Origin of the sequence: Microbispora sp. H10830 (assembly GCF_014161375.1) — a bacterium.
Lineage (GTDB): Bacteria > Actinomycetota > Actinomycetes > Streptosporangiales > Streptosporangiaceae > Microbispora > Microbispora catharanthi.
This window is the reverse complement of record NZ_JABBWX010000014.1, coordinates 1-55,138: the sequence shown is the minus strand read 5'-3', so window position 1 is coordinate 55,138 and position 55,138 is coordinate 1. Positions and strand designations below refer to the sequence as shown.

The 55,138-nt window shown below is 70.9% G+C and carries 57 protein-coding genes (1 of these 57 cut by a window edge); 28 read left to right on the top strand and 29 right to left on the bottom strand.

Annotated features, from left to right (window positions below; genetic code table 11):
• Positions 1–12, bottom strand: the start of a protein-coding gene (locus HHX35_RS31015) for an aminotransferase class V-fold PLP-dependent enzyme (protein ID WP_310739415.1). Its footprint begins 1,161 nt before the window's first position; only the first 12 of its 1,173 coding nucleotides appear in the window; the start codon lies at positions 10–12; its stop codon lies beyond the left edge, outside the window.
• Between the two features lie 213 nt (positions 13–225).
• Between HHX35_RS31015 and HHX35_RS31010 the strand changes: the two genes are divergently transcribed.
• The 3 genes from HHX35_RS31010 to HHX35_RS31000 all read left to right on the top strand — a co-directional run bounded on the left by HHX35_RS31010 (position 226) and on the right by HHX35_RS31000 (position 2,463).
• Entirely contained in the window at positions 226–534 is a 309-nt protein-coding gene (locus HHX35_RS31010; protein WP_182902215.1) for a winged helix-turn-helix domain-containing protein, read from the top strand.
• A 166-nt stretch (positions 535–700) separates the two neighbouring features.
• The gene (locus HHX35_RS31005; protein ID WP_182902214.1) at positions 701–1,678 is read left to right on the top strand and encodes a TerC family protein; all 978 of its coding nucleotides are present in this window, start codon (positions 701–703) and stop codon (positions 1,676–1,678) included.
• 137 nt (positions 1,679–1,815) lie between these two features.
• Entirely contained in the window at positions 1,816–2,463 is a 648-nt protein-coding gene (locus HHX35_RS31000; protein WP_182902213.1) for a 4'-phosphopantetheinyl transferase, read from the top strand.
• A 54-nt stretch (positions 2,464–2,517) separates the two neighbouring features.
• Here the strand turns inward: HHX35_RS31000 and HHX35_RS30995 are convergent, their stop codons facing one another.
• Positions 2,518–3,444 carry an SDR family oxidoreductase gene (locus HHX35_RS30995; RefSeq protein ID WP_182902212.1) on the bottom strand — a complete coding sequence of 309 codons (927 nt, stop codon included), beginning with the start codon at positions 3,442–3,444 and terminating at the stop codon, positions 2,518–2,520.
• 121 nt (positions 3,445–3,565) lie between these two features.
• Between HHX35_RS30995 and HHX35_RS30990 the strand changes: the two genes are divergently transcribed.
• Positions 3,566–4,132: a TetR/AcrR family transcriptional regulator gene (locus HHX35_RS30990; RefSeq protein ID WP_182902211.1), complete on the top strand. Its 567-nt coding sequence runs from the start codon at positions 3,566–3,568 to the stop codon at positions 4,130–4,132.
• An 86-nt stretch (positions 4,133–4,218) separates the two neighbouring features.
• Here HHX35_RS30990 and HHX35_RS30985 read toward each other — a convergent pair whose 3' ends face one another.
• Positions 4,219–5,385 (bottom strand): erythromycin esterase family protein, encoded by a 1,167-nt coding sequence (locus HHX35_RS30985; protein WP_259405562.1) that lies wholly within the window; start codon positions 5,383–5,385, stop codon positions 4,219–4,221.
• Positions 5,386–5,475: 90 nt separating this feature from the next.
• On the opposite strand from HHX35_RS30985, the gene HHX35_RS30980 reads away from it, so the two are divergent.
• From HHX35_RS30980 to HHX35_RS30960, 5 genes are all read left to right on the top strand, one after another.
• On the top strand, positions 5,476–6,159 hold the full coding sequence (locus tag HHX35_RS30980; RefSeq protein ID WP_182902209.1) for a TioE family transcriptional regulator: 684 nt from the start codon (positions 5,476–5,478) through the stop codon (positions 6,157–6,159).
• A gap of 213 nt (positions 6,160–6,372) precedes the next feature.
• The gene (locus tag HHX35_RS30975; protein ID WP_182902208.1) at positions 6,373–7,305 is read left to right on the top strand and encodes an SMP-30/gluconolactonase/LRE family protein; all 933 of its coding nucleotides are present in this window, start codon (positions 6,373–6,375) and stop codon (positions 7,303–7,305) included.
• 79 nt (positions 7,306–7,384) lie between these two features.
• Positions 7,385–8,398, top strand: a complete 1,014-nt coding sequence (locus tag HHX35_RS30970) for an alcohol dehydrogenase catalytic domain-containing protein (RefSeq protein ID WP_182902207.1) — start codon at positions 7,385–7,387, stop codon at positions 8,396–8,398.
• Between the two features lie 39 nt (positions 8,399–8,437).
• Positions 8,438–11,287 carry an FAD-binding and (Fe-S)-binding domain-containing protein gene (locus tag HHX35_RS30965; protein WP_182902206.1) on the top strand — a complete coding sequence of 950 codons (2,850 nt, stop codon included), beginning with the start codon at positions 8,438–8,440 and terminating at the stop codon, positions 11,285–11,287.
• Positions 11,288–11,406: 119 nt separating this feature from the next.
• Positions 11,407–11,760 (top strand): VOC family protein, encoded by a 354-nt coding sequence (locus HHX35_RS30960; RefSeq protein WP_182902205.1) that lies wholly within the window; start codon positions 11,407–11,409, stop codon positions 11,758–11,760.
• A gap of 288 nt (positions 11,761–12,048) precedes the next feature.
• On the opposite strand, the gene HHX35_RS30955 is transcribed toward HHX35_RS30960, so the two are convergent.
• The 4 genes from HHX35_RS30955 to HHX35_RS30940 all read right to left on the bottom strand — a co-directional run bounded on the left by HHX35_RS30955 (position 12,049) and on the right by HHX35_RS30940 (position 14,177).
• Positions 12,049–12,372: a YciI family protein gene (locus HHX35_RS30955; RefSeq protein WP_182902204.1), complete on the bottom strand. Its 324-nt coding sequence runs from the start codon at positions 12,370–12,372 to the stop codon at positions 12,049–12,051.
• A 52-nt stretch (positions 12,373–12,424) separates the two neighbouring features.
• Complete coding sequence (locus HHX35_RS30950; RefSeq protein WP_182902203.1) at positions 12,425–13,030, bottom strand: dihydrofolate reductase family protein; 606 nt, start codon at positions 13,028–13,030, stop codon at positions 12,425–12,427.
• Positions 13,031–13,338: 308 nt separating this feature from the next.
• Positions 13,339–13,539, bottom strand: coding sequence for a hypothetical protein (locus tag HHX35_RS30945; protein ID WP_182902202.1), 201 nt, complete (start codon positions 13,537–13,539; stop codon positions 13,339–13,341).
• A gap of 95 nt (positions 13,540–13,634) precedes the next feature.
• Positions 13,635–14,177, bottom strand: a complete 543-nt coding sequence (locus HHX35_RS30940; protein ID WP_310739414.1) for a MarR family transcriptional regulator — start codon at positions 14,175–14,177, stop codon at positions 13,635–13,637.
• 78 nt (positions 14,178–14,255) lie between these two features.
• Between HHX35_RS30940 and HHX35_RS44820 the strand changes: the two genes are divergently transcribed.
• The 3 genes from HHX35_RS44820 to HHX35_RS30925 are packed head-to-tail and all read left to right on the top strand — an operon-like array spanning position 14,256 to position 17,485.
• Entirely contained in the window at positions 14,256–15,437 is a 1,182-nt protein-coding gene (locus HHX35_RS44820; protein WP_182902201.1) for a flavin-dependent oxidoreductase, read from the top strand.
• Complete coding sequence (locus tag HHX35_RS30930; protein WP_139577734.1) at positions 15,434–15,883, top strand: DUF3237 domain-containing protein; 450 nt, start codon at positions 15,434–15,436, stop codon at positions 15,881–15,883. The genes HHX35_RS44820 and HHX35_RS30930 overlap by 4 nt, the downstream gene beginning before the upstream one ends.
• Positions 15,884–15,892: 9 nt before the next feature.
• Positions 15,893–17,485 carry a CocE/NonD family hydrolase gene (locus tag HHX35_RS30925; RefSeq protein WP_182902200.1) on the top strand — a complete coding sequence of 531 codons (1,593 nt, stop codon included), beginning with the start codon at positions 15,893–15,895 and terminating at the stop codon, positions 17,483–17,485.
• Between the two features lie 188 nt (positions 17,486–17,673).
• Here the strand turns inward: HHX35_RS30925 and HHX35_RS30920 are convergent, their stop codons facing one another.
• Positions 17,674–18,579: a hypothetical protein gene (locus tag HHX35_RS30920; protein WP_182902199.1), complete on the bottom strand. Its 906-nt coding sequence runs from the start codon at positions 18,577–18,579 to the stop codon at positions 17,674–17,676.
• Positions 18,580–18,955: 376 nt separating this feature from the next.
• Positions 18,956–21,064 (bottom strand): hypothetical protein, encoded by a 2,109-nt coding sequence (locus HHX35_RS30915; RefSeq protein ID WP_310739413.1) that lies wholly within the window; start codon positions 21,062–21,064, stop codon positions 18,956–18,958.
• A 113-nt stretch (positions 21,065–21,177) separates the two neighbouring features.
• On the opposite strand from HHX35_RS30915, the gene HHX35_RS30910 reads away from it, so the two are divergent.
• Both HHX35_RS30910 and HHX35_RS30905 read left to right on the top strand, forming a co-directional pair.
• The gene (locus HHX35_RS30910) at positions 21,178–21,606 is read left to right on the top strand and encodes a MarR family winged helix-turn-helix transcriptional regulator (RefSeq protein WP_182902198.1); all 429 of its coding nucleotides are present in this window, start codon (positions 21,178–21,180) and stop codon (positions 21,604–21,606) included.
• On the top strand, positions 21,596–22,117 hold the full coding sequence (locus HHX35_RS30905; protein WP_182902197.1) for an aspartate carbamoyltransferase: 522 nt from the start codon (positions 21,596–21,598) through the stop codon (positions 22,115–22,117). Before HHX35_RS30910 ends, HHX35_RS30905 begins: the two co-directional genes overlap by 11 nt.
• Positions 22,118–22,138: 21 nt before the next feature.
• Here HHX35_RS30905 and HHX35_RS30900 read toward each other — a convergent pair whose 3' ends face one another.
• Complete coding sequence (locus HHX35_RS30900) at positions 22,139–22,675, bottom strand: RNA 2'-phosphotransferase (RefSeq protein WP_182902366.1); 537 nt, start codon at positions 22,673–22,675, stop codon at positions 22,139–22,141.
• Between the two features lie 90 nt (positions 22,676–22,765).
• Here HHX35_RS30900 and HHX35_RS30895 point away from each other — a divergent pair, with 90 nt between their 5' ends.
• Both HHX35_RS30895 and HHX35_RS30890 read left to right on the top strand, forming a co-directional pair.
• Positions 22,766–23,503: a helix-turn-helix domain-containing protein gene (locus tag HHX35_RS30895; protein WP_182902196.1), complete on the top strand. Its 738-nt coding sequence runs from the start codon at positions 22,766–22,768 to the stop codon at positions 23,501–23,503.
• 245 nt (positions 23,504–23,748) lie between these two features.
• Positions 23,749–24,126 (top strand): helix-turn-helix domain-containing protein, encoded by a 378-nt coding sequence (locus HHX35_RS30890; protein WP_139577728.1) that lies wholly within the window; start codon positions 23,749–23,751, stop codon positions 24,124–24,126.
• Between the two features lie 3 nt (positions 24,127–24,129).
• On the opposite strand, the gene HHX35_RS30885 is transcribed toward HHX35_RS30890, so the two are convergent.
• Both HHX35_RS30885 and HHX35_RS30880 read right to left on the bottom strand, forming a co-directional pair.
• Positions 24,130–24,720 (bottom strand): ClpP family protease, encoded by a 591-nt coding sequence (locus HHX35_RS30885; RefSeq protein WP_139577727.1) that lies wholly within the window; start codon positions 24,718–24,720, stop codon positions 24,130–24,132.
• A complete protein-coding gene (locus HHX35_RS30880; protein WP_182902195.1) occupies positions 24,717–25,325 on the bottom strand; it encodes a ClpP family protease in 609 nt (202 codons plus the stop codon). The genes HHX35_RS30885 and HHX35_RS30880 overlap by 4 nt, the downstream gene beginning before the upstream one ends.
• Before the next feature lie 301 nt (positions 25,326–25,626).
• Between HHX35_RS30880 and HHX35_RS30875 the strand changes: the two genes are divergently transcribed.
• The 4 genes from HHX35_RS30875 (at position 25,627) to HHX35_RS30860 (ending at position 29,393) form a co-directional block, all read left to right on the top strand.
• Positions 25,627–25,902, top strand: coding sequence for a StsA-related sactipeptide RiPP (locus HHX35_RS30875; protein WP_139577725.1), 276 nt, complete (start codon positions 25,627–25,629; stop codon positions 25,900–25,902).
• An 83-nt stretch (positions 25,903–25,985) separates the two neighbouring features.
• A complete protein-coding gene (gene stsB / locus HHX35_RS30870; protein WP_396781152.1) occupies positions 25,986–27,458 on the top strand; it encodes a StsB family radical SAM/SPASM domain sactipeptide maturase in 1,473 nt (490 codons plus the stop codon).
• A gap of 11 nt (positions 27,459–27,469) precedes the next feature.
• Positions 27,470–27,781: a PqqD family protein gene (locus HHX35_RS30865; protein ID WP_182902194.1), complete on the top strand. Its 312-nt coding sequence runs from the start codon at positions 27,470–27,472 to the stop codon at positions 27,779–27,781.
• A gap of 67 nt (positions 27,782–27,848) precedes the next feature.
• A complete protein-coding gene (locus tag HHX35_RS30860) occupies positions 27,849–29,393 on the top strand; it encodes an NAD(P)/FAD-dependent oxidoreductase (RefSeq protein ID WP_182902193.1) in 1,545 nt (514 codons plus the stop codon).
• A 47-nt stretch (positions 29,394–29,440) separates the two neighbouring features.
• Here the strand turns inward: HHX35_RS30860 and HHX35_RS30855 are convergent, their stop codons facing one another.
• The 6 genes from HHX35_RS30855 to HHX35_RS30830 form a co-directional block, all read right to left on the bottom strand.
• Entirely contained in the window at positions 29,441–30,475 is a 1,035-nt protein-coding gene (locus HHX35_RS30855) for a methyltransferase (protein WP_182902192.1), read from the bottom strand.
• Positions 30,468–31,733: a cytochrome P450 gene (locus HHX35_RS30850; RefSeq protein ID WP_182902191.1), complete on the bottom strand. Its 1,266-nt coding sequence runs from the start codon at positions 31,731–31,733 to the stop codon at positions 30,468–30,470. The genes HHX35_RS30855 and HHX35_RS30850 overlap by 8 nt, the downstream gene beginning before the upstream one ends.
• Before the next feature lie 162 nt (positions 31,734–31,895).
• Positions 31,896–33,233, bottom strand: coding sequence for a TfuA-like protein (locus tag HHX35_RS30845; protein ID WP_182902190.1), 1,338 nt, complete (start codon positions 33,231–33,233; stop codon positions 31,896–31,898).
• Entirely contained in the window at positions 33,233–34,396 is a 1,164-nt protein-coding gene (locus HHX35_RS30840; protein WP_182902189.1) for a YcaO-like family protein, read from the bottom strand. Before HHX35_RS30840 ends, HHX35_RS30845 begins: the two co-directional genes overlap by 1 nt.
• A 92-nt stretch (positions 34,397–34,488) precedes the next feature.
• Complete coding sequence (locus tag HHX35_RS30835) at positions 34,489–35,301, bottom strand: ABC transporter permease (RefSeq protein WP_182902188.1); 813 nt, start codon at positions 35,299–35,301, stop codon at positions 34,489–34,491.
• 2 nt (positions 35,302–35,303) lie between these two features.
• Positions 35,304–36,221, bottom strand: coding sequence for an ABC transporter ATP-binding protein (locus HHX35_RS30830; protein WP_220506102.1), 918 nt, complete (start codon positions 36,219–36,221; stop codon positions 35,304–35,306).
• A gap of 310 nt (positions 36,222–36,531) precedes the next feature.
• On the opposite strand from HHX35_RS30830, the gene HHX35_RS30825 reads away from it, so the two are divergent.
• On the top strand, positions 36,532–36,783 hold the full coding sequence (locus HHX35_RS30825) for a LuxR C-terminal-related transcriptional regulator (RefSeq protein WP_139577711.1): 252 nt from the start codon (positions 36,532–36,534) through the stop codon (positions 36,781–36,783).
• A gap of 180 nt (positions 36,784–36,963) precedes the next feature.
• Positions 36,964–37,371, top strand: a complete 408-nt coding sequence (locus tag HHX35_RS30820) for a hypothetical protein (RefSeq protein WP_182902187.1) — start codon at positions 36,964–36,966, stop codon at positions 37,369–37,371.
• Positions 37,372–37,692: 321 nt separating this feature from the next.
• Here HHX35_RS30820 and HHX35_RS30815 read toward each other — a convergent pair whose 3' ends face one another.
• On the bottom strand, positions 37,693–38,544 hold the full coding sequence (locus HHX35_RS30815; RefSeq protein ID WP_182902186.1) for a siderophore-interacting protein: 852 nt from the start codon (positions 38,542–38,544) through the stop codon (positions 37,693–37,695).
• An 87-nt stretch (positions 38,545–38,631) separates the two neighbouring features.
• Positions 38,632–39,606, bottom strand: a complete 975-nt coding sequence (locus HHX35_RS30810) for a YafY family protein (RefSeq protein WP_182902185.1) — start codon at positions 39,604–39,606, stop codon at positions 38,632–38,634.
• A 134-nt stretch (positions 39,607–39,740) separates the two neighbouring features.
• Here HHX35_RS30810 and HHX35_RS30805 point away from each other — a divergent pair, with 134 nt between their 5' ends.
• Positions 39,741–40,136, top strand: coding sequence for a RidA family protein (locus tag HHX35_RS30805; protein WP_182902184.1), 396 nt, complete (start codon positions 39,741–39,743; stop codon positions 40,134–40,136).
• Between the two features lie 129 nt (positions 40,137–40,265).
• Here HHX35_RS30805 and HHX35_RS30800 read toward each other — a convergent pair whose 3' ends face one another.
• The 3 genes from HHX35_RS30800 to HHX35_RS30790 form a co-directional block, all read right to left on the bottom strand.
• Positions 40,266–40,982 (bottom strand): NADPH-dependent F420 reductase, encoded by a 717-nt coding sequence (locus HHX35_RS30800; RefSeq protein WP_182902183.1) that lies wholly within the window; start codon positions 40,980–40,982, stop codon positions 40,266–40,268.
• A 23-nt stretch (positions 40,983–41,005) separates the two neighbouring features.
• Positions 41,006–42,070, bottom strand: coding sequence for an LLM class flavin-dependent oxidoreductase (locus HHX35_RS30795; protein WP_220506101.1), 1,065 nt, complete (start codon positions 42,068–42,070; stop codon positions 41,006–41,008).
• A gap of 444 nt (positions 42,071–42,514) precedes the next feature.
• The gene (locus HHX35_RS30790) at positions 42,515–42,937 is read right to left on the bottom strand and encodes a helix-turn-helix domain-containing protein (RefSeq protein WP_310739412.1); all 423 of its coding nucleotides are present in this window, start codon (positions 42,935–42,937) and stop codon (positions 42,515–42,517) included.
• Between the two features lie 146 nt (positions 42,938–43,083).
• Between HHX35_RS30790 and HHX35_RS30785 the strand changes: the two genes are divergently transcribed.
• On the top strand, positions 43,084–43,644 hold the full coding sequence (locus tag HHX35_RS30785) for a hypothetical protein (RefSeq protein ID WP_259405561.1): 561 nt from the start codon (positions 43,084–43,086) through the stop codon (positions 43,642–43,644).
• A gap of 110 nt (positions 43,645–43,754) precedes the next feature.
• Here the strand turns inward: HHX35_RS30785 and ligA are convergent, their stop codons facing one another.
• The 5 genes from ligA to HHX35_RS30760 all read right to left on the bottom strand — a co-directional run bounded on the left by ligA (position 43,755) and on the right by HHX35_RS30760 (position 49,309).
• The gene (ligA, locus tag HHX35_RS30780; RefSeq protein ID WP_182902181.1) at positions 43,755–45,842 is read right to left on the bottom strand and encodes an NAD-dependent DNA ligase LigA; all 2,088 of its coding nucleotides are present in this window, start codon (positions 45,840–45,842) and stop codon (positions 43,755–43,757) included.
• Positions 45,843–46,375: 533 nt separating this feature from the next.
• Complete coding sequence (locus HHX35_RS30775) at positions 46,376–46,597, bottom strand: hypothetical protein (protein WP_182902180.1); 222 nt, start codon at positions 46,595–46,597, stop codon at positions 46,376–46,378.
• A gap of 100 nt (positions 46,598–46,697) precedes the next feature.
• On the bottom strand, positions 46,698–47,261 hold the full coding sequence (locus HHX35_RS30770; RefSeq protein ID WP_182902179.1) for a hypothetical protein: 564 nt from the start codon (positions 47,259–47,261) through the stop codon (positions 46,698–46,700).
• Between the two features lie 111 nt (positions 47,262–47,372).
• Positions 47,373–47,648, bottom strand: coding sequence for a hypothetical protein (locus HHX35_RS30765; protein WP_182902178.1), 276 nt, complete (start codon positions 47,646–47,648; stop codon positions 47,373–47,375).
• Positions 47,649–48,010: 362 nt separating this feature from the next.
• Positions 48,011–49,309 (bottom strand): dicarboxylate/amino acid:cation symporter, encoded by a 1,299-nt coding sequence (locus tag HHX35_RS30760; RefSeq protein WP_182902177.1) that lies wholly within the window; start codon positions 49,307–49,309, stop codon positions 48,011–48,013.
• Positions 49,310–49,844: 535 nt separating this feature from the next.
• On the opposite strand from HHX35_RS30760, the gene HHX35_RS30755 reads away from it, so the two are divergent.
• The 4 genes from HHX35_RS30755 (at position 49,845) to HHX35_RS30740 (ending at position 54,534) form a co-directional block, all read left to right on the top strand.
• Complete coding sequence (locus HHX35_RS30755) at positions 49,845–50,732, top strand: hypothetical protein (RefSeq protein WP_182902176.1); 888 nt, start codon at positions 49,845–49,847, stop codon at positions 50,730–50,732.
• 192 nt (positions 50,733–50,924) lie between these two features.
• Positions 50,925–51,590 carry a GntR family transcriptional regulator gene (locus tag HHX35_RS30750; protein ID WP_182902175.1) on the top strand — a complete coding sequence of 222 codons (666 nt, stop codon included), beginning with the start codon at positions 50,925–50,927 and terminating at the stop codon, positions 51,588–51,590.
• A gap of 46 nt (positions 51,591–51,636) precedes the next feature.
• The gene (locus tag HHX35_RS30745) at positions 51,637–52,986 is read left to right on the top strand and encodes an MFS transporter (RefSeq protein ID WP_220506100.1); all 1,350 of its coding nucleotides are present in this window, start codon (positions 51,637–51,639) and stop codon (positions 52,984–52,986) included.
• A 222-nt stretch (positions 52,987–53,208) separates the two neighbouring features.
• Positions 53,209–54,534, top strand: a complete 1,326-nt coding sequence (locus tag HHX35_RS30740; protein ID WP_182902174.1) for a glycoside hydrolase family 6 protein — start codon at positions 53,209–53,211, stop codon at positions 54,532–54,534.
• A gap of 361 nt (positions 54,535–54,895) precedes the next feature.
• Here HHX35_RS30740 and HHX35_RS30735 read toward each other — a convergent pair.
• Positions 54,896–55,138: hypothetical protein (locus tag HHX35_RS30735; RefSeq protein WP_182902173.1), on the bottom strand; the 243-nt coding region annotated here is incomplete at its 5' end.

Below are 55,138 nucleotides of genomic sequence, written 5' to 3'. Positions count from 1 at the left end.
GTCGATGGTCACGTGAAGCCTCCCAGAAGATCCCGAAAGCCCCATTCTGCCCAATCAGTGATTCACTCCTTCGTGTGCACGTGCTCCTCGCCGGGCCGGGCAGCACCCGTACGGCCGCGCTCGGCGCCGGTTCGCCGGCCGCGCTCCTGTCCCCGCGACCTGGGCGGGTACGGCGGCGGGGTGGGCCGACCTGGGTTTCGCGAATCCGTCATCGCATAATGAGGTATGAGCACCTCCTCCCCCGCGGGCGGCTGGACGTTCCTCACCAACCACGCGCACGTGCTGCTCGCGCTGTGCCGCGATCCCGACGCGCGGCTGCGGGACGTCGCCGAGTCGGTCGGGATCACCGAGCGGGCGGCCCAGACGATCGTCTCCGACCTGGAGGCGGCGGGCTACCTGCGCCGTGAGCGCGTGGGGCGGCGCAACCACTACACGATCAACCCGCTGGCCCCGTTCCGCCACCCGGTCGAGCGGCACCGGCACATCGGCGAGCTCCTCGAACTGTTCGGGGCCGCGGTTGACGCACGAAGCTGATTTCGTGAATACTTGAACACAGTTCGAGGGGGAGTACCCGGCTTCCTCAGCGTCGTCATCACGGCCGCCGTCGTAGGGCGTCCCGGCGCGAGGGTCACCGCTGGCGGTGGCACGGGGAGACCGTCGGCCTGCCGAGCCCGCCCATGCGGCGGTGAGGAGGTTGACGATGTCTGTGCCCCTGTGGGTCTGGGCCGCGGTTCTGGCGGTCATCCTCGCCATGCTCGCCGTGGACCTGTTCGCCCATCGCCGGGCCCACGTGGTGGGCGTCCGCGAGGCGCTGGCCTGGTCGGGGGTGTGGATCGCGCTGGGCCTCGGCTTCGGGGCCGTGGTCTGGCTCGCCTGGGGGCCGGAGGCCGGTGGGGAGTACCTGGCCGGCTATCTCATCGAGAAGTCCCTGGCCGTCGACAACGTCTTCGTGATCGCGCTGCTGTTCTCGTTCTTCGCGGTCCCCCGCGAACTGCAGCACCGCGTGCTGTTCTTCGGCGTGCTCGGCGCGCTGGTCTTCCGTGCGGCCTTCATCGGCGCGGGCGCCGTCCTGCTCGACCGCTTCCACTGGATCCTGTACGTCTTCGGGGCGTTCCTGCTCTACACCGGCGTGAAGATGGCCAGGCATTCGGCGATCGAGGTGCACCCCGACCGCAACCCGGTGCTGCGCGCGATGCGCCGGCTCATCCCCGTCACCGACTCCTACCAGGGCCAGCGGTTCCTCGTACGGCAGGACGCGGACGGGCGGGACGGGCGGCCGGGCCGCCGGTGGGCCGCGACGCCGCTGCTGGCCGTCCTGGTCGCGGTGGAGACCAGCGACATCGTCTTCGCGGTAGACTCGATTCCGGCGATCTTCGCCGTCACCTCCGAGCCGTTCCTCGTCTTCACCTCCAACGCGTTCGCGATCCTGGGGCTGCGCGCGATGTACTTCCTGCTGGCCGGGGCCATGCACCGGTTCGGCTATCTGCGGTACGGCCTGGCGGCGATCCTCGTGTTCGTCGGCGCGAAGATGCTCCTGGCGGACGTGTACAAGATCCCCGTATGGCTGTCGCTCGCGGTCATCTGCGCCTGCCTCGTGGTCTCCGTGGGCGCGAGCGAATACAGGAACCGCCGCGAGGAGCCCTCAGGGAAGAACCTGACCGCCCGGGATCGCCGATAGCGGGGGCCCGCCCTCTCGATCGGTCCGCACGCTCGCACGGCCGCCGGAATCGATCTTCCGCTGCCGCGCGGAGATCTGTACTCTCCACACATGGCCGCGTCGGTGGAGGGGATGTTCGCGGCGCCGGGGACGGCCGCATGATCGACGAGATCCTTCCCCCGTGGGTGGCGTCGGCCGAGAAGTTCGGCGACGTGCCGGAGGAGACGCTGTTCCCGGAGGAGAGGCCGCTCATCGCGCGGGCCGTCGACCGGCGGCGGCGCGAGTTCGTCACCGGACGCCACTGCGCCCGGCTCGCGCTGGCCCGGATCGGCGTCACGCCGGTGCCGATCCCGCGCGGCGAGCGGGGCGCGCCCGTCTGGCCCGCCGGCACGGTCGGCAGCATCACGCACTGCTCGGGCTATCGCGCGGCGGCCGTCGCCTCCGTGGACGTCGCGCGCGCGGTCGGGATCGACGCGGAACCGCACGAACCCCTTCCGGAGGAGGTCCTTTCCACGATCGCCTCACGCGAGGAGATCGCCGCCCTCCGGGCGATGGGCGACGTGGACGGCGAGGTCTGCTGGGACAGGATCCTGTTCAGCGCCAAGGAGTCGGTCTACAAGGTGTGGTTCCCGCTGACCGGCCGCTGGCTCGACTTCACCGGGGCGGTCGTGGACATCGAGCCCTCGGGCACGTTCCGCGCCCGGCTCCTGGTCGCCGACCCGGCCATCGCGACGAACACCCTGCCGGGGCGGTGGGTGGTGAGCGACGGGCACATCGCGACCTCCATCGCCCTGCCCCGGCCCTGACGATCCCGCACCGGCGCGCCCGCCGGTCGCCGGTCACCGGTCGCCGGTCGCCGGTCACCCAGCTCGAAAGTAGTGGCCCTTGTCGAGGTCGTCGATCAGCCCCGGCTGCACCGGCTGCCAGCCCAGCAGTTCACGGGTCAGCGCGCTCGACGCCGGGGCGTCGATCCCGATCATGCCACCCAGCCAGGAGAAGTGCTCGCTCGCCTCCTCGCGGGGGATCGAGACCACCGGCAGACCGAGGTGGCGGCCGATCACCTCGGCGACGGCGCGGATCGGCACGCCCTCGTCGGTGACCGCGTGCAGCACCGATCCCGCCGGGGCCTTCTCCAGCGCGAGGCGGAACAGGTGCGCGGCGTCGAGCCGGTGCACCCCGGGCCAGCGGTTGGACCCGTCGCCGACTTGACCGGACACGCCCCTGTCGCGGGCGATGCCGACCAATGCCGCCATGAAGCCGTGGTCTCCCTCGCCGTACACGGTCGGGGGCAGGCGCAGCACCGATGAGCGGACGCCGTGGGAGGCGAGGTCGAGCGTCCTCAGCGCGGTGGCCTGCCGGGCCCGCGGGCCGTCGTCGTGCGCCCCGGCGGAGCCGGAATCACGCCCGTCCCTTTCGGTCGCCACCCGCCCCTGGGTCAGCCCGAGGATGCCGGAGGCGAGGACGAACGGCCGGTCAGAGCCCGCCAGCACCTCACCGAACGTCTCGACGGCGCGGCGATCCGCGTCGGCGGCGCCCTGGAAGTCGCCGGTGAAGGCGATGTCGTGCTTGAACGCGAGGTGGATCACGCCGTCCGACTCCGCGGCCGCGCGCCGCAGAGTGTCGAGATCGTCGATTGTGCCACGGCACACCTGCGCCCCGGCCCTCGTGAGTGCGGCGGCCGACGCGTCGGAGCGCGCCAGGCCGACGACCTCGTGCCCCGCGCCGAGGAGCTCGGGGACGACGGCGGAGCCGATCCAGCCGGACGCGCCGGTGACGAACACGCGCATGACGTACTCCAAACGGTCGATTGCCCTCCGCGCCGGGTCACCCCGAACGGACGGCGATGTCAGTGACTGTCATCAACGTAGCACTGATGTCAGCCGCTGTCATCAGGGTAGGATCCGAGGCATGGGTCGCTGGGAGCCGAACGCGCGCGGCCGTCTGGAGCAGGCGGCGATCGAGCTCTACATCGAACGCGGATACGAGCAGACCACGGTGGCGGAGATCGCCAAGCGAGCGGGGCTGACGGAGCGCACGTTCTTCCGGCACTTCGCCGACAAGCGCGAGGTGCTGTTCTGGGGCTCGGGCGCACTGCGGGATCACCTCGTGAACGCCGTCGCCGCCGCGCCGGACTCCGCCGCGCCGATCGACGCGATAGCCGGAGCCGTCGAGAGCGTCGGCGCCATGTTCCAGGAGCGCCGCGAGAGCGCCCGGCAGCGGCAGACCGTCATCGCCGCCAACGCCGAACTCCGGGAACGGGAGCTGATCAAGCTCGCGTCGCTGTCCGCGGCGCTCGCCGACACGCTGCGGCGGCGCGGCGTCGCGAACCCGGCCGCGAGCCTGGCCGCCGAAGCGGGGATCGCCGTCTTCAAGATCGCGTTCGAGCAGTGGATCAGTGATCCCGGCGAGCCGGACATGTCGCAGCTCGTTCGGGAGTCGTTCGACGAGCTGAAGGCCGTGATGGCGGGCAAGTGACGTGCCCACCCCGGTGAGGGGGCGGGCACGGATGGGGTGGTCGATGAGCGTACGCGCCGGCCAGGCCTGACACGCACGCACTTCCGTCAACCCGGCGTGACAACCTGCCTGAGGAAGACGACACCGTCGATCATGCCGAGCTGAGCCGGGTCCAGCGGGAAATAGGCGAAATCGCGGGAGACGCGCGGGGCGGGCTCCGTGACCGCCTCGGCCAAGCGGCGGGCGTCGACGAGAGAGTGCTCCCACGGGAGCGTGGACAGGATGCCCTCCACGGTGTCCGGGGGCGGGGTGTCGTCGCCGGCCGTGCCGAAGGCCGAGGCCAGGAAGGCGTACCGGTCGCCCAGGCGCGTCGCGGTGATCGCCCCCGCGCTCCACCACTCCAGCTGCTGGTCGCCGAACGGCATCACGCTCTTGTTCCGCTGCAGGTGGAGGTTGCTCGCGAAGACCAGGGCCGGCCCGTGCCCGGCGACGGCACGCAGGTTGGCGGCCATCATCGCGTCCCGCAGGGCCGACAGCCGGGTCCACCGTGCCGGCGACGCGTCGGCCATCCAGTAGTGGTAGCGGAGCAGGCCGACGGCGGTGCGTGCGTACAGTGCCGCCCGCTCCCCGTCCTCCGTGCTCAGCTGCGGCGCCTGCGTCTCGAGCAGCGCCACCAGGTCGTCGGCGATCAGCCGCAGCCGCTGGGCGTCGGCGGACCGGCCGATCGACTGGGACGGATCCATGGCCGCGGCCTCGTTCGACCACCGCTCGTCCTGGCCCAGCAGAGCGTCGAGGGCTTCCTCGGTCACCACGGTGCCGGGGAGCGGGCCGTCGAGGAGGGCGTAGAGGGCGGTGAGCGCCTGGCGCGGGCTCGCCGCCCAGTACTCCAGCGGACCGTCGAACCCGAAGAACCGGATCTTCTCGTCATGCTCCTCGTTGTACGCCCGCATCCAGCGCACGAGCTCGCGGTTGGCCGGTGACGCGCCGAAGCCGTGGCTGAAGCCGCGTTCCATGACGTCGTCGAGCGTGCCCGCGCCCGTCGTGATGTAGTCGTCCACCACGAGGCCCTTGAGACAGTCGCTCTCGATGGCGAACGACCGGTAACCCTCGTGCTCGACCAGATGCCGGAAGATCTCGTTGCGCACCTCGCCCAGCTCCCCCACGAAGTGCCTGGCCTCGCCCAGGCCGAGCAGCAGGGGCCGGGCGGGAAGCGACCCGAGGAACGCCGAGACTCCCGCGCCGTCGAGCGGCCGGGCCGTGTCCTTGATATCCATACCTTTGACGGTATCGTTGAACATTCGATGTAAACTTTTCCCCGAAAACCCCCCTTTCACCGCGATGGACCTTCAATCGGTGATGCATCCATGAGGCCAGTGGACCTGGCGCGTGAGCACGGCCTGTCCACCCAGGCGATCAGGAACTACGAGGAGGCCGGCATCCTGCCCGCCGCCGGACGCACCGACCACGGCTACCGCACCTACACCCCGCTGCACGCGCAGGCCCTGCGCGCGTTCCTCGCCCTCGTGCCCGGGCACGGTCACCAGACGGCCACGTCGATCATGCAGGCGGTCAACCGGGGCGCCGTCGAGGACGCGCTGCGGCTCGTCGACGAGAGCCACGCCCGGCTCCTCGACGACCGCCGCACCCTCCAGGCCGTCGAGGCCGCGCTCCGCGATCTGGCGCCCGTGCCGCAGGAACGCGGCGACACGTTCATCGGCCCCCTGGCCAGGCGGCTCGGCCTGCGCCCCGCCACCCTGCGCAAATGGGAGAACGCCGGGCTGGTCCGGCCGCGCCGCGATCCGCTGACGGGCTATCGGATCTACAGTGCGGCCGACGTCCGCGACGTCCGGCTGGCCCACCAGCTCAGGCGGGGCGGCTACCTGCTGGAGCAGATCGCCCCGCTGATCGCTCAGGTCCGCTCCGCCGGAGGCGTCGCCCCGCTGGAGTCGACCCTGCGCGACTGGCAGGCCCGCCTGTCCGCGCGGGGCCGCGCCATGCTCAAGGGCGCCGCCGACCTGGACGCCTACCTCCACGCCCGCGACCTCTGAAGATGACGCGGTGGCGCACCGCTGATGCGAATCGCGGGACACCCGGTGGCCGCTGGAGCCGGTGAGGACGCCGAACTCCCGGTGAAGACCTTTTCTCCCGCCCGAAATCGGCTCTAGTATCCGGAACATGACCACACTTCCGCTCGCTCCGCCGCGGGCGGTTCCCGAGGGCCTGCCGTCCATCCGTGCGATCCCCGCCGGACAGGAGATGCCATGACCAGGCAGTTCACCGCCACCCAGGCATCCGGCGAGGTGTACGCCCTCGGCGAGGGCCCTGTGTGGGATCCCGCCAGGCAGCGCCTGCTGTGGGTGGACATCGACGCGGGGGCGGTGCACGAGGGACGGCTCGACCCCGCGACCGGCGCCATCGCCGCCACCACGGCGCACACCTTCGGCGGCACGGCGGGGGGCACGGCGGGGGGCACGGCGGGGGGCACGGCGGGCAACACCGTGGGCGCGGTCGCCGTCTCCGCCGGCGGAGAGCTCGTCGTCGCCGAGCGCGAGGTCCTCACCCGGGTCGACACCGCAGGCCGCCGCACCGAGCTCGCCCGGGTGCTGCCTTCCGGCGCGCCGAGCAGGCTCAACGACGGCGCCGTGGACCCGGCCGGGCGCTTCCTGATCGGCAGCATGGCGCTGGACGACCGGGAGGGCCAGGAGGTGCTGGTCCGCCTCGACGGCAGGACCTGCGTCCGCCTCGACGACGACCTGACCCTGTCGAACGGCCTGGCCTGGAGCCCCGCGGGCGACCGCATGTACAGCATCGACAGCACGCCGCACGTGGTGTGGGAGCGCGACTACGACCCCGCCGCAGGACGGACCGGGCCGCGGCGGGAGCTGTTCAGGCTCACCGACGGCATGCCCGACGGGATGTGCGCCGACGCCGAGGGCAACCTGTGGATCGCGGTGTTCGGCGGCGGCCGGGTGGAGTGCCGCGATCCCGGCGGGCGCCTGCTCGCCACGGTCGAGGTCGGCGCCCCCAACGTCACCTGTCCCGCCTTCGCCGGACCGGATCTCGACGTCCTCGTCATCACCACGTCCGCCAGTGGCGTCGATCCGGCCGAACACCCGGGGTCCGGGCACCTGTTCACCGCCCAAGTGGGCGTACGCGGCCTGGCGACGCCCTACTGGGTGCCTCCTCGGTCATGAGCCCCGATCCCCGTCAAGGAGACAGGACCTTGCCCCTCACCCGCATCGGCGCCCTCGCGCCCCTCCCCTTCTCCCGGTAGTGCGGGCACTGGTCGTCACCGGCCCCGGCAGGGCCGAGGTGGCGGACCTCGAGCCGCCGGTCGCGGCGCCCGGGCAGGTGGTCGTCGACGTCGAGCGGGTCGGCGTCTGCGGCACCGACGTGGAGCTGTTCACCGGCAAGATGAGCTATCTGCACTCCGGCCACGCCTGGTATCCGCTGCGCCCCGGCCACGAATGGTGTGGCGTCGTCACGGCGCTCGGGGAGGGCGTCGACCCCCGCTGGCTGGGCCGCCGCGTCACCGGCGACACCCAGCTCGGCTGCGGGCGCTGCCGCCTCTGCGGCGACGGACTGCACCACGTCTGTCCCGACCGGGCCGAGATCGGCATTCGCAAGGGCTTCCCCGGGGCGCTCGCCGAGCGGCTCGCCGTACCGGCGGGGGCGCTGCACGCGCTGCCCGAGACGATCGACGCGACGATGGGCGCGCTGGTCGAACCCGGCGGCAACGCCCTGCGCGCGGTGCGCGGCGCCGCCCTGCAATCCGGTGATCGGCTGCTGGTGCTGGGCACGGGCACGATCGGCCTGCTCGTCGCGCTGCTCGCGCGGGCGCGGGGCGCGCAGGTGCATCTGATGGGCCGCGACGAGCCCACGCTCCTCCTGGCCCGCGACCTCGGCTTCGCGGGCGCGTGGACCCGGGCGTCACTGCCGTCCCTGCCGTGGGACGCCGTGGTCGACGCGTCCAACGGGGCGGACCTGCCGGCGCTCGCGCTCGACCTGGTCAGGCCCGCGGGCCGGGTAGTCTATATCGGTCTCGCCGGGTCCCCCAGCCGGATCGACACCCGCGACCTCGTGTTCAGGGACGTCACCGCCGTCGGCGTGCTCAGCGGATCGGCCGGTCTGGCCGGGACCATCGAGGCGTACGCGGACGGGTCGGTCGACGCCCGCCCGCTCGTGGCCGCCACCGTCGGCCTGGACGACGCCGCCGGCGTGCTGGCGGGGCGCCGCCCGGCCGGCGCGGGTCCGGGCCCGAAGATCCACATCGACCCTCGGCGATAGAGGGGGCGCATCGCGCCTCCGGACGGAAGCGTTGAGATCATGAGCCTTACCGATGCCGGAACCCATGCAGAACCGCGACGGCGGGCGCCGTCCGACCCCGCAGTACTGGCGGCGGTGGAGGCCGCCGTCCCGGGGATCACCCGTGCGCGGGCGAGTGACCGGCTCGGCATGGCGCACGACGCCTCGCACTACCTGCTGACCCCGCAGGCCGTCGTGGTGCCGGAAAGCGCCGCGCAGGTGGCGGCGCTGATGCGGACCGGGCTGCCGCTGACCTTCCGCTCCGGCGGCACCAGCCTGTCCGGGCAGGGCGTCACCGGCCACCTGCTGGTCGACACCCGCAGGCACTTCAGGGGCATCGAGGTCCTCGACAACGGCGAGCGGGTGCGGGTGCAGCCCGGGGCCGTGCTGCGGCAGGTCAACGCCCGCCTCGCGGCCTACGGCCGCAGGCTGGGCCCCGACCCGGCCAGTGAGTCGGCGTGCACGATCGGCGGGGTGGTGGCCAACAACTCCAGCGGGATGACCTGCGGCACCCACGCCAACACCTACCGGACGCTGGAGTCGATGGTCCTGGTGCTGCCCAGCGGCACCGTGATCGACACCGGCGCGCCCGACGCCGACGCCCGGCTGCGCGCCCTCGAACCCGCCCTGGCCGAGGGCCTGGAACGGCTGCGCGACCGCATCCGCGGCAACCCCGAATCGGTACGCCGGATCACAGCGCAGTTCGCCATCAAGAACACCATGGGCTACGGCCTCAACAGCTTCCTCGACCACGACAGCCCGGCGCAGATCCTCGCCCACCTGGTGATCGGCAGCGAGGGCACCCTCGGTTTCGTCGCCGAGGCGGTGCTGCGCACCGTGCCGGCGCACCGCCTCGCCGCGACCGGCCTGCTGGTCTTCTCCTCGCTACGGGAGGCGATGGCCGCCACGCCCGAGCTGGTCGCGGCCGGCCCCGCCGCCGTCGAGCTGCTCGACGCCGAGTCACTGCGGGTGGCCCGGCTCGACCCGCACGCCGACGACGTCCTGCGGACGCTGGAGGTGCGCGATCACGCGGCGCTGCTGGTGGAGTGGCAGGAGCCCGACCCCGAACCGCTCAGCGCACGCGAGCGTGAGGCCGGGCGGGTGTTCGCCCGGCTGAACCTCGCCGCCCCCGCCCGGCTCAGCGGTGACAGCGCCGGCCGGGCGGCCCTGTGGCGCATCCGCAAGAACCTGTACGCCGCGGTCGCCGGGGCTCGGCCCAGTGGCACGACGGCGTTGCTGGAGGACGTGGCCGTCCCCGTGCCCGCCCTGGCGGATCTCTGCGACGACCTGGCCGAGCTGTTCGCGAAGCACAGGTACGAGCGCAGCGTGATCTTCGGGCACGCCAAGGACGGCAACCTGCACTTCATGCTGAACGAGCGCTTCGGCACCGACCTCGACCGCTACGCCGACTTCACCGAGGAGATGGTCACCGCCGTGCTCGACCGCGGCGGCACACTCAAGGCCGAGCACGGCACCGGACGGGTCATGGCCCCCTTCGTGCGCCGCCAGTACGGCGACGAGCTCTATGAGGTGATGCGGGAGATCAAACGGCTGTGCGACCCGGCCGGCACTCTCAATCCCGGCGTCGTGCTCACCGACGACCCGAAGGCGCACCTGCGCGACCTCAAGACCGTCGTCAGCGTCGAGCCCGAGGTCGATCGGTGCGTGGAATGCGGCTACTGCGAGCCGGTCTGCCCCAGCCGCGACCTCACCACCACCCCGCGCCAGCGCATCGTGCTGCGCCGCGAGATCGCCGCGGCCGAGGCGGCCGGCGACCACGCGCTCGCCCGGCAGCTCGCCGAGGAGTACGACTACGACGCCGTCGACACCTGCGCCGTGGACGGCATGTGCGCCACCGCCTGCCCCGTGCTGATCAACACCGGTGACCTCACCAAGCGCCTGCGCGCCGGTCGTCACGGGCGCACGGCGCGGGCGGGCTGGAAAACCGCCGCGAAGCACTGGAGCGCGGTGACCCGGGCCATGGACCTCGCGATGGACGCGGCCGCCGCTGCCCCGGCCGGGCTCGCCGAGGGAGCGAGCCGGGCCGCCCGCGCCGTCGGCGACCCCGACACCGTCCCCCAGTGGAGCCGTGACCTGCCGCGCGGCGGCACGCCCCGCCGCCCCGTGCCGCGTCACGAGGCCGACGCGGTGTACGTGCCGTCGTGCCTCAACACCATGTTCGCCCCCGCCGACGGCGGGCCCGGCGTCATGGCCGCGGTACGGCGGCTCGCCGAGCGGGCCGGCCTGCGGCTGCACGTGCCGGAGGGCGTCGGGGGCCTGTGCTGCGGCACGCCGTGGTCCTCCAAGGGCTTCGGCGAGGGCTACGAGGTGATGCGCCGCCGGGTGCGGGAGACGCTCCTGACGGCGACCGACGGCGGCCGGCTTCCGGTCGTCAGCGACGCCGCCTCCTGCACGGAAGGGTTCGAACGGCTGACCACCGCGGGATCCGAGCGGCCCACGGCGGGCTCCCCCGCCGTCCGGGTGCTCGACGCCGTGACCTTCGTGGCCGAGCACGTCCTGCCGCGCCTGCCGCAGCCGCCGGAGGACCGCAGGCTGACCTCGCTCGCCCTCCATCCGACCTGCTCGTCCGTCCGGCTCGGCCTCGACGCCGCCATCGCCAAGGTGGCCGAGGCGGTGGCGAAGGAGGTCGTCGTTCCGGACGGCTGGCAGTGCTGCGCCTTCGCCGGCGACCGGGGGCTGCTGCACCCGGAACTGACCGCCTCCGCCACCCGTGCCGAGGCCGCCTCGGTGGCCGAGGGCGGCTTCGCCGCCCACGCGTCAGTCAACCGCACGTGCGAGATCGGCATGGCCCGCGCCACCGGGAAGACCTACCACCACCTGCTCGAACTCCTCGACCAGGTCACCGCCTGAAGGACGCCGAGCAGGCCGGTTACGGCGCGGGGAGGCTCGGCGAGCCGCAAAGATAACGACTTCCCCGCTATTGAGACGAGGTGTGCAGCGGGCGATCATGGTCCTGGCAGGATGGCGGCATGGAGCGTGTGCTTGGAATCGGCGGATACTTCATGCGGGCCGCCGATCCGGTGGCCCTGGGTGCCTGGTATCGCGATTGCCTTGGCCTGGACGCCGACGAGAACGGCATGTGGCGCCAGGAAGCCGGGGTGACGGTGTTCGCGACTTTCGAGTCGGAGACCGAGTATTTCGGCGCCCGCGCCCAGCAGACGATGCTCAATTTCCGTGTCCGCGACCTCGATGCGATGCTCGCGCAATTGCGCGCCAAGGGAGCGGACGTGGCCGGGGAGACTCAGGACATGGAGGGTGTGGGCCGGTTCGGCTGGGTCACCGATCCTGAGGGTAATCGAATCGAGCTATGGCAGCCCAGCTGACGATGGCTTAGGCAGGCGGTGACGCCCCGGTCGCTGTGGACGGTCAGGGCGGGCGCTCGACGGCCTGCATCTGTCGGCCGCGCCGGTCCGCGAGACCTGCGACGTGGTGATCAGCAACGTCGTCGTCCCGCCAGGCACAGCACGATGGGCGCCGAGGACGTGCTGCACGACCTCGGGCTCATCGGCATCACCCTCGTCCGGCGCCCGTGACATGGGCCAGGCCGGGAAACCGTGCGGCGGACTCCTCATGGTGGGCCTAAGTGATCGCCTCGCGGACGTCGATCCTGCTCACAGGAACGGCCGCACCTCGATCTTCCGATCGCAGACCTTCGACGCCTCGGCTGCCAGCTTGAGCGCCACATCCAGATCGGGGGCCTCCCACACCCAGACGCCGGCGAGGTACTCCTTCGACTCCACGAAGGGCCCGTCGCTGAACACCGCCTGCTCGCCCCGGTTGTCGATGACCGTGGCCGCGTCGGTGTCCGCGAGTCCGCCCGCGAAAACCCAGTAACCCTCGGCGATCAGTCGTTCGTTGAACGCGCTGATGGCAGGCCGCCTGTCCGTGCCGCCGGGATCGCTCTTGTCATCGATCACGGAAACCAGGTACCGCATCTGGAGATCATCTCCTGTGGTGTCAGACAGTGTGGTTCGGTGGTCAGGGACTTCAGGCCGTCGCATACCGCGGACGCCCGGCCGGCCGGTAGACCTGGATCGTCACGCCCTTCGAGTCGACGCGCGACTCGACCAGGTCGAGCGCGAGATCCGGGCCGGTCTCCGGGAACAGTCTCGCGCCCTGGCCGAGGATCACCGGGATCACGATCAGAGTCATCTCGTCGACCAGGTCGTTCTCCAGCAGCCACCGGGTCAGGGCGCCGCTGCCGTGCACCTGCAACTCACCCCCGGGCCTGGCCTTCAGCTCACTGACGGCCGCCGCGAGGTCACCCCGGAGAACGGTCGTGTCCTTCCAACGCGGCGCGGTGAGCGTGGTCGAGGCAACGTACTTGGGGGCCTCGTTCAAGGCCACGCCGATGGGATGTGTCTGGTCGATCGATCCCCAGGAGCCGGCGAACAGTTCGTAGGTGCGCCGGCCGAACAGGAACGCCTCGGCGCGCTGGTAGGTCTGCGTGATGAACGTCCTGGTCTCGTCGTCACCCTTCCCCCGGGCCCATCCGCCACGCTCGAATCCGTTCCTGCGGTCCTCATCCGATGCACCGCCGTTTCCCTGCATCACTCCGTCGATGGTGACCTGAGTCATGGTCGTCAGCTTCATGATCGCGGTTCCTTTGCCTGGGCGCCGCCCCCTTGCGGGCGGTCTCACCCCTGCTACGAACACCACCACCCCGATCCGACACCGCCTCCCGGACTTCTTTGAAGAATTTCCCGGGAAGCCGGTCGTCAGCGATCCGACAGCACGACAGCTTCACGGCGACCGCGCTCCACCTCCTCAAGCGCGCCCAGTGCGGACAAGCTCGTGGACCAGATCGATCGCGAAGATCCTGACCAGTGGTGGCGGGCGCCGAACGGCTCGGGCGCGTGGGCAACCTCGTCGGTGGCGTAGCCGCCGAAGCGGGAGGCGCTTCAGCGTCGCCTCAGCGCGCGCCACAGGCGCCTTCCCCAAGGGAGGGGCGCACCCTCCTCCGGCGCGGCGTCGTCGTCCGGCAGGTCATACCAGTGAGTGTCGCCGGGGAACGGGTCCGGCTCGGCGCCGCCGGGCTCGTCCTCGGCTGCGGCGTCGGCGTCCGGGGCCGCGAACGGCGGGAACTGCTCGGAAACGGCCACTGGTGCGGTCCTCACGGTGAAGCGGGCGCGTCCCGCCCCCGGGGACGCCTGCGAGAACTGTACGCGTAGCTTCTGGGCGACTGCCCCGGTTCGTCCTATGGAAGATCCGCCGGCCGGCTGTGGAGGATCCGGGCCAGCAGGGCGGTCATCTGCTCGCGCTCGGCGGGGCCGAGGCAGGCGAACCACTCCCGTTCCCTGCGGGTCTGCTCGGCGAAGGCCTCACGCACGGCCGCCTCGCCCGCCGCGGTCAGCGCGACGACCACCGCGCGGCCGTCCTCCGGCACGGGCCGGCGTTCGACCAGGCCGCCGCGTTCGAGGGTGTTGACGGCGTTGGTCACCGCGGACCGCGACATGGCGGAGATCTCGGCGAGCCGTACGGGCTGGGTGGGGCCGAGCAGCCAGAGCTTGAACATCAACCGGAAACCAGGCAGCGTCAGGCCGCGCGGGCGGTGGATGCGGGTCTCCAGGTCGGTGACCAGCAGGTAGGCGAGCTGGAGCAGGTGGTAGGCCAGCGCGAACGCCTCGGCGTCGGCCGGAGGCGACATGGCCGCCAGACGCTCGCGCGCGTAGGCCGCGTAGCGCAGGTCCGGCGGCACGTCCACGCCGAGGTCCGGCCGGGTGTCGGGCTCGCTGTTCACCGCTCAAGTCTTGCGTAGCCGCAGGGGTGTCCTGAATATTGTTACGGCCATAACAACTTCGTTCTTCCGGAGGCGCCTGTGCGCATCGTCATCGCCGGAGCGGGCATCGGCGGTCTCACCGCCGCGCTCAGCCTGCACGCGGCCGGGTTCGAGGACGTGACCGTGCACGAGGCCGCCCCCGAGATCGGGCCGCTGGGCGTCGGGATCAACCTCCTCCCGCATGCCGTACGGGAGCTGACCGAACTGGGACTGGCCGACCGGCTGGCGGAGATCGGCGTGGCCACGGCCGAACTGGCCTACTTCAACCGCTACGGCACGCCGATCTGGTCCGAGCCCCGGGGACTGGCCGCGGGCTACGCCTGGCCGCAGTACTCCGTCCACCGCGGGAGGCTGCAGATGCTCCTGCTCAAGGCGGTGGTGGAGCGGCTGGGCCCGGACGCCGTGCGGACCGGCAGCCGGATCACCGGCCCCGGCACTGAGGACCTGCTGGTCGGCGCGGACGGGATCCACTCGGCCGTGCGCGCCCACCTGTACCCCGGCGAGGGCCCGCCGCCGTGGAACGGCCTGGTCCTGTGGCGCGGCGTCACCTACGGCGAGCCGTTCCTTACCGGTCGATCCATGATCATGGCGGGCGACGGCACACAGAAGTTCGTGGCCTATCCGATCGAGACCGGCGAGCGCACGCTGATCAACTGGATCGCGGAGCGGCCCCTGGACGGCGAGGCCCCCGACCGGGGTAACTGGAACCGCCCCGCCGACCTGGCCGAGATCGGCGGGCACTTCGCCGGCTGGCGCTTCGACTGGCTCGACGTGCCGGGGATCATCGCCGGAGCCGAGACCGCGTACGAGTACCCGATGGTGGACCGCGACCCGCTCCCCCGCTGGACCTTCGGCGACGTCACGCTGCTCGGCGACGCGGCGCACGCCATGTATCCGATCGGCTCCAACGGCGCCTCCCAAGCGATCATCGACGCCCGGGTGCTGGCGTACGCCCTCGCCCGGGGCGACCTGGCGTCGTACGAGGAGATGCGCCGCCCGGCCACGACGGCGCTGCAACTGTCCAACCGCGAGATGGGCCCGGAGATCGTCATGAAGCTCGCCCACGAACGCGCGCCCGGCGGGTTCGACGACATCGAGCAGGTCGTCCCCCACGCGGAGCGGGCGGAGATCGCCGCCTCCTACAAGCGCACGGCCGGGTTCGACCCCGCCTCGCTCAGCGAACGTCCCTCCTGGAGCGTCGATCGGAGTGCTGCGTCGTGAACCTGGAACCGCTCGCGACGTTCCGCGTGGATCTCGACCCCGTGCTCGACCTCGGCGACTCGCAGTGGGGCCACCGCCGTGTGGTCAACATCGTGGGCGGCACGTTCGACGGTCCCCGCCTGTCGGGCACCGTGCTGCCCGGCGGTGCCGACTGGCAGGTCGTGCACGCCGACGGCATGATCAGTATCGACACGCGCTACACGCTGCGCACCCACGACGGCGCCCACGTCTACATCACCACCAGCGGAGTCCGGCACGGCTCCCCCGAGGTGCTCGGCCGCCTCGCGCGGGGCGAGGACGTGGACCCGTCGGAGTACTACTTCCGGCTGTTCTGCCGCTTCGAGACCGGCGACGATCGATATCTGTGGCTCAACCGCACCCTCGCCGTGGCCTCGGCGGCCCGCGTGGCCACCGCCGTCCGCTACGACGCCTACGCCCTGACCTGAGGAGTCCTCATGCCGAAGCTCGACCGCCCCCCGCTTCCGGTCGCCGTCGAGCACGACGTCCCGATGCCGATGCGGGATGGCACCGTCCTGCGGGGCACCGTTCACCGGCCGGCCGACGGCGGTCCGTTCCCAGTGCTGCTCATGCGCACGCCGTACGGCGAGGACTCGTTCCGGATGGCGCCGGTGACGCCCGCGCTGCGGGCCGGCTTCGCCGTGGTGCTGCAGCACTGCCGGGGGCGCGGGAGCAGCGACGGCGAGTTCCGGCCGTGGGTGGACGAGGGCGCAGACGGCCACGACACGATCACCTGGATCACCTCTCAGCCCTGGTCGAACGGCGAGGTCGTGATGAGCGGCATGTCCTACCTCGCCGGGTGCGCGCTGCAGGCGGCGGTGACGCGCCCGCCCGGGCTCAAGGCCGTGGTCGCCTCGATGACGCCGCACGACTTCCACGACGGCCTGAAGTATCACGGCGGCGCGTTCGCGCTGGGGTCGGCCCTCAACTGGGGCGCCTTTCAGGCGCTGCTCGGGCTCATGCACGCCGGTGAGGCGGGCGAGGACGTCGGCGCGGGCCTCGCCGGGGTCCTGCCCGTTCTGGGCGACCAGGACGCCGCGGCACGCACCCTGCCGGTCGGCGACATCCCCGGCATCCCCTGGTGGCGCGACTGGACCTCGCACGTCGAACGCGACGCCTACTGGGAGGAACTGGCCGAGACCCTGCGCCACGACCGCGTCGAGGTGCCGGTCATGCACGTGGCGGGCTGGTTCGACCTGTTCCTCGGCGGGACGCTGGAGAATCACCGCCGGCTGGGCGGCCCTCTGGTCATCGGGCCCTGGTCCCACCTCGCACCGGGCGCCACGGGCACCGGGCGGCTGTTCTTCGGGAGCGCCGCCTCCGCGCAGGCGATCCAGCTCGAGCAGCGGGAGCTCGCGTTCCTGAAGGGCGAGGACACCGGCCCCGCGGTGAAGATTTTCGTGATGGGCGACGACGTCTGGCGGGACGAGGAGGCCTGGCCGCTGGAGCGCGCCGTCGAGACCCCCTACTACTTTTATTCGGACGGCCTGCTGTCTCCCGAGCCTTCCTCGGCGTCCGAGCCGGCGACCTTCACCTTCGACCCGCACGACCCGGTCCCGACCGTCGGCGGCCCGACCCTGCTGCCCGACCCCACCAACGTCGGGCCGCAGGACCAGCGCGACGTGGAGCGGCGCCCCGACGTGCTCTGCTACTCGACCGACGTGCTCACCAGCGATGTCGAGGTGACGGGCCCGGTGTCGGTGACCCTGCACGCGGAGACCTCGGCCGCCTCGACGGACTGGACGGCCAAGCTCGTGAACGTGTATCCCGACGGCCGGGTGATGAGCGTGATCGACGGCATCGTCCGCGTTCTCGAGCCCTCCGGGACGTTCGCCATCGACCTGGTCGCCACCAGCCAGGTCTTCAAGGCCGGTCACCGCATCCGGGTGGAGATCTCCAGCTCCAACTTCCCCCGTTTCGACCGCAACCCCGGCACCGGGCGGGTCGGGGCGACCGAGGCGGACCTGGTCATCCATCATCAGAAGGTCTTCCCCGACTCGTACATCACGCTGCCGATCGTCCCCCGCTGACACGCGTAGGCCGAGTCACCGGTCGCCTGACCGCCACCGTTCGCGCTGGGCGACGGCTCGTGTCGGTCTGGTCGCGCTGCCGGAGCCCCTCGGACAGAGGGCTTCGGGGTGGAGGTCGTCCCGGGCGGCGATTCGCATCGACGGCGACCTTCCCGGCACAGCGGGGGCTACGTCACCGCGGGACGGCGTCAGGAGATGTCGTCGAGCAGCGCGTCAGAAGAGTCGACCGTGGCGGCTGCTCGCAGCCAGGCAGCCAGCCGGTCGAGGTCATGACATTTCCGGATCTTCTCGGAAATGTCCTCAGGCACCTCGATGCCTCGGGCCGACAGAACCGTCAGGATTGCCTCGGCCTGCCCCTCCGCCTTGCCCTCCGCCTTGCCTTCGGCCTTGCCTTTGGCGATGTTGTCGCGGGCCCAGTCACTCAGGTACTCGTAGGTCTCGGTCTTCAAGTGCTTCTCCAAGTGATCCCAGATCTCCCCAGGCAGCGCCGCACGCACCATGTCAGCGTACATACCCGCCTGATCGCGGTCGAGATTGTGCAACGCGGTGAGCAGGGCTTCGAGGATCTCCGGCCCCTGCGGCGTGTCGGCATGATGGATCACCGACAGTACGGCGAGTTCGAGATCCTCCGCCACCTGGCCGGGGTCGGTGATCACCGGAACCTCGGCCGGTCCGACGACGAGCGGGGTCAGCACCATACCGGGGTGACCCAGCCCGATGGGGCGGGCGCACCAACGGGCGACCGCCGCATCGGGCGCGACGACCAGGAGCATGACAGGACATCTCAACCGGCTGCGCAGACTGCTGAGGTACAGCGGCCAAGACCAGAGCTTGTCCGAATCACGGTCACGCTGGACTTCCACGATCACAGCCAGGACGGGTTCAGGCTCGTCGTCGGGGCTCTTCCGACGGAAGGCTATGACCGAGTTGGCGCGACGTTCGGTGGGTGTGACCTCGGTGAGATCAGCCGACTCGAGGCCTGCGTAGTCGTAGTCGGGCAGCTGGACTCTGAGGGAGCGCGTGAGCAGGTCGGCGGCGAGGTCGGGTCGTTCGCAGAACAGGCGGACGAGGGCTTCGTGTTCGGCTAGTGGCACTGCGTGACCATATCTGCGCCGATACGGACAGTAGCCACCATGTTACTTATCGTGATTGTCTCGTTACTCTGGTTCTGCAGCGGGTCGCTCGGTTGTCTGCTGAAGCACGATCAGGAAACGGGGGGCGAAGACCTGCTGTGGCGCGGCCCGCCGGCCGGACGGGTGAGGAGGGCTCGGAAGCTGGATATACCAGCAGGCCCATTACGGACCCACCTGGAATCGAACCAGGATTTTAGAAGGAAGCCTCCGAATGGCCTCACCCGCCGGAGCGCAAGGAAAGCGGGAAAACTAGATCCAGACCGGCGCCCGTACGGGCAGACCGGTCCCAAAAGAGGTGAGAAGGAAGCTCTCCCATGGCCTTGCGGTCAGCAAGATATCAGGCCGGGATCAGCTCGTGCAGCGTGGGCGGCGTGTAGATACGCGCCCCTTCCGAGAGGTCCGCGGGTGCCTCAAGCCCGATGTACGTGACCTGCCCGCCCGTGGAGGACTTGGCCCGCAGCAGGTCGGCCAGATAACCGACCCGGAGGTAGTCCCGCTCCACGATCGAGCGCACGAGTAGCGACGCGGTGACCCGGTTGCCCTCCACCTGGTTGAACGCCGGATAGCCCGACAGGTAAAGGTGCAACCACTTCACCCGCCAGGCATCGTCGTCCCCGCGCAGAAAGACGAGTGGGAGCGCGATGCGGCCGGATCCGCGCAGGTCGGACTTCATCCGCACGGTGCGCGGTTCGAACGGCCTGCCCTCCTGGGCGGCGTCCCTCGTCATATAGCCGAAGAATGCCTCGGCGGCCTCGTCGAACCGCTCCCCGGCGTAGACGTTGACCTGAGGAATGATGATCGGCTTGGTGGCGCGGGACAGACTCACGTCGATGAACTCCGAGGCGCCCTCGGGGGCCTCGGTGAGGTCGCCCGAGTAGGTCGCGAACTCGTTGGCGTAGGACGTCCACGAGATGTTGGTCGGGTTGTCATAGGTGGGGTCGAGCATGAGCGCGGACAGGTCGTAGTCGGTGCGCCGCTCGGCCTGGCGCCAGTGCACGAAGAACCGGAGCAGCTCACCCTCCACAGGCGACAGCGAGCCGCGGGGCAGCATCCCGAGCCCGGGCGCGACCGCCTTGCCCGACAGGGGCAGCGCCACGTCGAGTACGGCGGGGTCGACGATCAACTCGCCGAGGTCGGGCAGGCGGCGGCTGATCTCCTCGTCCAGGATGGTGAGCACCCGGTTGAGGGCGTCCTCGTCGAGCGGGGCACGGGTGTCGGGTGTCGCCCACGCCCTGCCGAACCGATTGGTGAAAACCCGGTTTGCGGGAGTGAGCCGGTTCTGCAGGTGCTCGCGCAGGGACAGCAGCACGCGGCCGGAGGCGCGGGCGGCGGCCCTCTCCGCCGCCTCCAGCACAGCGGAGCCGCCACCCGCACGCAGCAGGTGGTCGAGGCGGCGCAGCAGTGCGCCGGGCGTGTGCTCCAGCAGCGGGACGGCCTCTTCGATACGGCCCGCGGCCAGCGCGGCCTCGACCCGGCTGTCGAAGCTCGCCGCCTTGCGCACACCCCTGGCCACGTCGAAGACCTGGGCCGCCCGGGGAAACCGCGGATGCTCGTGGGGGTGCAGCCGCTCGCCGAGCCGCTTCCACTGCTCTCTGTGGCGTAGCACGTCCCCGTGTTTGGCGGGCGGGACGGCGTCCAGGGCGGCCAGCAGTATGCGGCGTTCGGCGCGGCGGAAGGAGCGCAGGCGGGTGGGGGTGGCCAGAGTGACGTCGCCGCCGGAGCAGAGCGCGGCCAGCCGGAGCACGTCTGTCACGGTGTCGACGAGCAGGGGCCGCCCGGCGGCCAGCCGCGCTTCGTTGACGACGGCCCGGTTCTCGCGTACCGGGACGTGCTCGGGCTGGTCGTCGGCGCAGAAGTCGGCGCAGAACGCGGCCAGCGCGCGCAGCGCGGTCAGGTCCTCGGCGGCGAGCGGGACCTCGGATCCGGCCAGCGAGAGGTAGAGCTCTCGTGCTTCGTCCCGCACGCTTCCGCCCAGCTCCAGCACGGTCACCCGGTCCTTGGCCAGGGGGATCAGCTCGGCGTGCGCGGCCAGCAGGTCGGCGTAGGTGTGCGGGTAGCTGCCGTATCGCGGCAGGTCGAGCAGGTTGAGGATGCCCGGCTGGAGCCGGGCGGCGGCGACCGGGTCGAGCATGGCCTCGCGCAGCAGCCCCGCCCAGAACTCCAGCGTGTCCGGGACGTTCCTCGGGAAGTCGATGAAGTAGGCGTTGTGCTCGACGTGGTCGCCGACCAGGTGGCGGACCGCGGCCAGGACGCGCACGCCAAGGTCGATCACCTGCTCGCCGGGCAGCCGGGCCAGGCGGTCGAGCAGCGCCGGCGAGCATGTGAAGCCGACGCTGAGCAGCGCCCCGTCGAGCTGCCGCGCAGCCACGCCACCCCAACCGGGCGTGTCGTCCCCCGCATCGTCGACGGGAACACGCAGGCGCCGGGAAATGATCAGATCCTCCACGCACGCACGATATAGGGCGGATATGCGCGTCTCGCCACCCTAATACCGAGCGCCTCGACCAACCGGTAAGAAATGGTTGCATCGCACAACGAGACTGGTTGTATGGTCGAACCATGTCGGAAGAGTTGCACTTGCAGGAGGCCGTGGCCCGGTTCGTTCGCGCCTTCGGCCTGCACCAGCCTGCTCAGACCCCCTGCGGGCAGCCCATCCCGGTTTCGGAGGCGCATGCCCTGGGCGAGCTGGCCAGGGACGGCGCCCTGCGGCAGAACGAGCTCGCCCACCGGCTCCGCCTGGAGAAAAGCACCACCAGCCGCCTGGTCACCCAGCTCATCAAGCGCGGCTGGGCCGAGCGCACACCGACCCCCGACGACGGCCGCGGCGTCCTGGTCCGGCTCACCCCCACAGGAGCCGACGCCGCCGCGCGACTCGCCCGGGCCAGAGCGGAACGCTTCTCCGCCGTCATCGACCGCATTCCCGCACACGAACGCGCGGCGGTGCTGCGCGCCCTCGGCATCCTCACGGAGGCGATAGATGAAACGTGAGCACCGCCGCGCCGGGCTGCTCCTGGCCCCGCTGGCCGCACTGACACTGGCGGTGGCCGGCTGCGCGACTTCCGGCCATGACCACGGGCAGCACCAGGCCTCGGCCGAGCGCCAAGCGGAGGTCGCCGCCAAAGGCCGCACGGTGATGCCGTTCGACCTGGACCGCACCACACACCGCTTCAGCAAGACGGCCACCGGCGGGGTGCAGACCGTCACGGCCGACGACCCCTCCGACGTACGCCAGATCACCCTCATCCGGCAGCACCTCGCCGAGGAGGTGACCGCCTTTCGCGAGGGGGACTTCGGCGACCCGGCAGCCATCCACGGCGGCCACATGCCCGGCCTGCACGAACTGCAGGAAGGGCACACCCGCGTGGACATCCGCTACGCCCAGATGCCCGCCGGCGCCCAGATCACCTACATCACCGGCGAGCCCTCCCTGGTCAAGGCGCTGCACGCCTGGTTCGACGCCCAGGTCTCCGACCACGGCCGGCACGCCGAACACGGGTGACCACCCCGACGAGCGTCGTCCTCACCACTGGATGAAGTGCGGCGGGACGTGGTCCACCAGCCAGACGCCGTTGGCGCTCACCCGGAAGTGACGCCCAGCGGCGTGCATCGCCGCCGCGTCCACCACGAGCACGACCGGCTTCCCCCTGCGCGCGCCGACGCGGGTCGCGGTCTCCCGGTCGGGCGACAGGTGGACGTGATGGCGTGCCATCGACCGCAGCCCCTCTGCGCGAATCGCCTCAACGTTCCGGGCGACCGTGCCGTGATAGAGGATCGGGGGCGGCTCGACCACCGGCAGGTCGAGGTCGACGGGCACCGAGTGCCCCTGGCTGGCCCGGATCCGATCGCCCTCGATCACGTATCGCCGCTTGTCGTTGTCGGCGACCACCTGCTCCAGTTCGGCACGCGAGATCGGAAACCCGTGCGAGGCCGCCGCCGTCAGCAGGGCATCGATGTCCACCCAGCCGTGCGCGTCGAGTTCGATGCCGATGCGCTCGGGCTGGTGCCGCAGATGCTTGGCCAGGTACTTCGAGACCCGCACCAACCGCCGGTCGTCCATTTTCCTCCAGTCCACGCTGCCTCGCACCCTATGGTGCCGGTCAGACGGCACCCCCGGCACGCCAGGGATGACCGGTAGGCTTCGGACCCTATGGACAGCTCGATCTTGGAGAAGGTCCGCGAGCTCCGCGGACAGGGCCGCTCTCCCAAGCAGATCGCCCGCGCCCTGGGCATGGCGCCGGCGGCGGTCGCACCGTACGTCAGGGCGGTGGCCGAGCAGACGGGCGGGCAGGCCGCCGAGCCCGAACTCGCGGGGTGCTGGATCAACGCCGGCTGGGGCGAGGGACTGGGCGTCCCGGACACGAGCGGCTGGGCGGACGACGTCCCGGACGGTCAGGAGACCGCGGGCACGGTGAGCGTGGTGGTGGCGCGCAAGCACGGCTGGGACAAGCTGTCGGTCTGCGCCTACCTCGTCGACGTCTACTGCCTTGGCGTCAAGCACGCCCTCGGCCCCGACGTGATGAGCGAGGTGGAGCTGCACCGCTTCCTCCCCAAGTGGTTCAGGATCTACCCGTACGGCTGGCGGGAGGCGCCGCTCGATTTGGTGCGGCACCTCGTCTTCGGCGCGGTCGACTACGCCCGTGACCTCGGCTTCGAGCCGGCGGCGGACTTCGCCACGGCGGCCGGACACCTCGGCACGTGGGAGGAGAAGGCGGCCGTCACCTTCGGCAAGGACGGCAGGCCCTTCTACCTCGCGGGCCCGAACGACGACGCCAGGCACATCGTGAAGACGCTGGAGCGGAGGGTCGGCCCGCCGCCCAACTTCGACTTCTTCGCCCCCATGCCCGAGTCGCCGATCTCACTGGGCGGTCACCGGCTCACCCCCTGACGCCGGGGGTACAGTGCCGGCAGGCCAGACGAGCGCGGAGACTTCCGATGAGTCCGACGAGAGAGCACGCCCGCCCATGAACGGCCCGGGGCGCCCGCGCACCGGGTCAGGGACAGCCGGCCGCCGCACGGCGACCCCAGCCCCTCCTGATCCCCCTGCGCCCTCTCCACCCCGCCCGGCCGGCCCGCTCACCTGTCCGCGAACAGACGGTCCGCTCGGGGTCCGGACGTGCCAGACTGCCAGGCATGGCAGCCTCGGGCCGATCAGTGGTCATCGACATCCGGACGCGCCGGGCCGGCAAGGAGCGCGGCCCGGCGATTCCCGACGGCCCGGACCCGTTGCTACGCAGGGTGTACGGGGAGATCCTCCGCGACGAGCGGCTGGACCAGGACCGCACGCTCGACGACGTGGCACGTGCGGTGGGCATGTCGAAGCAGTATCTGTCGGAGGTCGAGCGCGGCCGCAAAGAGCCGTCGTCGGAGATGCTGCGTTCGGTGTGCGACGCCCTCGGGTTGCCGATCGAGCACCTGCTCACCCGTGCCGTCCGGCGGATCACGGCGTCGCGGCGGATCGCGACGCCTGGGTCGGCCGGTACGCCACGGGTGCAGTTGCTTGCGGCGTGAGCGCTACTCGCGGGTCATGATCAGCTCGTCGGCGAGGCCGTACTCGACGGCCTCGCGAGCGCTGAAGACGCGGTCCCTGTCGGTGTCCTCGCGCAGCCTTGCGACGTCGACCCCGGTGTGACGGCTGAGGATCTCCTCGGTCTGCGCGCGCACGCGCATCACCTCGGCCGCCTGCAGGGTCAGGTCGGAGATCGTGCCCTGCCCCTGCGTGGACGGCTGGTGCAGCAGCACGCGGGAGTGGCCGAGCATGAACCGCCGTCCGGGGGCGCCGGCGGCGAACAGCACCGCGGCGGCGGAGGCCGCCTGGCCCATGCAGTACGTCGCGACCTTCGCGCGGATGAACTGCATGGTGTCGTAGATCGCGAGCATCGCGGTCGACGAGCCGCCCGGGGAGTTGATGTACAGGTTGATCTCCTGGTCCGGGCTCTCCGCCTCCAGGTGCAGCAACTGTGCCATCACGACGTTGGCGACGCCGTCGTCGATCTCCGTTCCGAGGAAGATGATGCGCTCGTTGAGCAGCCGGCTGAAGATGTCGAACGACCGCTCCCCCACCGGGGTCTTCTCGACCACGTACGGGATCGTGTACTGGCTCATGACGAGAACCCCATCCGGTTGGGAACGGCGTACGGCGCGATGCTGTGGAAGGAGTCGACGATCGTGTCGATCATCCCGTAGTCGCGGGCCTGCTCCGGGGTGAACCAGCGGTCCCGGTCGCTGTCGGCGGAGATCTCCTCGATCGTGCGTCCCGTCTCCGCGGCGAGGATCTCCTCGGACTGCCGCTTCATGTACTTGAGGTTCTCGGCCTGGATCGAGATGTCGATCGCCGTGCCGCCGATGCCCGCCGACGGCTGGTGCATCATGATCCGGCTGTGCGCGAGGCTGATCCGCTTGCCGTGGGTGCCGGACGCCAGCAGCACCTGACCCATGCTCGCCGCCATCCCCAGCGCGACGGTGACCACGTCGTTCGGCACCAGCTTCATCGTGTCGTAGATCGCCAGCCCGGCCAGCACCGACCCTCCCGGCGAATTGATGTACAGGATGATGTCGCGTTCGGGATCCGCCGACGCCAGCAGCACCATCTCGGCGCACACCCGCTCGGCCATCTCGTCGTCGACCTCTCCGGTCAGCAACAGGGTCCGTTGCTGGAACAGCTTCTCGTTCAGCCGATCCCGGTAACTCGTGCTCGGTGAAACACTCATGGCGCAGTTGTATCCGCCGCAGCCCCGCGACCTGTCGCTATGTCTGCTGAGGGCAGACCGGTGGTACGCCTGGGCACGCCCACCGACCACGCCACGCTGGACCAGCCGCCGTTCGTGCCCGGCTTTCCGCGCCGAGGATCCGGACACCGTGCTGGCCCGGATGCTCGGGGACGGCGTCCCTGAGGCCTGACGACCTCGCCGCCGATCGCGGCTAGCCCACGTTTGTGGGGTTGTCTCACCCACTTCTCACCAGCACATACTCGACATACACCGCATTCCCGTCAGACAGAGAGGTGAAGGCATGGCCTTCGATCCGAGGGAAGCTCTGCGTGAAGCCGGCATCCTGAACAGCCCGCTGGCCGCCGAAGTCGAGGAGGCGTTCGCCACCTTGACCCGGGAGGAAGTCGCCCTGCTCATCTCGCTCAAGGACAAGCTCCCCGCCGCGCTGCCCGGTGTGCTGGCGCACGCCGGCGCCGGCGGCGAGTGGTCCCGGCCCGAGGTGGAGGCCCACACCGTGCCGGTCGAGGGCAAGTGCCTGTGCGGAGCCTGGTCGGGCTCCGGGTCCGGGGCGGACTAGTCAGGACGGTTTCGCGGGTGCGGCTCCGGCCGCGCGTCACCCACAGAGTCTGGGGCCGCACCTGCGGCTGAGCGTAAAGGGGAATGATGCCTGGGAAACTCGCCCGGAACCGCTCGTTGATCGACGTACCGGCAGACCTGACCTACTTCGTGCACGATGGGACGTACCTGGTCCTCAACCCGCAGGTGGGCGGCCGGATCGTCCTCGACGCGCGTGAGTTCGCCGTCCTGGCGGCCCTGGCCCGTCCCCGGGCGAGCGGGGAGCCGGCCCCCCTCGGCGAGACCGACGAGACCGGCGAGACCGAGCGGACCCTCGCCAAGCTCATCCTGAACTGCATCGTCTACTACAACGGGAACCGCCCGAAACTCAGCATCAAGGAGCCGGCGCTCCGCCAGGTGTATTACGCGATCACCGACGGCTGCAACCTCCGCTGCCCGTACTGCTACGCCTCCTCGGAGAAGTGCCTGCCCGGGGAGCTCACCACCGACGAGTCGCTCGGCCTGGTCTCCCAGGTCGCCGCCATCGGGGCGAAGACCATGATCTTCACCGGCGGCGAGCCCATGCTCCGCAAGGACCTGTTCCGGATCGTGGAGTACGCCAACGACAGCGGACTGACGTCGAACATCGTCACCAACGCCACGATGATCAGGACGCCCGCGCAGGCCAAGCGCTTCGCCGAGCTGTTCGGCATGGTCACGGTGAGCGTCGACGGCGGAACGGCCGAGACCCACGACCGCACCCGCGGCGCCGGCTCCTTCGCCCGGACCTACCGCGCGCTGCGGCTGCTCAACGACGCCGGTGTGGTGCCGCGGATCAACCACATCGTCACCTCCGACAACGTGGACGAGCTGGAGGACTTCGCGAGGTTCGCCGAGGGGCTCGAGGTCCACAGCATCCGGCTGATGTACCACAACGACCTGGGCCGGGGCGAGACCGACGAGTACGACTTCGGCTGGGAAGACCACATGCGGATCCAGCAGATCACCTGGACGTCTCCGGCCGCAGGAAAGCTGTTGCCGGACGGCCCGCGGCCGATCACGCCGTGCTCGGTGAAGGCCAACTGCGGGATGGGCGGCAACGAGATCTACATCAACTCGCTGGGCGACGTGTATCCGTGCAAGCTCGTCACCGGACGGTCGCACCACGCGGGCAACGTACGGCGGCAGCCGCTGTCGGAGATCTTCGCCGGGCCGCTCCTGCGTGGGATGCGCACCAGCACCGTGCTCGGCGGCGACTACCATGCCGACTGCGCGAAGTGCTACATCAAGGCGTCCTGCGGCGGCGGATGCCGGGCCGCGCACATGGCGGAGTCCGGGGACCTGCGGCGCAACAGCCGCCACCAGTGCCGGATCCTGCGGCACGGCATCGCCACGCAGCTGTGGCTCGAGGCCGGTGTCAGCCCGGCGGAGCTCGCCGCCGACGAGCGCGAGATGACGACACCCCGCCTGGTCGTCGACGGCGACGTCCATCCCGTCTTCGACGACTGGAAGACCTATGTTCCCCCCTCGCGCGGCACCGTCAGGGTCGGCGAGTTGCTTCCCATCACGCCGGTATAGAGGAGGTCGATGTGTCACTGCGGATCAGTGAGGCCGTGATCTGGCAGGAGACCGGGGAGGGCGTCTCGCTCTACAACACCGAAACGGGCGACTTCCACAGCCTGAACGACACCGGCTCCCGGATATGGAGGCTGGTGGCGAGCGACGGCGAACGGGAGCCGGTCATGTTCAAGCTGTCCCGCGAGTTCGCAGGCAGCAACTCCGCGATGAGCAGGCGCATCGTGGACGACGTCGAGGAGTTCATCGGCGCGATGATCGAGCAGGGCCTCATCGAGGAGACCCCGGCCGAGGAGCCCGCGGTCAAGGAAGAGTCGCTGTCGTGACGCGTTCGCGGGCCCCGCGTCCACCGGTCGCGTGTCCGCCGGTCGCACGTCCGCCTGGCCTCGCCCGATGAGCAGGGCGGTCGTCCTCGGCGGTGGCCTCGCGGGCGTGCTCGCCGCGACTGTGCTCGCCGGGCACGCGGACGAGGTGGTGCTGATCGAAGGCGACCGCTACCCGTCCGGTCCGCGCCCGCGGCGGGGGCTGCCCCAGTCGCACCACAGTCACGTGCTCGTGGCCGGCGGCGCGCGGGCGCTGGACGCGTTGCTGCCCGGAACGGTCGACGCCCTGCTCGCGAACGGCGCCCACCTGCGGGGCCTGCCCGGCGACGCCCTCATCTACTCCGCCGACGGCTGGTTTCGCCGTCTCCACACCGACGCCCACCTGATCTCCTGCACCCGTGGACTGCTGGACCAGGTGGTGCGGCGGCGGGCGCTCGGCGGCGGCGACGTCGAGGTCTGGGAGGACACGCGGGCGCTCGGGCTCACCGGAGACGAGGCCCGGATCACCGGCGTCTCGGTCAGCCGGCGGGGCGCCCCGCCCGAGACCGTACGCGCGGACCTCGTCGTCGACGCGACGGGACGCCGCTCGCAGTCGCCCCGGTGGCTCGCCCAGATCGGTGCCGGGGACGTCGAGGAGGTGTCGGTCGCCACCGGGCTGGCCTACGCGACGCGCCTCTACCAGGCGCCCGGCGACCTGGCCGCCGCGATCCCGGCGATCATGCTGCACCCGGGGACGGCGAAGGGGCAGCCGGCGCGGGGGGCGACGTTGTTCCCCGTCGAGGACGGCCGGTGGATCGTGACGCTGACCGGCACCCGGGGCGGCGAGCCGCCGACGGACGAGCAGGGCTTCACGGCCTTCGCGCGCTCGCTGCGCCACCCGATCGTGGCGGACCTCATGGCGGAGGCCACCCCCCTCGGCGTCGTCCGGCCGTACCGCGACACCGTCAACAGGAGGCGGTTCTTCGAGCGGGCTCGCCTGCCCGCCGGTTTCGCCGTCGTCGGCGACGCGGCCGTCGCGGTGAATCCCGTCCACTCGCACGGGATGTCGGTCGCCGCGCTCGGCGCGCTCCGGCTGCGCGAGGAGCTGGCACGGCACGGGCTCGGCCCGTCCCTGTTCGCCGGGCTCCAGGCCGCCCTCGCGGCCGAGGCCGAGCGGTCCTGGCGGATGGCGATCGAGCAGGACGGAGAGCGGGTCACAGAGCGGGCCGGGGAGGGGGTCACGGAGCGGGCCGGGGAGGGGGTCACGGAGCGGGCCGGGGAGGGGGTCACAGAGCGGGCCGGCCTCGACGGTGCGCCGCGACGGGAGCCCAACGCGTTCGAACGCGAGATCCGCGCCCGCCTGGCCCAGGCGAAGCTGAGCAGCCCGCGGCTCGCCGCCGACTTCTTCGGCGTCCAGACGTTGATCTCCGGCGACACCGCGACGGACAGGTCGGAGATCGCCCGGGTGCTGACCGGGCGGCCGGAGCCCCTTCTCACCGGTGAGGAGGCGATCGGGCAGTACCCGGCCCTGGCCGCGTGGCGGCGCTCGCGGTTCGCCGCCGCGACCCAGCTGAGTCCGCACCCGCTGAACTCCGTCGCTGAAAGCCCGCACCCGCTGAAAGCCCGCGCCCGCTGAAAGCCGTGCCCGCCTCACGGGTTCACAGCGCGGTCCGGGGGCGGAGCTCAGGCCGGCTTCGCGACGAGGGCCCGGATCGCCGAGCCCCCCAGCGGGGGCGTGACCTCGGCCGGCTCGAAGCCGGCCGCGGCGAACAGGTCCCGGAACTCGGTCATGCCGCGTTCCCGGCCGCCGGTGTAGACGAGCATGGCGATGTCGCTCATGACGGCCCCCGCCGCCTCCGGCGTGCCCAGGCCGGACGGCATGACCGGCTCCAGCACGAGCAGGCGGCCGTCCGCCGCTATAGACCTGCGGCAACTGCGCAGAAGAGCGATGCAGCGCCGGTCGTCCCAGTCGTGCAGGACGCCCTTCACCAGCATGACGTCGCCCTCGGGCACCGCCTCGAAGAAGTCGCCGGCCTCGATGGAGCACCGGTCGGACAGCCCCGCCCGCCGGAGCTCCTCTGCGGCGCCCGCGACCCCCTCGGCGGTGTCGAACAGGATTCCCTTGATGCCCGGGGTCGCGGCCAGCACCGCGACCAGCAGCGATCCGTTCCCGCCGCCGACGTCGACCACGGTGTGGGCGCCGGTGAAGTCGTACGCCCTGGGGAGCGCGGGCGCGATCTGTTCTGTGCCCTCGCGCATCGCCCTGTTGAACACCGCCGACAGCTCCGGGTGGCGGGCGAGGTGGTCGAACAGCGGCCTGCCGTGCACGTGGTCCCACGCCGCCTCACCGGTCCGGACGCTGTGGGTCAGCGCCCCCCACGCCCGCCAGGTGTCGGGGTCGCCGAGCAGCAGGAGGCTGGAGCGCATCGACCACGGGTGGTCGGCGCGCAGCGGCTGCCCCTGCTCCGTCAGCCCGAACCACCCGGGCTCCCCCTCCTCCGCCACGCCCAGCACCACCAGCGCGCGCAGCAGCCGGCCCAGCGCGCGCGGGTCCGATTCGGTCGCCTCGGCGAGCCGCGTCACCGGTACGTCCCCCTGCGCCAGCAGATCCGGCACGCCGAGCCGGACGGCCGCGTAGAGGATCTGCGAGGACGCGTAGCCGAAGGCCATCCGGGACAGGTTCGCGTACCCCGCGAGGCCTCGCGCTCGGTCACTCATGGGCCGGCTCCTTTCGGCGTCTGACAGGTGTCTGGCGAGCGCGCAAACGCAGGGGGAGGCGGCGCACCCCGTGCAGGAACAGGTCGGGCGTCCACTCGAGGTCGGCGGGATCGACCGCCAGGGCGATCTCGGGGAAGCGGCGCACCAGCGCGCCGATCGCGGCCGCGGCCTGCAGCCGCGCCAGCGCCGCGCCGAGGCAGAAGTGGACGCCGTGGCCGAAGCCCAGGTGGCGGTTCGGGCTGCGGCCGATGTCGAAGACGTCCGGCCGGGGAAAGACCGCCGGGTCGCGGTTGGCCGCCAGCAGCACCGGCACCACGATGTCCCCGCGGGGGATCACGGTCCCGCCGATCTCGACGTCGGCGAGGGCGTACAGCGGCCGGGAGTGCCCGACCGGGCCGTTGTACCGCAGCGCCTCCTCGACCATCGACCCAATCAGCTCCGGGCGCACGCGCAGCCGCTCAAGCTCGCGTGGGTGCCGCAGCAGCTCCAGCACGCCGTTCCCGATCAGGTTGACCGTCGTCTCGTCCCCGGCGAGCAGCAGCTGGAACACGCTGGAGATCAGTTCGACGCGGCTGATCCCACCCGCCCGCTCCGCCTCGGCGAGCCGGGACAGCAGGTCCTCCCCCCGGTGCGCCCGCCGCTCGTCGATCCTCTCGTTGGCGTACGCCATGAACTCCATGCCGGCGCGGCGCACCCGGAGCGGATCCCCGCTGCCCACGATCTCGTCGCTCCACCCGCGCAGCCGGGCGCGGTCCTCGAAGGGCAGGCCGAGCAGCTCGGCGACGACCAGGATCGGCAGCGGCAGCGCCAGGTCCCGGATCAGGTCGGCCCCGCCTCCGGCGGCCGCCATGCCGTCCACCAGTTCGCCGGCGACCCGGTGGACGTGCCGCTCCAGCACGGCCACCGTACGGGTGCCGAAGGCCGGCGCCATCAGCCGGCGTATACGGGTGTGGTCGGGCGGGTCGAGATGGAACACGTTGCGCCGCAGCATGGCCAGCGGGTCGCGGCTCTCCGCCCGGCGGTGCGGCGCGGCGAGATCGGGGGGCAGCCGGTCGAGCTGACGCCCGACGTCCGGGTCGAGCAGCGCGCGCTGCACGTCGGCGTACCGCGTCAGGTACCACAGCACCCGGCCGCTCGCCGGGCTCACGTACCGGTAGACCGGCGCGTGCTCGCGCATGCGGTGGAACAGCGGGTGGGGGTTCGGACGATGCCGCGCGGCGGCCGGGTCGAACGGCTGCTCGAGCGTGGTCGCGGTCATGGCCCTCTCCTCGCGGGGCGCGCCGACGGTTCTGGACACGGCCGTGCGCCGGGGCGCACCCGGCCGGCGTCAGCGGCTCCCGTGCTCATGGTCGCGCTCCCCTCCTCATTCGCCACGCAGGCGGCCTCGTCCCTCGGCCCACCGCTCCGCTCACTCGTCGGCTCACCGCTCGGCGGCACGCGCGTTCTGGACGTAGAGGGCGAAGAACCTCCTGACGGTGTGTCCCAGCTCCTGCATGCCGGTGAAGCCCCGCCGGGCCAACTCCACCTCCGCCGAGGTCCCCTTGCGGTGCCAGTGGCGCAGGAAGATCTTCGCGCAGATCTCCGGCGGCGGGACGGCGAGCCTGCCGCGGGTCCGCTCCGCCGCCTCGTCGGCGCGGGCGACGATATCGGCCCACTCGTGCCAGTGGACCGACTCCCTGACCCGTTCCAGGACGACCGGCCTCCAGTCCTCCGACTGCCAGATCGGCCAGACCCGCACCATGACCAGCCGCAGCTGCTCGGCGACCGGCAGGGCGGCGAGCTCCGTTTCCGTGAGCCACGACGCGAGGGCGGGCGGCAGGGCGGCGGGCTCGGCGACCCCGAGCCCGGCACGGGCGTACGCCTCCAGGCCGAGGCCTTGAGCCGCGGCGAAGTCCGTCAGCAGGCCGATCAGCGCCTCCTCGTGCAGGCGGGGGTAGTCGTCGCCGAACAGCCGCCCCGCGTTCACGACGTCGAGATCGGTCATCCACCTGCCGGGCGCGTACTCACGCCTCGACCGCCATTTGAGCGCCTCGTAGTGGGTGATCCCCGTCAGCGCCGTGTCGGCCGCCCAGTCCGCGGACCTCTCGCCGCGGCGCTCGCCGACCGCCCGCAGCGCCGCCATCGCGTCCAGCCGCTTGACGTCCCACTCGCCCGTGCCGATCCGCCGCTCCAGCGTGCCGAGATGGCCGCGGTCGCCGGAGTCGGCCGCCGCGTCCAGCTCGCGCCAGGTCCGCCGCATGAAGGGCAGCGCCTTCGCGGCCCGCACGATCCGCTCCCCTGCCACCGCCGGGATCAGGCCCGTCCGCGCGCCCTCGCGACAGCCGTACCGGATGTTGACCAGCGCCACCGTCCCGGCCGGGTATCCCCGCTCGGCCGGTCCGTGCACCACGGCGACCTCGTCGTCCCCGTCGACCTCGCCGGTCGCGTACATGTCGAACACGGTCCCTGCGCCGCTCATGCCGTACGGGCTCAGCTCCGCCGCGCGCAACGCTCCCATGCTGGCCGCCCCGATGACGTGGACGCCCTCGTCGAGCAGCCAGAGGATCTCCTTGTGGCCCACCGACAGCCGCTCGCGGTAGTAGCCGTCGATGATGACGGCGGTGTCGTCCGGGCTCCAGGTCTCGGCGAGGAGGTCGCCCCGGGCCACGGGCGGCCGTACCCGCGCCTGTGGCATGACGCTCAGGACCTCGTCACGGGAGATCGTCGGGCCGGTGTAGACGACCACGTTCGGCGAGCTCATCAGAACACCCTCGCTCATCAAAAGACCTCTGGGCATACGCGGCTCCCCGGCGCCAGCACCCTGACGACCGGGACTCCGATGTCCTCCCTCGTCAGGTCGACGACGAGGGGCGCGTGCGAGAAGGCGACCGCGGCGCGTTTCACCACGTCCTCCAGGTCGTCGACCAGGCTCTCGTGCGCGTGCATGGGCGATATCGGCGCTCCGGCCTCCTGCGCCGGCTCCGGCCGGCGCTTGGCGGCCAGGTCGTCCTGGATGTCGGGCCGCAGGTCGTCACGCGCGCCCGAGACGTAGCCCAGCCTGGCCTGCGCGGCCTCGGTGAGGGCGCGGCTGAGCGCGATCTCCGAGCTCAGATGGCAGCCGAAACCCAGGAACGGCGGAGGATAGTCGTCGCAGGTGATCCGGGCGACGAAGCACGGCAGCCCGGTGGGCGAGGTCAGGGACCTCGCTTCCAGGCGGACCCCGGCCCGCTCCATGGTCACGCACAGGTCGTCGACGACCGGCGACCCGAGCGAGCGCGGGTCGACCCGGACACCCCGGTCGCCGCCGGTCACGAAGCCCGTCACCGCGTCCCGCTCGATCACCTCGTACAACGCGTGCAGGACGGCCTCCGCCTGCGTGTTCCCGCTGGCCAGGCCATTGGTCGAGGAGAAGAACGCCGGCGGGTTCCAGCCCGTCCTGCGCACGAGGGTGAACTCCACCACGTCCCTCGGCACGAGGGCCTGCGACCCGTCGACCAGCGACTTGGCGGCGACCCAGACCACCGGCAGGCCGTCGTGCAGCAGGGTCGGCGTGCACAGCGGCAGAGCGTGGACGTCGTAGCCCAGCTTCCCGGCCACCTCGCGGGGGGAGGCCGTCGTGACCGGCCGCATGGGCTGCTCCGCGTGCCAGAGCTCGATGGCCTCCATCATCGCCGACAGCTTCGCCAGGTCGGGGGTGACGCCCTTGCCCTGGGAGACGGCGAGGGTCCGGGCGGTTGGCCTTATCGCCTGGAACGTCGGGATGCCCAGGGTGTCGAGCATCGTGATGTCCGCGACCCGGGTGACCCCGGCCCTGCGCGCGGCACGGCCGGCCATCTCCAGCGAGGCGGCAGGGTCCCGGGCCCGGTCCGTCCCCGGCAACCGGACCTTCGACTGGTCGGAAAGGGAGAGGATCCATGAGTGGGAGGAGGTGTCTGTCCGCATCGTCCCCTTGCCCTGGTCGAGGTGAGGTGCCGGGATCGAGCCGGCGGGGTCGGATGGTGCGCTCAGATGTTGCCGGCTCGGATGTTCCTGGCTCAGATGTTGCCGGCGCGGTTGAGCAGGGCCCGGCCACCCACGGCGTAGCCGACGACCGCCATGACCGCCAGCACGAGCAGGTCCACCCATGCCTCGCCGAAACCGAAGACCGCGGCGTCCCGCATGCCGTTGATCGCGTACGTCAGCGGGTTGACCACGGAGATCCACTGCAGCACGGTGGGCATGCTCTCGGTGGTGTACATCGACGGGGCGCTGAAGACGAGAACGGGCATCGACACGTTCGACAGCACCATGAAGGCCTGGTAGTCCGTGATCGTGATCGCGGCCGCCAGGTACAGCCCGTTGAGGGCCAGAGCCGACAGCGTGAGCGCCGTCAGCAGCCCGAACCAGTTCTCCGGGCCGAACGGAAGGTTGAACATGATCGCCGCGACGGCGAGGCCCAGCAGGGTCTGCCCCAGCACGAGCGACACTCCGGCGATCATCTTGCCGAGCAGGAAGCGCGACCTGCGCATGGGGTACGACCACAACTGCGTGGCCACCCCGCTCATCTCCTCCTGGAACACGGCCATCGCGGACGTGCCCGCCGCGCTGACGACCGACATCGCCAGCGTCATGGGGAGCAGGAAGACCGCGAACCCCACGCTGACGCCCTTGTAGTCGACGACCCTGACGAGGTTGCTCAGCGAGGTGTTCACCAGCAGCAGGTACACCAGCATCGGCGTCAGGCCGAGGATGAGGTAGACCCGGTTGCGAGCCAGTAGCGCGTACTCCCGGTAGAGCACCGCGGACAGGTCCGCCGCCCTCGCGGTCCGGGCGGGGGGCGCGGTGTGGAAGTGCAGCCCGGCGGCCATCGTCAGCCCTCGTTCCCGGTCATCCGGAGGAAGACCTCCTCAAGCGAGTCCACGGCGGTCGACACTCCGGTGATCGCGATCGCGTGGTCCTGGCAGTATCGGGACAGCTCCGGCAGCACGTCGCGCGCGTTCGCGTCGTCGATGCGCACCTCGTCGTCCTCGGCCTTGGCCCGCAGCCCCGTGGACTCCGCCCAGGCGGCCACGAGACCGCCAGAGGCGGGGTCCTCGACGGTCACCAGCAGGTGGGTGCTGCCGAACTCCTCCACGAGTTCGCGCGGCTTGGCGAAGCGCAGCACCTTCCCGCGGTCGATGACGAGGACGCGTTGGCTGTTGCGCTCCAGTTCGTCGATGTGGTGGCTGGTCCACAGCACGGTCACGCCGTGCTCCTCGCGCAGCCACGTCACGAAGCGCTCGACCTGGCGCCGCCCCGCGACGTCCAGGCCGGCGGAGGGCTCGTCGAGGATGAGCAGCTGCGGGATGGTGAGCAGCGCCCGCACCAGTTGCAACCGCTGCCGCTGGCCGCCCGACATCTGGAAGACCAGGCGCTGCATCGCACCGGTGAGGCCGAGGAAGTCCGCCACCTCCAACGCCCACGGCCGCACGTCGCGCCACCGCAGCCCGCGGAACCGGGCGGCGATCCGCAGGTTGTCGAGCGCCGGCAGCATCATGTCGAACGGACCGGTCTGGTGCATCGCCCCGATGCCGCTCTTCGCGAGGACGGGCTGGCGCACCGGATCGGCGTCGAAGACCCGGATCTCACCGGAGGTGGGGGTGGTGACTCCGCAGATCATTTTGATCAGTGTCGTCTTGCCGGCGCCGTTGGGGCCCAGGAGTCCGACGGTCTCCCCCTCGGCGATCTCGAAGGAGACGTCGTCCACGGCCGGTCTCTCGCTGCCTCGATAGCGTTTGGTGAGCCCCACGGCCGTCACGACATCTCTCAACACAGCCTGCCCTTCACTTCGCCCTCCCGCTGTCGGTCTGCTCCCGAGCGATGTGAGCGGCTCTCCGCTCGTCCCCGGCCTGACCGGAACGCGTCGCAGGTCGAGTATGAGCCGGGGACGAGCAGGTAACACAACCCCACAAACGTGGGCTACCGGCGTGGCCGAGAGGACCATAACCGGGGCCATGGTCAAGCCATACCGATCGTTAAGCGCCCCTTTCTAGGGTCGCGCAAAAGGGACCCCTACCAGGCTCCCTTCAGTCGAACGGCGATCCGACCCGGGACTGCACATGGACCTTGTTTCCGACGGCCTGATAAATGATCGCGACAGGTGGCTGATCGTCATGCTGGCCAGGGGCTATACGACGACGAGGATCGCCCGCGAGATGCACCTCAGCCGGTACACCGTGGCGGAGCGCATCAGCAAGCTGCTCGTCCAGTTCGCGTGCAGCAACCGCAGTCAGCTCGTGGCCTACTTCTACGCGCACCGGCTCCTGAACGTCGGCATCTGGCCGCCCAGCGTCTCCGGCGTCGTCGGGTAGGCCGGGTCGCCCGTCCACGCGCGGAGGGGGGAAGGCCGGCGCGGCGCACGTCCACGGGCGGGCAGGAGGAGGCCGACGCGGTGCATCCCTGCCCGGGCGCGGTGAACCCCCGCCCGGTCACCGTGCCGGGCTCGGTGCTCCGGGCCGCGTCATCGGCCGGATGCCGTCGCCTCACGTGAGGTGCCGGCTGACGGCGACACGGGCGACACGGGCGACACGGGCGCCGACGGCGTGGCCGAGTTCGCCGCCGACCCCGTGGCCGACCCCGTGGCCGATCCCGTGGCTGCTTTCGTGGCCGAGGCGGACGGCTGCGGCGAGGCGTTCGCGACGGGCGTCGCCGTGTCCGGCGCTCCGGCGGAGATGAAGACCAGCACCCCGGTCGCGACGGCCACCACCGCCACGACCGCGGCGGTGGCGTACGTCACCCTGCGCGTCAGCCGTCTGCGCTCCTCGCGCCGCATGGCTTCCTCGCGCCGCATGGCGGCGCGCATGCGCTTCACCTTTCGCTGTGACATGGGCACTCCCGAGACCGCTCCCCGAGACATCGTCGGGCGTCACCATAGCCGCGAGCGCGTAACGCGGATCTAAAACAGCCCGGCACCGCGTGCACCCGCCTGATGTGTCCCCGTTCGCCGCGCCCGCCATGTGGCCGGTAGTGTCCGCCTCCGGACGCCGGTGCGGCGGCACAGGCCATCGGCCGCCACCCCGACGTCCGCGCGCTCGAACGCGCCGGGTCCGAGGCGCCCTGGATGCTCGCGACTCTGTACGCGGTCGCCTACGCACCGATCCTGCGCGACGCCGGCTCTTCATGAGAGGGCCGATCTTCCGGGCATCGGTTTCCCGCTGACGCCGGTTGTCCTCTGTTTGCCCTTCGGGTGCTTGCGCGAAGACCGGGCCGCGTGGCCGTTGTCAGCCGCCGAGGGCGGCGGACTCCTCTTCCTCCATGCTGCGGTTCCACTCCCGCTTGGAGGACTGCCAGCCGTCCTCGTCACGTCCCCGCCGCCAGTAGCCGGAAATCGACAACGACTCCAGCGGCAGGCCGCGCTCCACCCGCAGGTATCGCCGCAGTTCCTTGACGAAGTTCGCCTCGCCGTGGACGAAGGCGTGCACGACGCCCTCGGGGAACTCCAGCTCCCGCACCGCTCGCACCAGCGCCTCGCCCACCTGCGCGCCGCGGCGGTGCAGCCACACGATCTCCGCATCGCCCCCTGTCTGCAGCTTCTGCTCCTCCTCCGGGCCCTCCACCTCCACGAACACCCGGGCGGGCGTCCCTGCGGGGAGCCGCTCCAGTGCGGCGCCGATCGCCGGGAGCGCACTCTCGTCCCCGGCCAGCAGGTGCCAGTCCGCCTCCGCGCTCGGCGCGTACGCCCCGCCGGGGCCCAGGAAGTGGATCACGTCGCCCGGCCGGGCGCGCAGCGCCCAGGGCCCGGCCAGTCCCTCGTCCCCGTGGTAGACGAAGTCGATGGTCAGCTCCCGCGCCTCCGGGTCCCAGGCCCGGACGGTGTAGGTCCGGGTCTTCGGCCACTGGTCGCGGGGCAACTCGGCCCGGATCACCGCCATGTCGAACGGCTCCGGATAGGCCGCTCCCGGCAGCGGGAACAGCAGCTTCACGTAGTGGTCGGTGAACTCGCCCGCCTCGAAACCGGCGAGCCCCTCACCGCCGAGCACCACCCGGATCATGTGCGGGGTCAGCCGCTCGGTGCGCTCCACCACGCCGGTGGTCGCCCGGGGTGCGCGCCGTGCCGGTTCGGTCGTCGCCATAAATGGTTCCCTTCATCAGAATGCTTAGGTAAGCCTAACCTCGTTCTGAGGAAGCGCGTCGGCGGCGGCCGTAGAAGGCGACAACTCTCAGGATGAGGCTGCGTAGCGGGTGGCGATCGCGGCGGCGCGGTTGCGCAGGGAGTTGCGCAACCACTGCGGGGCCAGGGCTTCCGCGTTCGTGGTGAGCTGCCACAGCGCCCACTCGGCGTGCCTCGGATCTTGGAAGGTCACCTCAAGCCGCAGCCAGCCGTCTGGGTCGGATTCCTCGGCGCGGACGGCCAGCGCGGTGCTCACCAGGTCCTCCCGCCGCGCCGGGTCCACCCGTACCAGCACGGCGACTTGGTCGCCGCCGGTCCGAAACCGCGTGCTGCGTTCCTGCCAGACCCGGCCGAGATCGACCCGGTCCGGTCGCTGGGCGGGTTCGGCGAGTTGCTTGGCGGCCAAGATCCGGGACAGCCGGTAGGTGCGGTCCGCGCCGGACTTCGTGGCCAGCAAGTAGCCCCGGTCGCGTACGGTGACCAGGCCGATCGGGTCCACCGTGCGCCACTCCGGGGTCTGGTCCACAGCCGCGTAGTGGATCTGCAGCCTGTGTCCGGCGAACACGGCGCGCAGGACCTCGGCCACTATGGCGTCGGGGACCTCCTCAGCGACCAGCCGACGCGATAGGAGGTCGGTCTCCGGATCGATGAGCAATCGCTCGGCCGCGCCTGCCGCGGTGTCCCGATAGCTTTCGGGTAGCGCGTCAACCACCTTGAGCATCGCCGATGCGAGCGCCGAGCCGAGGCCGAACGCCTGCGCGCCGCGCCGCGATCCGGCGACCAGCAGGGCAAGGGCCTCGTCGTGGTTCAGTCCGGTGAGCTCGGTCCGGAAACCGGGCAACAACGCGAAACCGCCGTGCCGCCCGCGTTCGGCGTAGACCGGGACGCCGGCTGCGGACAGCGCCTCGATGTCGCGCAGCACGGTACGGGTGGATACCTCCAGCTCGCGGGCCAGCGCGGCCGCGGACAGCCGACCGTGCTGCCGCAGCAGCAGCACCAGCGAGACCAACCGGTCGGCGCGCATACGAGGACTTTACCGAAATACACGACACAGGATGTCGTGATTCGTTGGGAGGCTCATGAACGCGGCCAAAAGATGGCGGCTACCGAGCCGATCGACGTACGTGATGTCGACGAATCGAATGGAGCTGATGTGGCATGGAGCGAACGGCGGTCAACCCGTGGGCGTGGTCGGTGGAGCTGGGGTACAACCAGGGTGAGATCGTCTCCGGGCACACCCGGACTCTGTACTGCGCCGGGCAGACCGCGATGGGCGGCGACGGCAAGCCCCTGCATGCCGGTGACATGGCGGCGCAGTTGGCGCTGAGCCTCGACAACCTGGAGGCCGTGCTCGGCGAGGCCGGCATGTCCCTTGCGAACCTCGTCCGGCTCAACGTCTACACCACCGACGTCGATCGGCTCTTCGAGCACTACGGCGTGCTGGCGTCGCGGTTGGGCGCCGCCGGGGTGGCACCGTCCACCACGATGCTCGGGGTGACACGGCTGGCGATCCCCGACCTGATGGTCGAGCTTGAGGGGACCGCCGTCGCGTGATGGGACCTCGCCGCCTCCGGCAGGGCTGCCGGAGGCGGCACGAGTAGTAGGCAGGTGGGTGATTTCCAGCACCGCCGCGCGGCTGGTCTCGACGGGCAGGTCGGCCTCCTCCGCGCCCACCCGCGCCGATCAGGGCGTCGGATGGGGCGATGACGTCACCCCGCCGCGCGCGCGGAGCACCTCGCCGCCGCGCTGTGACTCTGGGAAACGGTCAAGCAGGGCGCGCAATTCGGCCGCGTCGACGTTCGCGCCGAACGGCTCCGTCCCCGGCTCCATGCGGACGCCCTCGGCGAGCGGGCCGGCGACGACCGGGTCGAAGCCGAGCGCGTCCACGATCGAGGCGACGACCTCGACGTCGTCCGGATCGTCGCCGGCGATGGCGATCGCGCTGCGGCCGGGAGCGCCGGTGGGACGGGCGCTTTCTTCCAGGTCGTGGTAGCCCATGTGGTTGAAGGCCTTGACGACCCGGGCGTGAGGCAGGAACGCCTGGACGATCTCGCTGGAGGACGTACGCGGGTCGGTGAGGTCGTCCCGCACCCCGTCCACCTCCCACCAGTAGTTCATCGCGTCGAGCACCAGCTTGCCCCGCAGCGCCTCGGCGGGGACGCTGCGATGCTTGCCAAGTGGCAGGGCCAGTACCACGACATCCGCCTCGGACGCGGCCTCCACCGCGGTCACCGCGACCGCCCCGGGCGTGACGACCTCGACGATGAGGGAGATCCGTGCGGCCTCCCCGGAGCCCGCTATCAGGACGCGGTAGCCGGCCGCGACGGCGAGGCGGGCCAGGACGGTGCCGACCTTGCCGGCACCGAGGATGCCGACGGTACGAACGTCGCCGGGTTTCATGGTCGCTCCAAGTCGTTGACGGGTCACGCGTGGACCGTGTCCGCTGCGAGCAGCTCGCGTACGCGCGGGGCGACCTCGCGGCCGAGCAGTTCGATCGTGCGAGCGCGGGCGTCGCGAGGAAGGTGCATGATGTCGTACTTGAGATCGAAACGACTCAGGTGGAGATCGCGGGCCATCCTGACGATCTTGCGGGCGACCGTCTCAGGCGATCCGACGAAGAGCGCGCCGTGCTCGACCTCGGCCTCGTACCGCTCCCGATTCGGCGCGTAGAAGCCGCGCTCGGCCGCGAGATCCTCGACGACGGGCTGCCAGTATCGCCACCAGGTCTCGACGGCCTCCTCGTCGGTGTCCGCGACGAGGCCGAGCGAGTGCTGGCCGATCGGCAGTTCGGGACGGCCGAAGCGATCGAGCGCCTTGAGGTACAGTTCGACGTTCCTCGCGAACCGCTGTGGCCGTCCGCCGATAATGGCCATCATGAGGGGCAGGCCGTGACGGGCGGCGCGCACCACGGAGTCGGGGCTGCCGCCCACGCCGATCCAGGTGGGGATGCCTCCCGGCCGCATCCGGGGGTGCAGCCGCTGCCCGGTGAGCGGCGGCCGCACCGTGCCCGACCAGGTCACATGCTCCTCGCGTTCGAGCCGCAGGAAGAGATCGAGCTTCTCTTCGAACAGCCGCTCGTAGTCGGCCAGGTCGTAGCCGAACAGCGGGAACGACTCGGTCGCGGAGGCACGGCCCAGCACGATCCGGGCACGGCCGCCGGACACCGCGTCGAGGGTGGAGAACTCCTGGTACAGCCGGACCGGGTCGTTCGTGCTCAGCACCGTCACGGACGTGCCGAGCCCGATGCGTCGCGTGGCGGTGGCGATCGCGGCGAGGAGCACCGGGGTCGCGGAGTCGTTGTGCCCGTCCCGGTAGTGTTCCCCCAGGCTGAAGACGTCCAGCCCCACCGCCTCGGCCAGCCGGGCCTCCTCCACGAGCAGGCGCACGGTCTCGGCGTCGTCGAGCACGCGCTCGCCGTCGGTCGCCACCTCCCCGAACGAGTTGAGCCCCAGCTCGAAGTGCGGGGGTTGGATCCTGCCGTTGGTCACGGTTCCTCCTACTTGCATCGTGGGTGAGGTATGCGGGGATCGCCGTGCCGGCCGGGGCGCGCGGAACAGCCCCGCCGGGAGGGGTCAGGGACCTGGCGGAGTCGGCTGGTCGGCACGGGTCAGACGGCCTGGGGAGCCGGCTGGTCGGGACTCTTGTCACCTGCCCGGCCGGCGGGTCATCGCTTGGCCGTCGGTCGAGTCAGGGGTGGGTGAAACCAGTGGGCCGTCGGCCATGACGGCGGGTGGGATCCCCGTCCCCTACCTCGCCCGGGCCGGCAGCGGGCGGCCGTTCCGGCACGCCAGACATACCGATCATCTCCCGTACGTGCGCCGGCGGTGGAGCAGGGCTCACCGTCGGCCTCGATAACTACCGAGTACTGAGTACACGCCGGTAACCGGTCACTTCAATTGAACCGTGGTCACATGGGGTGAACCGACCAGGTCTCAGTCGAGATCGTCGGTGTCGAATCCGGCCGCCTTGTCGAAGGCGTGGCGGTTGGCGCGGATCGTGTCCTGGTTGTCGGCCGCCCACCGGGTGAGCGCCAGGACGGGCTCGGACAGGGTGCGTCCGAACGGGGTGACCTCGTACTCGACCCGGGGCGGGATCTCCGGATAGATCACGCGCTTGACGAGCCCGTCACGCTCCAGGCTGCGCAACGTCAGCGTCAGCATGCGGCGGGAGATACCGGGGGCCGTCCGCAGCAACTCGGTGAAGCGCATCGGCCCCTTGTCGAGCAGCCCGATGAGGATCAGGCTCCACTTGTCACCGACCCGGTCCAGCACGGATCGGAGAACATCCGGGTCGTGCTCGAGACAGGCCCTGCCCAACGAACGCAGCATCCTGTCCGCCTCGGCCTGGTGCGACATGGGCTCCCGCCTCCTCCGTCACCTCATGGTGACCAAGTCATGTTCCTGTTAGCGGTTGTCGAAGAGTACATCGGTGACAAAAAGTAACTCCCAGAGGAGCCGCACCATGCCCGCAGGAAGACCCAGGTCATGACGAGGTGGGCCGCATGAGCCCGCGGGAGCCGGTCAGCAGCTTGAAGGTCGTCGAGGCACCTCGGGCAAGTAGGCTGACCGCGATCGCCCGCGACGGTGAAGGACTGCTCATGACCACCGACCCAACGATGACCCGGATCGGCCAGGGGGTGGAGTTGCATCACCACCAAGGTCAGCGTGAAGCCGCTCGCGACTTGTTCGCGCAGATCTGGGACGACATCGGCGGTGAGCAAGGCGACCCGCTGCATGTCTGTGTCCTTGCCCACTCGATGGCCGACGTGCAAGACGACGTGCACCAGGAGCTGATGTGGGATCTGCGAGCGCTTGCCGCCGCCGACCTCGTCACCGATGAGCGGGTCGCCCAAGCTGGGGTGCCACTTTCAGTGGCCGGCTTGTATCCGTCATTGCACCTGAACGTGAGTGAGTGCTATCGCAAGCTGGGTGATTTCGGCCGCGCCCGTGAGCACCTCCAGCAGGCGCGGGCCGAGATCGGCGCGCTTGGCGACGACGAGTATGGACAGCTCATCAGGGGCGGCCTGGAGCGGCTTGCCGAACAGTTGGGCGAGGCCACCTGACCGCACCCCGGCGAATTCTCTGCAGCAGCTGTTGATCTTCTTCGTGACCTCTCGCCTGAGCGTGCTCGTCTCGCCCGTCGGATGTGGCTCCACTCGGGTGACAGGGTCGCCTACGACAGGTGCGCGACCATCTCGGCGAACTCCTCCGGGGAAACGATCCGCACGCCGAGGGATTCGGCCTTCGCCCGCTTCGACCCCGCGTTGTCTCCCGCGACGACCAACGAGGTCTTCGCCGAAACGCTGGAGGACGCCCGGCCTCCGGCCTTTTCGATGAGCTCGTTCATCTGGTTGCGGGACAATGCCGCCAGCTGCCCGCTCATCGCGCCCGTGACCACGACCGTCATCCTGGCCAGTGGCAGAGCAGCCGGCTCGTCGCCGCCCGACGTCGGTGTGGTCGTGCCGCCCTCGTCACCGGCCACCGCCGCCACACCGGGCTCGACCATGTTCACCCCGGCGCGGACGAGCTTGTCGATGAGGTCGCTCAACTCGGCCAGCTCAGCGACAATCACGGGCGCCTTCTCCGGGCCGATGCCGTCCACCTTCTGGAACCCCTCGGCGTCGGCCGCACGGACGGCCTCCATGGTGCCGAAGTGCCGGGCGATGCGGCGGCTCATCGAGCGCCCCGTCCCCCTGACCCCGAGCGCGCAGAACACCCGGCTCAGCGGTCTGGTCTTGGCCCTGTCGATGGCGGTCAGGAGGTTGTCGGTGGACACCTCCCCCATCCGCTCCAGGCCCAGTAGCTGCTCGCGTGTGAGGAAGAACAGATCGCCGAAGTCGGCGATCAACCCCGCGTCCAGCATCTGCTGGACGCGGTTGTCGGCCAGCCCTTCCACGTCCAGTTGGTCGCGGCCGACCGCGTACCGGATCGAGGCGATCGCGCGGCAGTCTCGGCCTCGCACGCACCTCCACCGCTCCTGCGACGTGTCGATCTCACCGCCGCAGGTCGGGCACACCTCCGGGAACACGATGGGCTGCTCGTCGCCGGTGCGCAGGTGCACCACCGGGGACTCCACCCGCGGGATCACGTCGCCGGCCTTATAGACGACGACACTGTCCATCAGCATCAGCCCGCGGCGCTTGATGTCGGAGGGGTTGTGCAGCGTCGCGTACGTCACGACGGAGCCGTCCAGCTCCACCGGCTCCAGAACCGCTCGCGGGGCGATCACACCGGTCCGGCCGGTGTTCCACTCCACCTTGAGCAGCTTCGTGATCTTCTGCACGGCGGGCAGCTTGTACGCGATCGCCCACCGCGGCGCCCGCGAGCTGAACCCGGCCTGCGCCTGATCCGACGCATCGTCCGCCTTGATCACGATGCCGTCGATCCCGAACGGCAGCTCCGGCCGTGCGGCCGCGATCTCCTCGATCCGCTGCTGCACCTGCTCCAAAGTAGTCGCGACGATCCCGGCAACCGGGGTCCCGGCCGTGGTCTGCACACCCTGGCCGGCAACCCAGTCCATCACCTGGCTGTGCGGCAACTCCCGGAGCCGCGTCGCGAGGTCGGACGTGTCACCGGGCAGCGGCAAGGCGCCGTAGCCGAAGAACGTCAGCTCGCACACGTACGGCCGGTCCTGCGCCCTCAGCGTGCCCGCGGCGGCACTGCGCGGGTTCGCGAACGTGGTCCCGTCATGCGCTTGCCGTTTCGCACACGCCTCCTCGAACTGCCGGGCGGTCATCATCACCTCGCCACGCAGCTCCACGGTGACCCAATCGGCCAGCCGCCCGGGGAGACCGACGATCGTGCCGATCGCGTGTGAGACGTCCTCGCCTGCGCTCCCGTCGCCGCGGGTGACCAACTGGACGAGGCGGCCGTCACGGTAGCGGGCGGCGATCGCCAGCCCGTCCAGCTTCGGCTCCACGGACCATGCGGTTACCGGACGGCCGAGGCGGCGTTCCAGCGAGGCGGTCCAGCCGGCCAGCTCCTCAGGCCCGAACACGTTGTCCAAGCTGAGCATGGGCACCGTGTGCGGGACATCACCCACGACTCCGGCGACCTTGCCCGTCGGCGAGGCCTCCAGCACTTGATCGGGGTGGGCCTTCTCGTAGGCCGCGATGCCACGGACGAGCCTGTCGTAGGCGTCATCGTCCAGGGAGGAGGTGCCGTCACCGTAATAGGCCGCGGCCGCGTCGGCCGCCAGCTGGACCGCCTCGGCGTAGGCGGTCTCGTCGGGGATCGCGTCGATTGCGGGCGCTTCAGTCATGCGGCCATCGTGCCGGGTGGGTCCGACAAAGACGTCCGTCGCCTCTGCCCCGCATCCAACGGAGGTGTCGGATGAGCGGGATGTGGCGGTGACCTCGGCGGTGACCTCGGCGGTGCGCCCGCCCGGTCCGGTCGCGACCCGGCGCGGTGCGTCGGCCCGCTCGACCGTCCATGTCGGCCGGGTTCAGTTCGATGCCGGCGGCGACCTCCTGCGGGCTCGGGCACAGGACGCCGGGATCCTGGTTCCACGACCACGACCACGACCACGGCGCGGCCGAGCCGTGGCCGACGACCAGCAGCCGCCCTCCCCGGCGCAGTGCGCGCGGCGGCCTCAAGCCGATCAGGCGCTTCGGGATGAGAGCGAGCGGTGAACTCAGCCGGAGACCCTGCGGCGGAAAGCAGCCCTCAGCGGGGCCGCGACGATCGGGGTGGTGATGAGCAGAGCAGCGCGGAGGGCAGACGGGCAAGGGCAGGGGGCGCGTGCGACGTCAGCAGCTCACGTGGCCTGCGGTCGCACCACCGACCCCCGCTGGTTCAGGCGCTTTCCCTGCGCCGCCAGCGGGCCAGGATGCGCTGGTCCCGCTCGGCCTCGTCTCCCTGCCACAGCTCAGCTTCCCGCTGCGCGTAGGGCAGCCACTGCGGGTATTCCGGGTCGTCCGGGCGGACCTCTCGGGTGCCGTCGACTTTGGTCCCGTCAGGCAGGGTGGTCGCGGCCGGCACGCGGAGGACACCGCCGGGCAGCATTATCACGCTCATCGCCGCGCCTCTCCGATCGAACAGCCGAGACCATGGCCGCTCAGCCAGCATAACCGCAACGTTTGCCCGGTTACCATCACACGCCCCTCTCCGGGGCGCGTCATCGGATGCCGTAGCGACCCGACAGCCAGTGATAGGCGCGTTCGGCCAGCGCCTCGTCCCCTCCGAACAGGCGGATCAGGCGCGTGACCTTCCGGATGAGCGTGCACGCGAAGGCCTCGGCGAACAACTCGCCGGCATCCTCCCGGTAGGGCGGCACCATGCGGTCCCGGCAGCTGTCCTGCAGCCGCAGCCAGAACTCCTCGCGTGACGGGTATCCGTCCATGTGATCGCAGGCATGCCCCAACTCGTGGCCGCACACGCTGACACTCGTCGACGGGGCAGTGCCGATCCCGATACGGCGGGTGTTGGGATCGTAGACTCCCGGGGTCAGATCCCATGAGGCGTCCTGGACGGGCAGTCGCAGGCTTCGTAAGGACGCGAACCCAGGCAGGTCCGGCACCGAGCCGTAGCCCAAACAGATGCCCCCGGTGAGGTGGGCCGCCAAGCGGACCGCAAGGCTGTGAGGCACCGCGGCCAGCGTCATCACGGCGAGGAGCAACTCGGCGTCGGGGAAGGTGTCCGGACTCCAGCCTCGTGTCAGCCGCTCCTCCAGGGGCCCCACGTGCGTCCACCCGGGGCGTCCCCGATTCCGGCCGACCAATCGCGAGCCCTCCGCCTCTTGCCGCAAGATCAGGTGCAACTCTAGTCAGGACTCGGGCGACGGGCATACGGCTCAACAGACGTGGTGAGCCGACCCGGCTTCACACGGACGTGTGCCAGACGCTGTCGCCGTACGCCTGCCCTGCTCGCTCACGCCCTGTGCCGCGACCACCGAATCGAGCGACTCACGGACCGCGTCGATCAGTCTCCGGCTGCGGTCCAGGGCGACCTGCAGGCCGGTCGCGGGGGGCGAGCCGGCGCTCTGATGCAGGACGACGCCGAGGATCAGCCACGTACGGCCGGCGGCTGCGGCCTTGGCCGCCCACATCAGGGCACCGCCGGCCGGCATGGTGGAACCGGTCTTGAGGCGGGGATCGTGACCATGGGCTTGGCGACGATCGAGCGGAACACCGGGTCCTTCATCACCTGCCGGGCCGGCCTCAAATGCGGAGGCCGTGGGACCGCCCTCGGGCATGGTTTGAGGTGTGACCTGAAGGGTGGCCAGTTCGCGGGCGCGGCCCGGGCAAGGCGAGATCCGACCGGGGTCGGAGCCGAGGTGCTGGCGTCGGCCCCACGCCTTACCGCGTCGGCAAAGGTCGGCCCCGGACTGACTGACGGATCGACTGGCAGCGCGGTAGGCGCGCTGGCTGCAGGCCTGCGAGCAGTGAGACGCGGCCGCTCCCGCCGACGTCGGGCGGACGGGACGGGAGCTCAGGTGAGAGCGGGTTCGGGACCCGACGCGGGACCAACCACGGCGGGGGCTTCGTCCAGAGGCTGCGGTGGAGCGTTGAACACCACCTCGTCGAGACGGCCCTCGGAACGGGCGACCAGGACGGGCACCACCATCTGCCCCGTGACGTTGGTCGCGGTACGGATCATGTCGAGGATCGGGTCGATCGCCAGGAGCAGCCCGACGCCCTCCAGGGGCAGGCCCAGCGTGCTCAGCGTCAGGGTGAGCATCACGATCGCACCGGTCAGACCGGCGGTCGCGGCCGAGCCGACCACGGAGACGAACGCGATCAGCAGGTAGTGCCCCACGCCGAGATGGACGCCGAACACCTGGGCCACGAAGATCGCCGCGAGCGCGGGATAGATGGCGGCGCAGCCGTCCATCTTGGTGGTCGCTCCGAAAGGCACCGCGAAGGCGGCGTAGTCGCGGTCCACACCCAGGCGCTCGGTGGTGACCCGCTGGGTGAGCGGCATGGTCCCGACTGAGGAGCGGGAGACGAAGGCCAGCTCGATCGCGGGCCAGGCCTTGCGATAGAAGGTGAGCGGGCTGACCTTGCCGACGAAGGCGAGCAGCAGCGGGTAGCTCACCAGGAGCACCAGCAGGCAGCCGATGTACACGCCCGCGCTGAGCTTTGCGAGCGGGGCGAGCAGGTCCCAGCCGTAGCTGGCCACCGACTTGCCGATCAGACCGGCGGTGCCGATCGGGGCCAGCCTGATGACCCACCACAGAGCCTTCTGAACCAGATCGAGGACGGACCGGCTGAAGCCGAGGAACGGCTCGGCCTTCTCGCCGACCGCCAGGGCGGCGGCGCCGAGGACGACCCCCAGAAAGACGATCTGGAGGACGTTGAGCTCGGTGAAGGCGGTGACGATGTTGGTCGGGATGATGCCGGTCAGGAAGTCCAGCCAGGTTCCCGCGCCCTCCAGGTCGACGGCCTTCGCCCCCGCGGTGGAGATGGTGACGCCCTGGCCGGGATTGAGAATCAGGCCGAGGCCGAGGCCGAAGACCACCGCGATCAGCGAGGTGATCAGGAACCACAGCAGCGTCTTTCCCGCGAGCCTGGCGGCGCCGCTGACGTTGCGCAGGTTGGCCACGCTGACGACGACCGCTGTGAAGACCAGCGGCGCGACCGCGAGTTTGAGGAGCTGGACGAAGATCTTGCCGACTTCGGTGAGGGTGGCGGTGAGCCAGGTGATGTCACCGGCGCGGGCGACGAACCCGAGGGCGGCGCCTATCACCAGACCGAGCAGCAACTGCAGGGAAAAGGAGAGTTTCTTCACGAACGAGACTCCGGCAGAAGGGCATGCTGACGCCGAGGCGGCATGCGAGGTGAGGGGAAAGGAGTGGTGACTGCGCTCAGGGACAGAGGCGACTGTTCAGGCGGCACAGGTCGACGTGCAGTCGCTCCACGAGCCACACGATCACCGGGAAGAACCTCATAACGCGACAAAGCCTCCTCAACCGGCCATAAATTCCGGCTTCCTCTGTGATCCGTATCACGTTCCGCTGCGCGAGAGAAGCCTCAACCGCACCAGAAATCCGACCGGCCAGGCGCGACCGCCCAGGCCCGCGTAGCTCAAAGGGCCCCCGCGCAGCCGTACGGACTGGGCTGCAGGGGTGGCGTTGTCAGCAGCGTGACCGGGATGAGCGATCGGTTGCCCGCCGAGGAGCCGGTCGCGTAGGCGGCCGTCGAGGGTGGCGCACTCCTTGAGCGCGCGACCATCAGCCGAGAAGATCATCGATCCGGCCGGCCGGCCACCGCGGACGTCCGCTACCGTCGGCCGAGTCGATCTACGTCGAGCTGATGGAGTGGCCGTGGAGCGGGCGCCGGACACGCCGGTAAGCCGCGCGGGAGCGCTGCGTGTCGGGATCGTCCTGGCCGCCTCGGGGCCCGTCGTGCTGAGAGCCTTCACGCTCGGCCCGGCGGACATGGACGGCACGATCTGCTGGCGGCTGCCGGCCACCGTGCCGCTCTTCCTGTCCAGGACGACGACGTGGGGACTGCTGTCTCTCGCGGAGCTTCTGCTTCCGGTGATCCTCGCCGGGCTGTTTCTGCTGTCCTCTCGCTGGACCGTGCCCTTGGGCGCCGTCGCGGTGCTGGCCGTCCTCGCGTTCCGGCTGCTGGTGACGCTCCGCGGCGTCTTCGCCGGTCGGCTCAGCGAACAGTGGCCCTGGCCGTCGATCGTCTGCTACGGGGCGGCGTTCCTCATGCTGCTCGCGGTGGCGCCGCCACCCAGACCGCGGGCGGGAAAGGAGGTCGTCGTGTGGACGGCGGCCGCGGGGGCGGCGGCGTGGATGTCGGCCCGGCTCCCTGTCCTGCTGCGAGGAGAGGCCGACAGCCTGTTCGGATGGGTCGCCTCCGGCCAACCCCGTTCGCTGTGGAACTTCCCCGTGCTCTGGTCGTGCAAGGCCGACGTCGACGGCCTGCTGGTCGTCCTCGTCGCCCTGGTGGCGACGGCGAGCACCGTCCTGGCGGACCGGCCGCGGCGCCGTCTCACGCTGGCGACCGCGATGCTTCTCGTCCTCGCGGCATTGGAGGGGTACATCCCGGCCGTGATTCTGATGGATACCGAGAAGCTGAGGCAGGAGTTCCAGTTCGAGGCGATCATGCTGATCCGCTGGCACCTGCTCCTCGCCGCAGCCCTCGTTGTCGCCGCCGCCTTCGCAGTACGGCCGGTTCACCCAGACGCTGTCCCGTCATAGCCGGTCACCATCCGCGCCGAGGCTCTCTGACGGTGGTGCACAGCCGCCCAGAGGGTCCTGGCGCAGCCGTGCGGACCGAGGGTGAGCGGGAGGCTTGCCGACTCCACCGGAGGTCAGGGCGGACACCGCCCTGGACGGCCGTGGCCCCGCCCCATAGATACAACTTGCATCTATGGCTGCTACGCTCCTCGCATGGCCGATCCCGCGAAGCGCCCGTCCGCCGCCCATACCGCGTACGCCGTGACCAAGGAGCTGATCCTTTCCGGCGAGCTGCCGGGTGGGAGCCTCATCAGCGAGGGTGAGATCGCCGAACGGGTACGCGTGAGCAGGACGCCCGTCCGGGAGGCGTTCCTGCGGCTGGAGTCGGAGGAACTGCTGGCGCTCCACCCCAAGCGCGGTGCGGTGGTGGTGCCGGTGCCGCCGGGAGAGGCCGCGGACGTCCTGGAGCTGCGGCTGGCCCTCGAACGGTCCGCGGCGGAGCGCATCGCGCGAACCGGTCTGCGCGGCGATCACCACGAGAAGATGCGGGAACTGCTGCGACGTCAGCGGGCCCTCGCCGAGGCCGCGGACGTCGGCCGGTTCGCCGACGCGGACGAGGCGTTTCACCGGTGCATCGTCGAAGCGTCGGGAAACCGGCTGGCCAGCCGGTTCTACGCCACGCTGGGCGACCGGCAGCGGCGCATGAGCATCTCCGCGCTGCGTCCGCGGCCGGAGCGGCTGTCCCTGCTGGCCGACGAGCACGAGGCCCTCCTCGACCATCTCCTCGGCGGCGACAGCGCGGCCTTCGCCTCGGCCCTGCTCGGTCATCTCACCGCGACGCACGGCTCGCCGTACACCGCCGGCCGCGACGACCGCTGACCCGCGTCTCCGCACGCACGCTCATCCGCGAAGGTCTGACTTTTCCATGCCCGAAACCCAGCGGATGCCGGAACCCCGGCAGGCCGCCCCCTCCCCCGCCACCACACCTGCAATCACATCCTGGCCGGGCTCCTGGCGGACCGTGGCCGCGGCGATGTTCGCCTGCGGCTGGGGCGGCAACCAGTTCACCCCGCTGCTGCTGATGTACCGCCGGTTGGGCGGCTACTCCACGCTCAGCGTCGACGCCTTCCTCGGCGCGTACGTCGTCGGACTCGTGCCGGGGCTCCTGCTCGCCGGGCCCGTATCCGACCGGCGGGGGCGACGTCCCGTGCTGGTGGCCGGCACCGTCGCCTCGGCCGTCGCGAGCCTGGTGCTCTGCTTCGGCGGCCAGAGCGCCTGGCCAATCTACGCGGGACGGCTGATCATCGGTTTCGCGGTCGGCATCGCCATGTCGGTGGGCAGCAGCTGGGTGAAGGAGCTGTCGAGCGGGGCCGGCGGCGGGCTCGCCGCACGCCGCGCCGCACTGTGCCAGACGGCGGGATTCGGCCTCGGCGCGGGTGTCGCGGGCGTGCTGGCCCAGTGGGGACCATGGCCCATGGTGACCCCGTACGCCGTTCACCTCCTCCTCACCGTGGCGATGCCCGTGCTGCTCCTGCGGGTGCCGGAGACGCGGCCGCCGCTCGCGCACGCGACGGTTTCGGTCCGGCAGCTCCTCACGGCACTGGTGAACGACCTGCGTGTCCCCCCGCCGGCCCGCAGGAGGTTCCGGCTCGTGGTCCTGCCGATGGCGCCGTGGGTGTTCGGCGCGGCCGGCCTGGCGTACGCGGTCATGCCCCAGCTGGTCGGCTTCCGCGTCGGGGACTGGGGGCTGGCGTACGCGACCGGGTTGACCGTGCTGACCCTGGGCACGGGCGTGGCCGTGCAGCCCGTGGCCAGATGGCTTCACGGTGACGTGGGAAGCGGCGAGGCGGGAAACGGCCAGGCGGGAAACGGCCAGGCGGGAACCCGTATGGGACGGGCCCCGGTGGCGGCGATGGCCGTGATGCTCCTCGGCGCGGCGCTGTGCGCGGCGAACGCGGTGCTGCTGTCGCCGTGGCTCGCGGCCGTCGCCGCGGCCGCCCTGGGCGCCGGTTACGGCATCGCGGTGGTCTCCGGGCTGCTGGAGATCCAGCGCATGGCCGGCCCCGACGACCTGGCCGGCCTGACCGGCGTCTACTACACGCTCGCCTACGCGGGCTTCCTGCTCCCCACCGTGCTGGCCGGCTTGTCGTCGTGGCTCTCCTATCCCGTCATGCTGGCGGCGGTGGCGGCCGCGGCCCTGGTCTGCCTGGGCCTCGTCGTGACCGGCACCCGCGTCACGGAGCCCGCGGCCGATTCGATGACGACAGCGCGGTGACGACTTCCAAGCGTCCCGCCTGAAGCTTCCGGACGCTGAAGCTTTCAGGCGGCGCGGCGCGCGGCGGCATCGGGCGGTGCGGCGTTCGCCGAGATGAGAGCGGGCGATCTCCCCCGGCTCGCCCGCGCGTACGGCGGGCGGTGCGGTCGCGCGCTGTACGCACCCGACCGGCCGGTGAATCGTGCGTGGTGACGAAGATCTCGCGCGGTGGGGAGGCACGGCATGGCGGTGCGGCTGGGAGCGCGTCTCATGGCGATGGTCGCGGCGATGATCCTCGTGCCGGTCACGGCGGTCCTCACGGGCACCCCCGCCGCCGCGGACACCCGCGTCGACAATCCCTACGTGGCCGCCGAACGCTACGTCGATCCCTGGTGGTCGGCGTCGGCCGCGACCGAGCCCGGCGGCGCGGCGGTGGCCGACCAGCCGACCGGCGTCTGGCTCGACCGCCTCTCCCTCATCGAGGGCACCGCCTCCTCCCCCGGGCTGCGCGCGCATCTGAACGAGGCCGTCCTGCAGGACGCCTTCGGCCCGGCCCCGCTCACGATCCAGATCGTGCTGGACGACCTGCCCGACCGGAACTGCACCCACCTGGTCTCCAACGGAGACTTCAGCGTGACGTCCGACGGCCTGAACCGCTACCGGACCGAGTACGTCGATCCGATCGCCGAGATCCTGGCCGACCCGGCCTACCAGCGGTTGCGCATCGTGGCGATCGTCGAACCCGACTTCCTTCCCGGGCTGCTCCTGCCCGCCGCCACCTCCCGCTGCGCCGCCGTACAGGCGAGCGGCGCCTACCCCGCGGCGGTGCGGTACGCGATGACCCGGCTGCACGCCATCCCCAACGTGTACGTCTACCTCGACGCCTCCGAACACGGCGTCGCCGGCCATCCGGACAACTTCGGCCGGGCCGCCGACCTGCTCGCGAGCATCGCGGGCGCGAGCGGGGGAGCACCGACGCCCGTGCACGGCTTCACGGTGAACGTCGCGGGCTACGGCGCCCTGGTCGAGCCGTACTACAACACCCACATGGGCCTGCCGGTGAAGAGCTCGCGGTGGGTGGCCGGAAACGACTACGTGGACGAGCTGTCGTTCGCCCAGGCGTTCCGGCAGCGCCTCATCGCGGCCGGCTTCGGGTCCGGCATCGGCATGGTGATCGACACCTCGCGCAGCGGCTGGGGCGGCCCGTATCGCCCGGTTCGCGGAAGCACCTCCGGCGACGTGAACCGGTTCGTCGACGAGTCCCGGACGGACCGCCGTTACAGCGTCGGCGACTGGTGCAACCAGGCCGGCGCCGGGCTCGGCGCGCGGCCCACGGCCATCCCCGCCGCAGGTATCGACGCGTACGCGTGGATCAAGCCGCCGGGCGTCTCCGACGGCTCGAGCGTGAACGTCACGAGTCCCGACGGCATCAGGCCCGACCCGATGTGCGATCCCACATACACCCAGGCGACCGTGCCCAGCGGAGCACTGCCGTACGCCCCGCCGGCCGGGGAGTGGTTCGGGGCGCAGTTCCAGCAGCTCCTCGCCAACGCCTACCCGCCGCTGTGAGGCACCGGCTGACACTTCAGTGACACTTTGAGATCATGGGTGGGATCTGCGCTGGTAGTGGCATCGGCGGGCGGTGGCTTGATGGCGGCGTCGCCAGTGTGGCCAGTGCAGGATCTGTTCGGTCCGGCGGTGTCGGATCAGGTGAGGGTGAGGGCGGCCAGTAGGCGGCGTAGCGGCCCCGAGTTCGGTCAGCGGCGCGTCACGGTGAGGCATGAGGGCCTTTCAGGTTGGCGTGTAGATGTCGCAATCCGCACCAACCGAAGGCCCTCACCCCTTTACAAGATCATCCGTACGTGTCGCCCCGTACCTAACCTCTGTGGCCAGTACGAATAGCTGGACGTTTGGTACGTGCGCAGTGGGTTCAGCAGTTGCGGTGCACGATATCCGCCCTGTCGTTGTAGTCGTCCCCGACGTAAGAGATCGCCCCAGGGTTGAAGTTGGTGAAGAGGTACTGCGTCCACCCGCCGCCTGCATCTGCCCAGTATTCGACCGAGTTGGTCGTGCTGTTGTCGGCCGAGGATATGCGGTCTCTCCAGCCATATGGTGCGAGGTCCTGCGTGCCGCAGTCCGAAAGCTTGCCTCGCGGGTAGCCGAAATTGATGTC

What these genes read in the sequence shown, in the direction of transcription:
- HHX35_RS30850 (WP_182902191.1), bottom strand. Translation starts at nt 31,733, where the DNA reads ATGACCGCGACCACGCTCGAGCAGCCGTTCGACCCGGCCGCCGCGCGG.
- HHX35_RS30800 (WP_182902183.1), bottom strand. Translation starts at nt 40,982, where the DNA reads ATGAAACCCGGCGACGTTCGTACCGTCGGCATCCTCGGTGCCGGCAAG.
- HHX35_RS30905 (WP_182902197.1), top strand. Translation starts at nt 21,596, where the DNA reads ATGAAACGTGAGCACCGCCGCGCCGGGCTGCTCCTGGCCCCGCTGGCC.
- HHX35_RS30790 (WP_310739412.1), bottom strand. Translation starts at nt 42,937, where the DNA reads ATGTCGCACCAGGCCGAGGCGGACAGGATGCTGCGTTCGTTGGGCAGG.
- HHX35_RS30980 (WP_182902209.1), top strand. Translation starts at nt 5,476, where the DNA reads ATGAGGCCAGTGGACCTGGCGCGTGAGCACGGCCTGTCCACCCAGGCG.
- HHX35_RS30895 (WP_182902196.1), top strand. Translation starts at nt 22,766, where the DNA reads ATGGACAGCTCGATCTTGGAGAAGGTCCGCGAGCTCCGCGGACAGGGC.
- HHX35_RS30990 (WP_182902211.1), top strand. Translation starts at nt 3,566, where the DNA reads ATGGGTCGCTGGGAGCCGAACGCGCGCGGCCGTCTGGAGCAGGCGGCG.
- HHX35_RS30825 (WP_139577711.1), top strand. Translation starts at nt 36,532, where the DNA reads ATGGACCTTGTTTCCGACGGCCTGATAAATGATCGCGACAGGTGGCTG.
- HHX35_RS30950 (WP_182902203.1), bottom strand. Translation starts at nt 13,030, where the DNA reads ATGAAGCTGACGACCATGACTCAGGTCACCATCGACGGAGTGATGCAG.
- HHX35_RS30765 (WP_182902178.1), bottom strand. Translation starts at nt 47,648, where the DNA reads ATGCCGGCCGGCGGTGCCCTGATGTGGGCGGCCAAGGCCGCAGCCGCC.
- HHX35_RS30975 (WP_182902208.1), top strand. Translation starts at nt 6,373, where the DNA reads ATGACCAGGCAGTTCACCGCCACCCAGGCATCCGGCGAGGTGTACGCC.
- HHX35_RS30885 (WP_139577727.1), bottom strand. Translation starts at nt 24,720, where the DNA reads ATGAGCCAGTACACGATCCCGTACGTGGTCGAGAAGACCCCGGTGGGG.
- HHX35_RS31010 (WP_182902215.1), top strand. Translation starts at nt 226, where the DNA reads ATGAGCACCTCCTCCCCCGCGGGCGGCTGGACGTTCCTCACCAACCAC.
- HHX35_RS30955 (WP_182902204.1), bottom strand. Translation starts at nt 12,372, where the DNA reads ATGCGGTACCTGGTTTCCGTGATCGATGACAAGAGCGATCCCGGCGGC.
- HHX35_RS30845 (WP_182902190.1), bottom strand. Translation starts at nt 33,233, where the DNA reads ATGAGCGAGGGTGTTCTGATGAGCTCGCCGAACGTGGTCGTCTACACC.
- HHX35_RS30995 (WP_182902212.1), bottom strand. Translation starts at nt 3,444, where the DNA reads ATGCGCGTGTTCGTCACCGGCGCGTCCGGCTGGATCGGCTCCGCCGTC.
- HHX35_RS30815 (WP_182902186.1), bottom strand. Translation starts at nt 38,544, where the DNA reads ATGGCGACGACCGAACCGGCACGGCGCGCACCCCGGGCGACCACCGGC.
- HHX35_RS30785 (WP_259405561.1), top strand. Translation starts at nt 43,084, where the DNA reads ATGAGCCCGCGGGAGCCGGTCAGCAGCTTGAAGGTCGTCGAGGCACCT.
- HHX35_RS30910 (WP_182902198.1), top strand. Translation starts at nt 21,178, where the DNA reads ATGTCGGAAGAGTTGCACTTGCAGGAGGCCGTGGCCCGGTTCGTTCGC.
- HHX35_RS30775 (WP_182902180.1), bottom strand. Translation starts at nt 46,597, where the DNA reads ATGAGCGTGATAATGCTGCCCGGCGGTGTCCTCCGCGTGCCGGCCGCG.
- HHX35_RS31000 (WP_182902213.1), top strand. Translation starts at nt 1,816, where the DNA reads ATGATCGACGAGATCCTTCCCCCGTGGGTGGCGTCGGCCGAGAAGTTC.
- HHX35_RS30810 (WP_182902185.1), bottom strand. Translation starts at nt 39,606, where the DNA reads ATGCGCGCCGACCGGTTGGTCTCGCTGGTGCTGCTGCTGCGGCAGCAC.
- HHX35_RS30750 (WP_182902175.1), top strand. Translation starts at nt 50,925, where the DNA reads ATGGCCGATCCCGCGAAGCGCCCGTCCGCCGCCCATACCGCGTACGCC.
- HHX35_RS30835 (WP_182902188.1), bottom strand. Translation starts at nt 35,301, where the DNA reads ATGGCCGCCGGGCTGCACTTCCACACCGCGCCCCCCGCCCGGACCGCG.
- HHX35_RS31005 (WP_182902214.1), top strand. Translation starts at nt 701, where the DNA reads ATGTCTGTGCCCCTGTGGGTCTGGGCCGCGGTTCTGGCGGTCATCCTC.
- HHX35_RS30890 (WP_139577728.1), top strand. Translation starts at nt 23,749, where the DNA reads ATGGCAGCCTCGGGCCGATCAGTGGTCATCGACATCCGGACGCGCCGG.
- HHX35_RS30855 (WP_182902192.1), bottom strand. Translation starts at nt 30,475, where the DNA reads ATGAGTGACCGAGCGCGAGGCCTCGCGGGGTACGCGAACCTGTCCCGG.
- HHX35_RS30875 (WP_139577725.1), top strand. Translation starts at nt 25,627, where the DNA reads ATGGCCTTCGATCCGAGGGAAGCTCTGCGTGAAGCCGGCATCCTGAAC.
- HHX35_RS30860 (WP_182902193.1), top strand. Translation starts at nt 27,849, where the DNA reads ATGAGCAGGGCGGTCGTCCTCGGCGGTGGCCTCGCGGGCGTGCTCGCC.
- HHX35_RS30925 (WP_182902200.1), top strand. Translation starts at nt 15,893, where the DNA reads ATGCCGAAGCTCGACCGCCCCCCGCTTCCGGTCGCCGTCGAGCACGAC.
- HHX35_RS30985 (WP_259405562.1), bottom strand. Translation starts at nt 5,385, where the DNA reads ATGGATATCAAGGACACGGCCCGGCCGCTCGACGGCGCGGGAGTCTCG.
- HHX35_RS30960 (WP_182902205.1), top strand. Translation starts at nt 11,407, where the DNA reads ATGGAGCGTGTGCTTGGAATCGGCGGATACTTCATGCGGGCCGCCGAT.
- HHX35_RS30900 (WP_182902366.1), bottom strand. Translation starts at nt 22,675, where the DNA reads ATGGACGACCGGCGGTTGGTGCGGGTCTCGAAGTACCTGGCCAAGCAT.
- ligA (WP_182902181.1), bottom strand. Translation starts at nt 45,842, where the DNA reads ATGACTGAAGCGCCCGCAATCGACGCGATCCCCGACGAGACCGCCTAC.
- HHX35_RS30805 (WP_182902184.1), top strand. Translation starts at nt 39,741, where the DNA reads ATGGAGCGAACGGCGGTCAACCCGTGGGCGTGGTCGGTGGAGCTGGGG.
- HHX35_RS30740 (WP_182902174.1), top strand. Translation starts at nt 53,209, where the DNA reads ATGGCGGTGCGGCTGGGAGCGCGTCTCATGGCGATGGTCGCGGCGATG.
- HHX35_RS30965 (WP_182902206.1), top strand. Translation starts at nt 8,438, where the DNA reads ATGAGCCTTACCGATGCCGGAACCCATGCAGAACCGCGACGGCGGGCG.
- HHX35_RS30745 (WP_220506100.1), top strand. Translation starts at nt 51,637, where the DNA reads ATGCCCGAAACCCAGCGGATGCCGGAACCCCGGCAGGCCGCCCCCTCC.
- HHX35_RS30840 (WP_182902189.1), bottom strand. Translation starts at nt 34,396, where the DNA reads ATGCGGACAGACACCTCCTCCCACTCATGGATCCTCTCCCTTTCCGAC.
- HHX35_RS30880 (WP_182902195.1), bottom strand. Translation starts at nt 25,325, where the DNA reads ATGAGTGTTTCACCGAGCACGAGTTACCGGGATCGGCTGAACGAGAAG.
- stsB (WP_396781152.1), top strand. Translation starts at nt 25,986, where the DNA reads ATGATGCCTGGGAAACTCGCCCGGAACCGCTCGTTGATCGACGTACCG.